At 67.7% G+C, this 55269-nt stretch carries 56 protein-coding genes and 1 tRNA gene (2 of these 57 cut by a window edge); 26 read left to right on the top strand and 31 right to left on the bottom strand.

All coding sequences use genetic code 11. The features are described from left to right. Both AC23D6_RS12735 and tviB read right to left on the bottom strand, forming a co-directional pair. Positions 1-700, bottom strand: the 5' portion of a protein-coding gene (locus tag AC23D6_RS12735; RefSeq protein WP_487749618.1) for an NAD-dependent epimerase. 308 nt of this gene lie to the left of the window's left edge; only the first 700 of its 1008 coding nucleotides appear in the window; its start codon is at positions 698-700; the stop codon falls past the left edge of the window. Between the two features lie 25 nt (positions 701-725). Beyond that, positions 726-2015, bottom strand: coding sequence for a Vi polysaccharide biosynthesis UDP-N-acetylglucosamine C-6 dehydrogenase TviB (tviB, locus tag AC23D6_RS12730; protein WP_487749617.1), 1290 nt, complete (start codon positions 2013-2015; stop codon positions 726-728). Between the two features lie 217 nt (positions 2016-2232). On the opposite strand from tviB, the gene galE reads away from it, so the two are divergent. Next, positions 2233-3249, top strand: a complete 1017-nt coding sequence (gene galE, locus AC23D6_RS12725; protein WP_487749616.1) for a UDP-glucose 4-epimerase GalE — start codon at positions 2233-2235, stop codon at positions 3247-3249. 127 nt (positions 3250-3376) lie between these two features. Next, positions 3377-4432, top strand: coding sequence for a diguanylate cyclase (locus AC23D6_RS12720; RefSeq protein WP_487749615.1), 1056 nt, complete (start codon positions 3377-3379; stop codon positions 4430-4432). Between the two features lie 9 nt (positions 4433-4441). Here AC23D6_RS12720 and AC23D6_RS12715 read toward each other — a convergent pair whose 3' ends face one another. From AC23D6_RS12715 to AC23D6_RS12690, 6 genes are all read right to left on the bottom strand, one after another. Further along, a complete protein-coding gene (locus AC23D6_RS12715; RefSeq protein ID WP_487749614.1) occupies positions 4442-5290 on the bottom strand; it encodes an alpha/beta hydrolase family protein in 849 nt (282 codons plus the stop codon). Beyond that, a complete protein-coding gene (gene thiD / locus AC23D6_RS12710) occupies positions 5287-6096 on the bottom strand; it encodes a bifunctional hydroxymethylpyrimidine kinase/phosphomethylpyrimidine kinase (RefSeq protein ID WP_487749613.1) in 810 nt (269 codons plus the stop codon). Before thiD ends, AC23D6_RS12715 begins: the two co-directional genes overlap by 4 nt. A 37-nt stretch (positions 6097-6133) precedes the next feature. Next, complete coding sequence (locus AC23D6_RS12705) at positions 6134-6814, bottom strand: YoaK family protein (protein WP_487749612.1); 681 nt, start codon at positions 6812-6814, stop codon at positions 6134-6136. Between the two features lie 11 nt (positions 6815-6825). After that, positions 6826-8223 carry a PhoH family protein gene (locus AC23D6_RS12700; protein WP_487749611.1) on the bottom strand — a complete coding sequence of 466 codons (1398 nt, stop codon included), beginning with the start codon at positions 8221-8223 and terminating at the stop codon, positions 6826-6828. 130 nt (positions 8224-8353) lie between these two features. Next, positions 8354-8860, bottom strand: a complete 507-nt coding sequence (locus AC23D6_RS12695; RefSeq protein ID WP_487749610.1) for a peroxiredoxin — start codon at positions 8858-8860, stop codon at positions 8354-8356. A gap of 2 nt (positions 8861-8862) precedes the next feature. Further along, entirely contained in the window at positions 8863-9423 is a 561-nt protein-coding gene (locus AC23D6_RS12690; RefSeq protein ID WP_093299764.1) for a glycine cleavage system transcriptional repressor, read from the bottom strand. 181 nt (positions 9424-9604) lie between these two features. Between AC23D6_RS12690 and dapA the strand changes: the two genes are divergently transcribed. Continuing rightward, the gene (gene dapA / locus AC23D6_RS12685) at positions 9605-10513 is read left to right on the top strand and encodes a 4-hydroxy-tetrahydrodipicolinate synthase (protein WP_487749609.1); all 909 of its coding nucleotides are present in this window, start codon (positions 9605-9607) and stop codon (positions 10511-10513) included. A 15-nt stretch (positions 10514-10528) separates the two neighbouring features. Beyond that, positions 10529-11023, top strand: a complete 495-nt coding sequence (locus tag AC23D6_RS12680) for a hypothetical protein (RefSeq protein ID WP_487749608.1) — start codon at positions 10529-10531, stop codon at positions 11021-11023. Between the two features lie 68 nt (positions 11024-11091). Here the strand turns inward: AC23D6_RS12680 and fdxA are convergent, their stop codons facing one another. Beyond that, positions 11092-11415, bottom strand: a complete 324-nt coding sequence (fdxA, locus tag AC23D6_RS12675; RefSeq protein WP_487749607.1) for a ferredoxin FdxA — start codon at positions 11413-11415, stop codon at positions 11092-11094. 297 nt (positions 11416-11712) lie between these two features. On the opposite strand from fdxA, the gene AC23D6_RS12670 reads away from it, so the two are divergent. Next, positions 11713-12420: a pirin family protein gene (locus AC23D6_RS12670; protein WP_487749606.1), complete on the top strand. Its 708-nt coding sequence runs from the start codon at positions 11713-11715 to the stop codon at positions 12418-12420. A 62-nt stretch (positions 12421-12482) separates the two neighbouring features. Here AC23D6_RS12670 and AC23D6_RS12665 read toward each other — a convergent pair whose 3' ends face one another. The 9 genes from AC23D6_RS12665 to AC23D6_RS12625 form a co-directional block, all read right to left on the bottom strand. Next, positions 12483-12641 (bottom strand): DUF1427 family protein, encoded by a 159-nt coding sequence (locus AC23D6_RS12665; protein ID WP_487749605.1) that lies wholly within the window; start codon positions 12639-12641, stop codon positions 12483-12485. Further along, complete coding sequence (locus tag AC23D6_RS12660; RefSeq protein ID WP_487749604.1) at positions 12638-12868, bottom strand: XapX domain-containing protein; 231 nt, start codon at positions 12866-12868, stop codon at positions 12638-12640. Before AC23D6_RS12660 ends, AC23D6_RS12665 begins: the two co-directional genes overlap by 4 nt. Continuing rightward, the gene (locus AC23D6_RS12655) at positions 12865-14514 is read right to left on the bottom strand and encodes an MFS transporter (RefSeq protein ID WP_487749603.1); all 1650 of its coding nucleotides are present in this window, start codon (positions 14512-14514) and stop codon (positions 12865-12867) included. The genes AC23D6_RS12660 and AC23D6_RS12655 overlap by 4 nt, the downstream gene beginning before the upstream one ends. Then, positions 14502-15773, bottom strand: coding sequence for an alginate export family protein (locus tag AC23D6_RS12650; protein ID WP_487749602.1), 1272 nt, complete (start codon positions 15771-15773; stop codon positions 14502-14504). Before AC23D6_RS12650 ends, AC23D6_RS12655 begins: the two co-directional genes overlap by 13 nt. Positions 15774-15781: 8 nt before the next feature. After that, positions 15782-17638 (bottom strand): amidohydrolase, encoded by a 1857-nt coding sequence (locus AC23D6_RS12645; RefSeq protein WP_487752635.1) that lies wholly within the window; start codon positions 17636-17638, stop codon positions 15782-15784. An 82-nt stretch (positions 17639-17720) separates the two neighbouring features. After that, positions 17721-18170 carry a DoxX family protein gene (locus AC23D6_RS12640; RefSeq protein ID WP_487749601.1) on the bottom strand — a complete coding sequence of 150 codons (450 nt, stop codon included), beginning with the start codon at positions 18168-18170 and terminating at the stop codon, positions 17721-17723. A 12-nt stretch (positions 18171-18182) separates the two neighbouring features. Then, entirely contained in the window at positions 18183-18839 is a 657-nt protein-coding gene (locus AC23D6_RS12635; RefSeq protein WP_487749600.1) for a hydrolase, read from the bottom strand. Positions 18840-18931: 92 nt separating this feature from the next. Continuing rightward, on the bottom strand, positions 18932-19531 hold the full coding sequence (gene wrbA / locus AC23D6_RS12630; RefSeq protein ID WP_487749599.1) for an NAD(P)H:quinone oxidoreductase: 600 nt from the start codon (positions 19529-19531) through the stop codon (positions 18932-18934). Between the two features lie 53 nt (positions 19532-19584). Then, complete coding sequence (locus AC23D6_RS12625) at positions 19585-20031, bottom strand: helix-turn-helix transcriptional regulator (RefSeq protein WP_487749598.1); 447 nt, start codon at positions 20029-20031, stop codon at positions 19585-19587. Positions 20032-20268: 237 nt separating this feature from the next. Here AC23D6_RS12625 and AC23D6_RS12620 point away from each other — a divergent pair, with 237 nt between their 5' ends. From AC23D6_RS12620 to AC23D6_RS12605, 4 genes are all read left to right on the top strand, one after another. Then, complete coding sequence (locus tag AC23D6_RS12620) at positions 20269-20886, top strand: response regulator (RefSeq protein WP_487749597.1); 618 nt, start codon at positions 20269-20271, stop codon at positions 20884-20886. A gap of 79 nt (positions 20887-20965) precedes the next feature. Continuing rightward, complete coding sequence (locus AC23D6_RS12615; protein WP_487749596.1) at positions 20966-21772, top strand: MipA/OmpV family protein; 807 nt, start codon at positions 20966-20968, stop codon at positions 21770-21772. 32 nt (positions 21773-21804) lie between these two features. Then, entirely contained in the window at positions 21805-22359 is a 555-nt protein-coding gene (locus AC23D6_RS12610) for an N-acetyltransferase family protein (RefSeq protein WP_487749595.1), read from the top strand. Continuing rightward, a complete protein-coding gene (locus AC23D6_RS12605) occupies positions 22352-23467 on the top strand; it encodes an MBL fold metallo-hydrolase (protein WP_487749594.1) in 1116 nt (371 codons plus the stop codon). The genes AC23D6_RS12610 and AC23D6_RS12605 overlap by 8 nt, the downstream gene beginning before the upstream one ends. Positions 23468-23471: 4 nt before the next feature. On the opposite strand, the gene AC23D6_RS12600 is transcribed toward AC23D6_RS12605, so the two are convergent. The 3 genes from AC23D6_RS12600 to AC23D6_RS12590 all read right to left on the bottom strand — a co-directional run bounded on the left by AC23D6_RS12600 (position 23472) and on the right by AC23D6_RS12590 (position 25738). Further along, the gene (locus tag AC23D6_RS12600; RefSeq protein ID WP_487749593.1) at positions 23472-24848 is read right to left on the bottom strand and encodes an ATP-binding protein; all 1377 of its coding nucleotides are present in this window, start codon (positions 24846-24848) and stop codon (positions 23472-23474) included. Then, positions 24845-25477 (bottom strand): response regulator, encoded by a 633-nt coding sequence (locus AC23D6_RS12595; RefSeq protein ID WP_487752634.1) that lies wholly within the window; start codon positions 25475-25477, stop codon positions 24845-24847. Before AC23D6_RS12595 ends, AC23D6_RS12600 begins: the two co-directional genes overlap by 4 nt. Positions 25478-25663: 186 nt before the next feature. After that, positions 25664-25738: transfer RNA gene (locus tag AC23D6_RS12590), tRNA-Glu, on the bottom strand. Between the two features lie 84 nt (positions 25739-25822). Between AC23D6_RS12590 and pcnB the strand changes: the two genes are divergently transcribed. The 6 genes from pcnB to pgi all read left to right on the top strand — a co-directional run bounded on the left by pcnB (position 25823) and on the right by pgi (position 31350). After that, a complete protein-coding gene (gene pcnB, locus AC23D6_RS12585; protein ID WP_487752633.1) occupies positions 25823-27169 on the top strand; it encodes a polynucleotide adenylyltransferase PcnB in 1347 nt (448 codons plus the stop codon). Beyond that, positions 27166-27657: a 2-amino-4-hydroxy-6-hydroxymethyldihydropteridine diphosphokinase gene (gene folK, locus AC23D6_RS12580; protein ID WP_487749592.1), complete on the top strand. Its 492-nt coding sequence runs from the start codon at positions 27166-27168 to the stop codon at positions 27655-27657. Before pcnB ends, folK begins: the two co-directional genes overlap by 4 nt. A gap of 17 nt (positions 27658-27674) precedes the next feature. After that, positions 27675-28487, top strand: coding sequence for a 3-methyl-2-oxobutanoate hydroxymethyltransferase (panB, locus tag AC23D6_RS12575; protein WP_487749591.1), 813 nt, complete (start codon positions 27675-27677; stop codon positions 28485-28487). Between the two features lie 36 nt (positions 28488-28523). Next, positions 28524-29366 (top strand): pantoate--beta-alanine ligase, encoded by an 843-nt coding sequence (panC, locus tag AC23D6_RS12570; protein WP_487749590.1) that lies wholly within the window; start codon positions 28524-28526, stop codon positions 29364-29366. A 90-nt stretch (positions 29367-29456) separates the two neighbouring features. Further along, positions 29457-29837 (top strand): aspartate 1-decarboxylase, encoded by a 381-nt coding sequence (panD, locus tag AC23D6_RS12565; RefSeq protein WP_093299685.1) that lies wholly within the window; start codon positions 29457-29459, stop codon positions 29835-29837. Between the two features lies 1 nt (position 29838). Beyond that, positions 29839-31350 carry a glucose-6-phosphate isomerase gene (gene pgi / locus AC23D6_RS12560; protein WP_487749589.1) on the top strand — a complete coding sequence of 504 codons (1512 nt, stop codon included), beginning with the start codon at positions 29839-29841 and terminating at the stop codon, positions 31348-31350. 16 nt (positions 31351-31366) lie between these two features. Here pgi and queG read toward each other — a convergent pair whose 3' ends face one another. After that, positions 31367-32446 (bottom strand): tRNA epoxyqueuosine(34) reductase QueG, encoded by a 1080-nt coding sequence (gene queG, locus AC23D6_RS12555; protein ID WP_487749588.1) that lies wholly within the window; start codon positions 32444-32446, stop codon positions 31367-31369. Positions 32447-32513: 67 nt separating this feature from the next. On the opposite strand from queG, the gene AC23D6_RS12550 reads away from it, so the two are divergent. The 6 genes from AC23D6_RS12550 to AC23D6_RS12525 all read left to right on the top strand — a co-directional run bounded on the left by AC23D6_RS12550 (position 32514) and on the right by AC23D6_RS12525 (position 39889). Beyond that, a complete protein-coding gene (locus AC23D6_RS12550; RefSeq protein WP_487749587.1) occupies positions 32514-33986 on the top strand; it encodes an NAD(P)H-hydrate dehydratase in 1473 nt (490 codons plus the stop codon). A 42-nt stretch (positions 33987-34028) separates the two neighbouring features. Next, complete coding sequence (gene tsaE, locus AC23D6_RS12545; RefSeq protein WP_487749586.1) at positions 34029-34511, top strand: tRNA (adenosine(37)-N6)-threonylcarbamoyltransferase complex ATPase subunit type 1 TsaE; 483 nt, start codon at positions 34029-34031, stop codon at positions 34509-34511. Between the two features lie 75 nt (positions 34512-34586). Continuing rightward, a complete protein-coding gene (locus AC23D6_RS12540; protein ID WP_487749585.1) occupies positions 34587-36140 on the top strand; it encodes an N-acetylmuramoyl-L-alanine amidase in 1554 nt (517 codons plus the stop codon). 65 nt (positions 36141-36205) lie between these two features. Beyond that, positions 36206-38002, top strand: a complete 1797-nt coding sequence (gene mutL, locus AC23D6_RS12535; RefSeq protein ID WP_487749584.1) for a DNA mismatch repair endonuclease MutL — start codon at positions 36206-36208, stop codon at positions 38000-38002. Positions 38003-38009: 7 nt separating this feature from the next. Then, the gene (locus tag AC23D6_RS12530; RefSeq protein ID WP_487749583.1) at positions 38010-38942 is read left to right on the top strand and encodes a DUF1684 domain-containing protein; all 933 of its coding nucleotides are present in this window, start codon (positions 38010-38012) and stop codon (positions 38940-38942) included. Positions 38943-38953: 11 nt separating this feature from the next. Next, positions 38954-39889, top strand: a complete 936-nt coding sequence (locus AC23D6_RS12525; protein ID WP_487749582.1) for a TraB/GumN family protein — start codon at positions 38954-38956, stop codon at positions 39887-39889. 15 nt (positions 39890-39904) lie between these two features. Here the strand turns inward: AC23D6_RS12525 and rnfB are convergent, their stop codons facing one another. From rnfB to AC23D6_RS12495, 6 genes are all read right to left on the bottom strand, one after another. Then, positions 39905-40318, bottom strand: coding sequence for an Rnf electron transport complex subunit RnfB (gene rnfB / locus AC23D6_RS12520; RefSeq protein ID WP_487749581.1), 414 nt, complete (start codon positions 40316-40318; stop codon positions 39905-39907). Between the two features lie 72 nt (positions 40319-40390). After that, entirely contained in the window at positions 40391-42454 is a 2064-nt protein-coding gene (gene metG, locus AC23D6_RS12515) for a methionine--tRNA ligase (protein ID WP_487749580.1), read from the bottom strand. A gap of 119 nt (positions 42455-42573) precedes the next feature. After that, positions 42574-43014, bottom strand: coding sequence for a DUF2147 domain-containing protein (locus tag AC23D6_RS12510; RefSeq protein WP_487749579.1), 441 nt, complete (start codon positions 43012-43014; stop codon positions 42574-42576). 92 nt (positions 43015-43106) lie between these two features. Then, positions 43107-43922, bottom strand: a complete 816-nt coding sequence (locus tag AC23D6_RS12505; RefSeq protein ID WP_487749578.1) for a tetratricopeptide repeat protein — start codon at positions 43920-43922, stop codon at positions 43107-43109. Between the two features lie 110 nt (positions 43923-44032). Then, positions 44033-46075: an alpha/beta hydrolase family protein gene (locus AC23D6_RS12500; RefSeq protein ID WP_487749577.1), complete on the bottom strand. Its 2043-nt coding sequence runs from the start codon at positions 46073-46075 to the stop codon at positions 44033-44035. A gap of 90 nt (positions 46076-46165) precedes the next feature. Next, entirely contained in the window at positions 46166-49048 is a 2883-nt protein-coding gene (locus tag AC23D6_RS12495) for a TonB-dependent receptor plug domain-containing protein (protein WP_487749576.1), read from the bottom strand. Between the two features lie 244 nt (positions 49049-49292). Here AC23D6_RS12495 and apbC point away from each other — a divergent pair, with 244 nt between their 5' ends. The 3 genes from apbC to AC23D6_RS12480 all read left to right on the top strand — a co-directional run bounded on the left by apbC (position 49293) and on the right by AC23D6_RS12480 (position 51389). Further along, entirely contained in the window at positions 49293-50156 is an 864-nt protein-coding gene (gene apbC, locus AC23D6_RS12490) for an iron-sulfur cluster carrier protein ApbC (protein WP_487749575.1), read from the top strand. A 95-nt stretch (positions 50157-50251) separates the two neighbouring features. Continuing rightward, positions 50252-50824 (top strand): dCTP deaminase, encoded by a 573-nt coding sequence (gene dcd, locus AC23D6_RS12485; RefSeq protein ID WP_093299617.1) that lies wholly within the window; start codon positions 50252-50254, stop codon positions 50822-50824. Positions 50825-50852: 28 nt separating this feature from the next. Further along, positions 50853-51389: an RDD family protein gene (locus AC23D6_RS12480; protein ID WP_487749574.1), complete on the top strand. Its 537-nt coding sequence runs from the start codon at positions 50853-50855 to the stop codon at positions 51387-51389. A 3-nt stretch (positions 51390-51392) separates the two neighbouring features. On the opposite strand, the gene AC23D6_RS12475 is transcribed toward AC23D6_RS12480, so the two are convergent. Beyond that, a complete protein-coding gene (locus AC23D6_RS12475; RefSeq protein ID WP_487749573.1) occupies positions 51393-51800 on the bottom strand; it encodes an HIT domain-containing protein in 408 nt (135 codons plus the stop codon). Next, positions 51797-52456 carry a dienelactone hydrolase family protein gene (locus AC23D6_RS12470; protein ID WP_487749572.1) on the bottom strand — a complete coding sequence of 220 codons (660 nt, stop codon included), beginning with the start codon at positions 52454-52456 and terminating at the stop codon, positions 51797-51799. The genes AC23D6_RS12475 and AC23D6_RS12470 overlap by 4 nt, the downstream gene beginning before the upstream one ends. Positions 52457-52594: 138 nt before the next feature. Between AC23D6_RS12470 and rimO the strand changes: the two genes are divergently transcribed. Continuing rightward, positions 52595-53956, top strand: a complete 1362-nt coding sequence (gene rimO / locus AC23D6_RS12465; RefSeq protein WP_487749571.1) for a 30S ribosomal protein S12 methylthiotransferase RimO — start codon at positions 52595-52597, stop codon at positions 53954-53956. Next, on the top strand, positions 53953-54780 hold the full coding sequence (locus tag AC23D6_RS12460; RefSeq protein WP_487749570.1) for a DUF3025 domain-containing protein: 828 nt from the start codon (positions 53953-53955) through the stop codon (positions 54778-54780). Before rimO ends, AC23D6_RS12460 begins: the two co-directional genes overlap by 4 nt. A gap of 4 nt (positions 54781-54784) precedes the next feature. On the opposite strand, the gene greB is transcribed toward AC23D6_RS12460, so the two are convergent. Then, positions 54785-55269, bottom strand: the 3' portion of a protein-coding gene (greB, locus tag AC23D6_RS12455; RefSeq protein WP_487749569.1) for a transcription elongation factor GreB. The gene runs 19 nt beyond the window's last position; the window shows 485 of its 504 coding nt (coding positions 20-504); its start codon lies beyond the right edge, outside the window; the stop codon is at positions 54785-54787.

The raw sequence follows: 55269 nt of genomic DNA, 5'->3' as shown, positions 1-55269 counted from the left end.
GGTCCAGCGTGCGGATCACGCCCTCGACGATGTCGTCGATGTAGGTGAAGTCGCGCGTGTGGCGGCCGTGGTTGAACACGTCGATGGGTTCGCCGGCCAGGATCTTGCGGGTGAACAGGAACAGCGCCATGTCCGGCCGGCCCCAGGGTCCGTACACCGTGAAGAAGCGCAGGCCGGTGGTCGGCAGGTTGAACAGGTGGCTGTAGGTATGCGCCATCAGCTCGTTGGCCTTCTTGCTGGCCGCGTACAGGCTGACCGGGTGATCGACGCTGTCCTCCACTGCGAACGGCAGCTTGCGGTTGGCGCCGTAGACCGAGCTGGACGAGGCGTAGACCAGGTGCTCGATGCCGCGATGGCGGCAGGCCTCGAGGATGTTCAGGAAACCGGTGATGTTGCTGTCGACGTAGGCGTGCGGGTTCTCCAGCGAGTAGCGCACGCCCGCCTGCGCAGCGAGGTTCACCACACGCTGCGGCTTGAAGTCGTCGAACGCGGCATCCAGCGTGGCGCGGTCCTCGAGGGAGCCGCGCACGAAGCTGAAACCGTCCTTCGGCGTCAGCCGGGCCAGCCGCGCCTCCTTCAGCGAGGGGTCGTAATACGCGTTGAGATTGTCGTAACCCAGCACTTCGTCGCCACGGGCGAGCAATCGCTCGCTGAGGTGGGAGCCGATGAAGCCGGCAGCGCCGGTGACCAGTACGCGCATCAGGTACTCCTGGGGGAGGAAGGAATTACAGGCAGTCGTCCACCGCGTGGCGGGGCAGGGCGCGCTTCACGTCGAAGAGTACTGCGCCCGGCTTGCCGAAGCCGCGGATGCCATCGGCACCGCGCTCGCTGAACTGCCGGTGGGCCACCGCGAGGATGATCGCATCGTACTGGCCGGCCTGAGGCTCTGCCACCAGATCCAGCCCGTATTCGTGCTTGGCTTCCTCGGCGCTGACCCACGGGTCGTGCACGTCGACCTGCGCGTTGTAGCTGCGCAGCTCGGCCACGATGTCGACCACACGCGTGTTGCGCACGTCGGGGCAGTTCTCCTTGAACGCCAGCCCCAGCACCAGCACCTTCGCGCCGGCGGTGGGCAGGTTGCGGCGGGCCATCAGCTTGGCCACGCGGCGCGCCACGTGACTGCCCATGCCGTCGTTGATGCGGCGGCCGGCCAGGATCACGTCGGGGTGGTAGCCGATCTGCTGCGCCTTGTGGGTCAGGTAGTACGGGTCCACGCCAATGCAGTGGCCGCCGACCAGGCCGGGACGGAACGGCAGGAAGTTCCACTTCGTGCCCGCGGCTTCCAGCACCTCGTGGGTGTCGATGCCCAAGCGATGGAAGATCAGCGCCAACTCGTTGATCAGCGCGATGTTGACGTCGCGCTGGGTGTTCTCGATGACCTTGGCCGCTTCCGCCACGCGGATGCTGCTGGCCTTGTGCGTGCCGGCGGTGATGATGCTGCCGTACAGGGCATCCACGAAGTCGGCGACCTCGGGCGTGGAGCCGGAGGTGACCTTCATGATCGATTCCAGGCGGTGCTGCTTGTCGCCCGGGTTGATCCGCTCCGGGCTGTAGCCAGCGTAGAAGTCCTGGTTGAAGGTCAGGCCCGATTCGCGCTCGATGATCGGCACGCAGGCCTCTTCGGTGGCGCCGGGGTAGACCGTCGATTCGTAGATCGCCACGGCGCCCTTGCCGATCGCCTTGCCCAGCGCGCGGCTGGCCGACTCCAGCGGCCGCAGGTCGGGGCGCTTGTAGTCGTCGATCGGCGTGGGCACGGTGACGATGAAGACATTGCACGCGGCCAAGGCTGCCGGATCGTCGCTGAACTCAAGCTGCGGCGTGTCGCGCAGCTCCTCGGAAGAGACTTCCAGCGTGTGGTCGTGATGGCCGCGCAGCTCCTCCACGCGTTTGCCGTTGATGTCGAACCCCAGCGTGGGGTACTTGCGCCCGAAGGCCACGGCCAGCGGCAAGCCAACGTACCCCAGTCCAATCACGGCGATCCTGGCCTGATCCAGGGTGGGCAGTGGAGCGTTCATCGATGTGGAAATCCCCTGTAGGTGTCGCATGTCGAAGAGTCTATACGGTGGCGCGGTGCGGACGTTCCCCGGTCCGTGCCCCGTGTCGTGCCGATCAACGTCCAAACCGTTCAACGCAGGACAACCGGGCAGTGGGTGGCCTGATGGCGATGCGACTTGCGTATCCCTCCAGTGATCGTCCACGGGAAGGGACGGCGACACGACCGGGGGAGTCGAGATGCGGATCCTGTTGTGCGGTGGCGCGGGTTACATCGGCGCGCATGCCTACGTGGTGCTCGTCGAGCGCGGCCACGAGGTGGTGGTGGCCGACAATTTCAGCAACAGCTCGCCCGGCGTGCTGGCACGCCTGCAGCAGATCACCGGCGCGCCGGTCCCGTTCCAGCCGCTGGACCTGCGCGATCGCGAAGCCGTCACCGGCTTCTTCGCCCGGCAGCCGTTCGACGCCGTGGTGCACTTCGCCGCGTTGAAATCGGTGGGCGAATCCTGCGAACGGCCGCTCGATTACTTCCACAACAACATCGGCGGCACCCTCAATCTGCTGCACGGCATGCAGCAGGCCGGCGTGAAGCGCCTGGTGTTCAGCTCCTCCGCGACCGTCTACGGCGATCCCGCCAGCGTGCCCGTGCGCGAGGACGCGCACCTTCAGGTGACCAATCCCTACGGCCGCACCAAGCTGGTGATGGAAGAACTGATCGGCGACCTGTGCCGCGCCGATCTCGATTTCCACGCGGTGAACCTGCGCTACTTCAACCCGGTGGGCGCGCATGCGTCGGGGCTGATCGGCGAGGATCCGGGCGGCATTCCGAACAACCTGATGCCTTTCATCTGCCAGGTGGCGGTGGGACGGCGCGAGCGCCTGAGCGTGTTCGGCGGCGACTGGCCCACCCTGGACGGCACCGGTGTGCGCGACTACATCCACGTCATGGACCTGGCACGCGCACACGCCGACGCGTTGGACTTCGTCGCGCGCGAGCGCCGCAACCTTACTGTCAATCTCGGTACCGGCCAGGGCATCAGCGTGCTGCAACTGGTGAGGGCCTTCGCCGACGCTGCGGCGCGCGACATCCCGTACCAGGTGGTCGCCCGCCGCCCCGGCGATGTCGCCGAGGTCTACGCCGATCCCTCGCTTGCCCACCGCACGCTCGGCTGGCGGGCCGAGCTGGGCGTGGAAGCGATGTGCCGGGATGCGTGGCGCTGGCAATCCTTGAACCCGCAGGGTTACCCCGCCGCCTGACGGCGAGGATGTGATCGCAGCGATGTGATCGGGTTGGCACAACGGGCGCCGCAACGGCGCGTCGCAGACTGGTGCCATCGGCGCGATTGGCCGAGAATCCGGCCAACCCGCCTGCCTTGGGATCCGCTTGCCCATCGATGCCGCGCGCGACATGGCGGAACAGAACCGCTCACGCTATGGCCTGCGCATGTACCGCATGCGCGCGCTGGGGCTGGGACTGGGTGGTATCTGCGTGGCCGCGGTGCTATGGGAGCACGGTGCCTCGCCGATGCTGTGGGCGCTGCTCGCCGCCAACGCGGTGCTCTGGCCGCACCTGGCCTATCTGCGGGTGAAGGCGCATCGCGAGGCGCCGCTGCAGGCCGAGTTCCAGAACCTGACCTTCGATGCCGCGATGGGCGGGTTCTGGATCGCCGCCATGCACTTCGATGCGTTGCCCAGCATGCTGCTGGCGGTGATGCTGACGATGGACAAGATCATCATCGGCGGTGCGCGCTTCGCCCAGCGCACGCTCGGCGCAATGGTGCTGACCTGCCTGGCGGCGAGCGCTGCGTGGGGGTTCGCCTTCGATCCCTTCACGAGCTATCCCGTCGTGCTCGCTTGCCTGCCATTCCTGGCGATCTATCCGATGGCGATCGGCGTCGCCACCCATTCGCTGTCGCGCAAGGCCCGGCAGCAGAAGGACCTGCTGGAGAAGATGGCGCGCTTCGACGCCGCCACCGGCCTGATGAACCGGCAGCAGTGGCTGCATGCGGCGACGGCCGAGCTCCAGCGTTACCAGCGGTTGACGCGGCCGGCCGTGCTGGTGCTGATCGACATCGACCGTTTCAAGGACATCAACGACGGGTATGGCCACACCATCGGTGACGAGGTGGTGGAGGAGTTCGCGCGCCTGCTCAAGGCCTGCCTGCGCGATACCGACACCGGCGGGCGCTACGGCGGCGACGAGTTCGGCATCGTCATGCCGAACACCCGCTGGGAAGAGGCGATCGTGGCCGCCGAACGCCTGCGCAGGCAGGTGGCGGCGTATTCCTTCTCCGCGCGCGGGCTGCGCTGCACCGTCAGCATCGGCTTGTCCGAGCCGCATCCGGGTATTGCTTCGGTATCCGACTGGATCAACAGCGCCGACGGCGCGCTCTACCGCGCGAAGGCGCAGGGCCGCGACTGCATCGTCGTGGGTTGCTGAGCGACGGCGTCAGGCCAGCAGGGCGTCGACCACGGCCTGCGGCTGCTTCATCCAGGCGAAGTGGTCCGCGCGCGTGCCGAGCGCCGCGTGGTGCAGCACTTCGATGCGCGAGGGCGCTTGCGGCATCTTCGCCATCAGTGCGCGCAGCGAGCTTTCCGGCGCCAGCCAATCGTCATCGAACAGCACGCCGTCGATGGGCGTCCGTACCTGGCGCATGCCGGCTTCCAGGTCCGCCGGCCAGCCCGTCGCGCGATAACGTCCGCTGAGGCCGACGCGCGCCCAGTCGCGTATCAATCCGCGCGCCTCGTCACCGCCGAAGCCGAGCCGGCGGCCCGGCAGGGCCCCGCACGCCCGCGCCAGCCACGGTGCGAACTGGTAGAACAACGGCAAGCTGTAGCCGCGCAACCCGGGGAAGGTGCGCCAGTACGGCGTGCCGCTGCCGACCAGCCAAAGCCGATCGAAAGCGGCCGGCTCCGCGCCCAGGTGGCAGGCGGCAAGCTGCCCGCCCAGGCTGTGGCCGCCGATCAGGTGCGGCAGATTCGGCAAGCGATGCCGCAGCTCGGCATGGCTGCGTGGCAGGTCGATGCCGAGCAGTTCGCGGTAACCCCAGTCCTGGCGTCGCCCCGCGCGCAATGTGCTGCTGCCGTTGCCGCGCCATTCGTGCACGACGACCGCCGTGCCGCGCGACGCCAGCAGGTCCGCGAACGGCAGGTAGTGGCGCGCCGCCACGCCCAGCGCGGGAATCCACAGCAGCGCGGACGTCGCCGTGCGCGGTACCCGGGCGAGCAGCGTATAGCCGTGGCCGTCGGAGGCCTGCACGGGGATATCCAGCGACGCGATATCGTTGAAGGTGTTCATGCGGCGGGCGCGGCTCCGACGTGGTCCAGCACGAGGATGTCGCTGCGGCCCGGACGATACCCGCCCCGCAGCGCGGCATGTACGTAGTCGGATGCCGCCAGGCAGGCCTGTTGCATCGGCATGCCTTGCGCGCAGCGCGCGGCGATCGCCGATGCCAGCGTGCAGCCGGTGCCGTGCGCTTTCACCGCCAGGCGCGGGTGCGACGTCGCGACGATGCCATCGGCATCGGCATACAGGTCCACCACATCACCGTCGCCTGGCAGGTGGCCGCCCTTCAGGAACACCGAGCGCGCGCCCAGCGCCAGCAGATCGTGCGCGGCGGCATGCATCGCGTCGAGATCGGGGATCGGCCGACCGAGCAGCAGTTCGGCTTCAGGCAGGTTGGGCGTCACCACGTCCGCCTGCGGGAGCAGCTGCGTGCGCAGCGCATGCAATGCGCTGTCTTCCAACAGCTTGGCGCCGCTGGTGGCCACCATCACCGGATCCACCACCACCGTGGCGGGCGCATGATCCTGCAGCGTCCGGGCGACGACGTCGATCACCTCGGCGGTCGCGAGCATGCCCAGCTTCGCCGCACGGATGTCGAAATCGTCGAAGCAGGCATCGAGTTGCGCACGCAGGAAATCCATCGGCGGCACGTTCACGGCCGTCACGCCGCGGGTGTGTTGCGCGGTGAGCGCCGCGATCGCGGACACGCCGTGTACGCGGTGCGCGGCGAAGGTCTTCAGGTCGGCCTGGATGCCGGCACCGCCACCGGAATCGGAGCCGGCGATGGTGAGGGCGGAAACCACGGTAGGAAGCGTCATGCGCGGATTGTGCCACCGCGGCGCTATGATCGTGGGCCTATACGGCCGTGTCCGCTCCGTGCGATCGCCACTGGCGGTAGGCCACGTAACCCGTGCCCGTCAGGCCCGTCAGCAGGGCTGGCGCGAGCAGGGCGTCGTAACCGAACTGCCGATACAGCAGTGCGCCGAGCACGCCGCCGCCGAGGAAGCCGCTGATGATCAGGCCGCTGAGCGTCAGCCGTCGCACTTGCAGGGGCATGCCGCGCAGCAGATGGCCCAGGCCGATGCCCAAGTCGGTGAACATGCCGCTCAGGTGCGTGGTGCGTACGGCAGCGCCGCTGTAGGTGGTCACCATCGCGTTCTGAAGCCCGCATGCGGTGGCGGCCAGCAGCGCACCCCAGATCTGCTGCTGCTTGAACAGCGGGATCGCGACGAGCAGCAGGAGCGCCTCCAGCGCCAGCGCCGCGCCATAGCGGCGCCCGAGCTTCAGCGTCTGGTCCTGGATGATCAAGCCGCTGAGCATCGCGCCCAGGCAGAAGGCGATCAGCATGCCCCACAGGTGCGCCACGGCGCGCAGGTCGCCCTGCGCGAGCGCGGCGCCGAGCAGGCTGGTGGTGCCGGTCAGGTGGCTGACCGCCTGGTGCTCGAAGCCCAGGTAGCCGATGACGTTGACCATCCCCGCCACGCAGGCCAGCGCGACCGCGCCGATCCATACCCAGCGGGGAAGGTGCAGGCCCATGCCGCCGAACGCTACAACACTTCCGACGCGTAGTCCGCCAGGCGCGAACGCTCACCACGCCGCAGCGTGATGTGCGCGCTGTGCGCCCAGTTCTTGAAGCGGTCGACCGCGTAGGTCAGGCCGGACGTGGTCTCGGTCAGGTAAGGCGTGTCGATCTGCTCCACGTTGCCGAGGCAGACGATCTTGGTGCCCGGGCCGGCGCGGGTGATCAGCGTCTTCATCTGCTTGGGCGTCAGGTTCTGCGCTTCGTCGAGGATCAGGTAGCGGCTCAGAAACGTGCGCCCGCGCATGAAGTTCATCGAGCGGATCTTGATGCGCGAGGCCAGCAGGTCGTTGGTCGCCGCACGGCCCCAGGCGCCGCCTTCCTGATTGTGGGTCAGCACTTCCAGGTTGTCGGTCAGCGCGCCCATCCACGGCGTCATCTTTTCTTCTTCCGTGCCGGGCAGGAAACCGATGTCCTCGCCCACGCTGACCGTGGCGCGGGTCATGATGATCTCGCGGTAACGCTGCTGGTCCATCGTCTGCGCCAGGCCCGCCGCCAGCGCCAGCAGCGTCTTGCCGGTGCCTGCGGTACCGAGCAGGGTGACGAAGTCCACGTCCGGGTCCATCAGCGCGTTGAGGGCGAAGTTCTGCTCGCGGTTGCGCGCGGCGATACCCCATACCGCGTGCTGCCCGCTGCGGAAATCGTCGACGATCTGCAGCGTGGCCTTGTCGCCGTCTACGCGCGAAACACGGAACTCCGATTCGTCGTCGCCCGGCAGGTAGAGGAACTGGTTGGGGTACCAACCCGCGTCCTTCTCCATCGTGACTTCGTAGTAGGTGCGCCCCTTGTCGGTCCAGGAGCGCAGGTCCTTGCCGTAGCGCTGCCAGAAGTCTTCGGGCAGCGGATCGGCGCCGGTGTACAGCAGGCTGAAATCGTCCAGCGCGCGGTCGTTCTCGTAATCTTCCGACACGATGCCGGCGATCGCGGCCTTGATCCGCAGATTGATGTCCTTGGAGACGAACACCACCGGAATCTCGGGCGTCTGCTCCTTCAGGGCCAGGATCGCGCCCAGGATGGCATTGTCGGGAATGACCGCGCCGAAGCTCTTGCCGGCTTCGAAGTGGCTGGTCTGGAAGCGCAGCAGGCCCGCGCTCTGCGTGCCGCGCAGCTGCAGGCTGTTGGGTTGGACCAGCGGGATGCCCGCAGCCAGGTTGTCCAGGCCGGAGGCCTCGACCAGTTCGTTGAGGAAGCGGCTGACCTGCCGCGCGTTGCGGCTCGCTTCCGACGTGCCTTTCTTGCCGTTGTCCAGTTCCTCGATCACCTGCATCGGCAGGTAGACATCGTGCTCTTCGAACTTGAAGAGCGCGGTGGGGTCGTGCATCAGCACGTTCGTGTCCAACACATAGATACGCTTGCTACGGGTCATTCAGGCAACCTCATGGAGGAAGATGTGTGAACACATGACGCAACAACGGATGCCGCGGAAACGCGCACAGCAGCGCGCCACCATGACCCGCCGCGGCGCGGGATGGTGGTTGGGGTGGAAGCGGATTTCGTCACTGGGCTTGGTGGGCCTTCAGGGCTTCGAGCACGGCCTCGGCATGGCCGGGGACTTTCACGCCGCGCCATTCCTGCGCGATGCGCCCGTCGGGCGAGATCAGAAAGGTACTGCGTACCACGCCCAGCACCTTGCGGCCGTACATGTTCTTCTCGTGGATGACGTCGAAAGCCTTGCACAGCGCTTCGTCGGCGTCGCTGACCAGCGGGAACTTGAACCCCTGCTTGGCGCAGAAGTTGTCGTGCGACTTCAGCGAGTCGCGCGAGACGCCCAGCACGGTGGCGCCGAGTTTCTTGAACTTCGGCAGCAGCGCGTTGAAATCCAGGCCTTCGGTGGTGCAGCCAGGCGTGCTGTCTTTCGGATAGAAGTACAGCACCAGCCACTGGCCCGCGTAGTCGGCGAGGGTGGCAGCGCCTGCGGCAGACGGGGAATGTTCGCCGCCGGACAGCGCCAGCGGCAGTTTCAATGTCGACTTGGGCAGGGCTTTCGCGCTTTTCGCCGTCATCGTCAGAACTTCATCGGGTCCATGATCGCGTCCAGGTTCAGATGGTCGCAGAACTCAAGGAAATCGTCGCGCAACGCGGCGATGTGCATGTTGGCCGGAACGCCGATCGTCACCTGCGCCGAGAACATCTCCGCACCGGTTTGCATCGCGCGGTAGCGCGTGCTTTGCAGGTTCTCGATGGTGATGCCCTGGCGGTCGAAGAAATCCGCCAGCTGGAAGAGGATGCCCGGCTTGTCCGCCGCCACCACTTCCACGATGTAGGGCAGCAGGTTCGACTGCACGACCTTCGGGCCGGTGCGGTAGAAGACCAGCTTCAGCCCTTCGTCGCGCTCCAGGCGCGAGAGCATCGCCTCCAGCTTGGCGACCGCATCCCACGAACCGGTGGCCAGCGCCGTCACCGAGACGTCGCGGCCCACCGTCGACAGCCGTGCATCCACCAGATTGCAGCCGCTGTCCGCGATCCGGCGCGTCACCGACAGAAGCGGCGACTCCGGATGCGTCGTGTAGGCGGTGATCAGGAGGTGGTTTTCGGTCGGCGAAGGCCGGGGCGAGGAATCGGTCAAAGGTGCGTCCGGCGTTGCGGCGAGGCTGAATGGCGGCCGGGCGTTGGCCCGGCGACGTGGGCAGCATACTTGCCCGCCCTTTGAGGCCGCAAGTAACATGCGGCGGACATTGCGGGTGGACCGGGATAACCGCGCTTACTTGCGCTGCCGGCCCCCGGATCCTCCCACCGAGAGCCTTCCCTTGCACCTTTCCGGCAGCATCACCGCACTGGCCACGCCGTTTCTGGCGTCGGGCGAACTCGACCTGCACGCTTGGCGCTCGCTGCTCAAACAGCAGCGGGATGGTGGCACGCAGGGCGTGGTGGTGGCCGGTTCGACGGGTGAAGCCGCCGCGCTCTCCGACGAGGAATACGACACGCTGCTGCGCATCGCTATCGAGACGGTGGGCGGCGCCTTGCCGGTGCTGGCCGGCACCGGGCAGATGAACACGGCCAAGACCATCGCCGCGACCCGGCGTGCCGCCGAAGGCGGCGCGCACGCCGCGCTGGTGGTCACGCCACCGTACGTGCGGCCGACGCAGGCCGGCCTGGTGGCGCACTACCGCGCCGTCGCCGACCAGGGCGGGTTGCCGGTCGTGCTCTACAACGTGCCGGGCCGCACCGGCTGCGACTTGCTGCCGGAAACCGTGGCGCAGCTCGTCGATCATCCGAACATCATCGGCATCAAGGAAGCACGCGCCGAGCCCGAGCGCATGGCCGCGTTGCTCGCGCTGCGAAGCGAGAGCTTCGCGATCCTCAGCGGCGACGACCCGACCGCGGGGCGCGCGATGCTGGCCGGTGCCGATGGCCTGATTTCGGTCGGTTCCAACGCCCTGCCGCGCACGTTCCGTCGCCTGTGCGACGTGGCGCGCAGCGGGCAGGCCGACGCGGTCGCCGCGCTGGACCGGCAGCTGCAGGACCACTATGCCTTCTTCGGCATCGAATCCAATCCCATTCCGGTGAAGGCGCTGCTGCAGCGCCAGGGCATCGGCCAGGGCCTGCGCCTGCCCCTGTTGCCGTTGTCCGCCGCCCATGTCCCCACTGCCGACAGGCTGGCCACGCTGGCCCAGTCGCTGGAAGCACAATCCAGCCGCGATACGATCGCGGCCTGAACCCAGGAGAATTTCATGCGTCTTTCGTCTTCCCTCGTGCGTCCGCTTGCCCTGGTGCTGCTGGTCGTTTCGGTCGCCGGCTGCTCGTGGTTCAAGAAGGGCGCCAAGGGCGATTACGCGCTGGCGCCGGAAGCGCGTCCGCTGGAAGTCCCGCCGGATCTCAACGTGCCCAACACCAGCGGCGCGATGCAGGTGCCGAACGTGGGTCCGGCCGCGTCCGCGGGTGCAGCGACCCCGGCGGCGGGCGGCTTCACCGTCGCCGGCAGCCGCGACGATGCATTCAACCGCGTGGGCGAGGCCCTGGCCGGCATCGAGGGCGCGACGATCGCCAGCCGCGCGCAGCTGCTGGGCACGTACGATGTGAGCTATGAAGGCGCGAGCTTCCTGGTGCGCGTGAGCGCGGTGGATGCCGGTGCCTATGTCTCCGCGGTGGATCCGCGCGGCCTGCCGGCCACCAGCCCGGCGGCGGTCAAGCTGCTGGCGGCGCTGAAGGCCAAGCTCGGCGGCTGATCCGGCCAGATCACCGGAAACAAAAAAGGGCGCCATCGGCGCCCTTTTTCATTGCATTGCGATCCGGCTCAGCGCTCGAGCAACGGCAGCTTGTCCGGCTTGCCTTCCCAGTCCTTCGCATCGGGTAGCGGGTCCTTGCGGGTGGTGATCACCGGCCACGCCCTGGACAACTCGGCATTGAGGGCGACATAGCCTTCCTGGCCTGCGGGCACGTCGTCCTCCGGGTAGATCGCATTGATCGGGCACTCCGGCTCGCAGAGCGTGCAGTCGATGCATTCGTCCGGATCGATCACCAGGAAGTTCGGGCCTTCGTGGAAGCAGTCCACGGGGCAGACTTCCACGCAGTCGGTGTACTTGCACTTGATGCAGTTTTCGGTGACGACGAAGGGCATGAAGACAGGGGCTCGAACGGAAACCGCGCAAGTTTAATGCACGCGGCGTAGGGGGTGAGGAGAATCGCCGCTGCCACCCGTCTTCACCGCGACTCGATGACGTGCCGCCGAAGATGGGCGCCTGCCGCGCACGGGCATCCGCGACGTGGCAGCGGTGGCAGGGCAGGGTGGCCGCTCGCAGCCGGTTCGGCAGGCTAGCAACAAAAATGGAACAATCAGTTAGTTTATGACTTATTTATTCCATTTATGTCGAAGATCATGCTGTGCGCCACATCCACCACTGAAGGAGCTCCCGCCATGATCACCCTGCGTCCCGCCCAAGAGCGCGGCCATGCCAACCACGGCTGGCTGGATTCCTGGCACAGCTTCTCCTTCGCGAACTACTTCGACGACAAGCACGTCCACTGGGGCCCGCTGCGGGTAATCAACGAGGATCGCGTGGCGGCCGGCCGCGGCTTCGGCGAGCACGGCCATCGCGACATGGAGATCATCAGCTACGTGCTGGAAGGCGCGCTGGGCCACAAGGATTCGATGGGCAACAGTTCGAGCATCGTGCCCGGCGACGTGCAGCGCATGAGCGCGGGCACCGGCGTGCAGCACTCGGAGTTCAACTACAGCGATTCGGGCACCACGCATTTCCTGCAAATCTGGATCATTCCGGACCGCCAGGGCGTGAAGCCTTCCTACGAAGAGAAGTCGTTCCCGGCCACCGATAAGCAGGGCCGCCTGCGCTTGGTCGTCAGCCCGGACGGTACCGATGGTTCGGTGAGCATCCACCAGGATGCCCGCATGTACGTGGGCCTGTTCGACGGTAGCGAGAAGGCGGAACTGCGCTTGGCCGACGGTCGCCTGGGGTACGTGCACATCGCGCGTGGCGAGGCGACGGTGAACGGCAAGCCGCTCAAGGCTGGCGACGCGTTGCTTTACAAGGACGAGCCGCTGGTGAGCATCGAACGCGGCATCGGCGCCGAAGTGCTGGTGTTCGACCTGCCGACCCTGCAGTAATCGTCGCCTCGCAGCGGACGGAAGGGCGCGCGTGTCGCGCCCTTCTTCGTTGGCGTGGGCCGTCAGCCGAGCAGCCGGTCGGCGACCAGGAAACCCGCCGTCATCGCCACCACCAGCAACGCGCCCTGCAGGCGCGGGGGCGCGGGCACCGGAATGTCGAGCCAGCGGCAGGCGATGCCGATGGCGAGCGCGAGGGCGATGCCGACGAGCGCGGTGATCATGGCGGTTCGCTCCGGAAGGTCTGCCCGGTGGGGCCGCCGCAATCGCGACGGTGCTGCGCGTCGCGGCGAGCGAGCGCACGGTCGGCCAGCATGTAGCCGCTGGTCATCGCGACCACCAATAGCGCGCCGACGAGGACCGGCGGCGCCGGCACCGGCACGCCGAAGGCGCGGCATCCGAAGCCGATGCCGAAGCCGAGCAGGAGACCGGCGATGAACTTCCAATTCATGCCAAGCCCTCATGGGTCGACGGCGCAGTCGGTGGTGTTGCGCCAGGCGCGCCGCCGATGAAGTGGCGCACCTGTGGCCGCTGACCGGGATCGGCGAGCGTTTCCAACAGCGCTTCCTGAAGGGCGCGCTCGTCTTCGGTCACGCGTTCGTGCTGGCGCAGGTGTTCGCGCCATGACGCATCGACGAAATACTCCAGGTACACGCCCGCTTGCGTGCTGTCCTCGGCCACGCCCCATTGCAGCGCGCCGTTGCGGCGCCGTGCGTGCCCGAGCGGTTGCAGGCGTTGCAGGAAATCCTGCCGGCGCGCCGGATCGACCCGGTATTCGATGGTCACCAGCACCGGTCCGCGGTCGTCGTGCAGATCCGGACCGACCACCGGCTGCGGCCAATGTCCCGAGGGCGTGACGTTCACGCGGGCCGCGTCCCCAAGGCGGAAACGTGACCCCACGATCGCGGCCAGTACCGTGCCCGCGGCGGCCACCAGCAGCGCGGGCGGCGTGCCGAATGCCTGCGCCAGCCAGCCCCAGCCCAGGCTGCCGGCCGCCATGCCGGCGGAGAACACGACGATGTACAGCGACAACGCGCGTGCGCGTACCCACTGGGGAACCGCCGTCTGCGCGGCGATCTGCAGCGACGAGAGCACGGCGATCCAGGCGAAGCCGGCGAGCAGGGCGACGCCGTACAGCACCGGCACCCAGCGCAGCAGGGCGATGGCGAGGATGCAGCCGGCGTAGGCCAGGGTCGCCCACAGCACCATGCGATCTGGATCCATGCGTGTGCGCAGCCCCGGCAGCAGCATCGCGCCGCCGATCGCCCCCGCGCCGATACAGCCCAACAGCAGACCGTACGTGCCGGCGCTGGCGTGCAGGTCCTGCTTGACCACGATGGGCAGCAGGGCCGTCAGCGCGCTGGCGAAGGTGAAAAACCAGCCCGCCTTGACCAGCACCGCCTTCAGGACGCTCGCGCGGGTCGCATAGCGCAATCCTGCACGCAGGGCGACGCCGAAAGTCTCCGGCGGCAGCACCGAGGCGGTGGGCGCGCGGCGCCAGCGCCACAGCACCACCGCCACGCCGAGGAATGTCAGCGCATTGACCGCGAATGCCCAGGCGATGCCGGCCTGCGCCACGATCAGTCCGCCCAGCGCCGGCCCGATGGCGCGCGCGATATTCATGCTGAGCGAACCCAGCGCGACCGCGGGACCAAGCATCGGCTTGGGCACCAGCTCCGGCGTGGTGGCCTGCTGCGCCGGCATCGCCATCGCCGCGCCGATGCCCAGCGCGAACGTCATCGCCACCAGCGTCCACGGGTCCAACCGGTCCAGGTGCGCGAGCACGGCCAGCGAACTGGCGACCAGCAGCATCCATAGCTGCGCCAGGATCAGGTAGCGCCGCCGGTCCACGATGTCGGCCAGCGTGCCGGCGACGATGGCCAGCACGACGACGGGGAGCGTAGTCGCGGACTGCACGGCAGCGACCATCAGCGGCGAGTTCGTCGTCTCGGCCATCACCCAGGCGGCGGCGACATCGTGGATCCACGTGCCGATATTGCCGACCAGGATCGCGAGCCAGAGCGCGCGGAAGGTGGGTTGGCCGAGCGGCGACCAGGGCCCCGGTGCTCCGGCGTGCGGCGCGCTCATCGTTTCCACCCGAGGGTCACGGCGGCATAGGTCGTGTCGTCGCTGCCCGCTTCACGCAGCGCGGGGCCGACGCGGAAATGCGCCAGGTGCACCAGCAATTCCCAGTCCGGTCGCAGGGCGTAGCGCGCTTCGAGCTTGAACTGATCGCCGATGCGCCGGGAGATTCCCGCCGTGCCGGGGACGACCGTGAGCGGCGCCGGCGTGGTGTAGACCGCATCCGCCCGCCGGTGTTTCCAGACGGCGTCCCAGCCCACGGTGATCTCGGCACGTTCGTGGGGATGGAAGGTGAGCGCCGGCTGCAGGTCTAGCAGGTTGGCCGGCGCGATCAGGCTGGACTCGCTGAAGTAGGACGCACGCGGGTAGAGCGCATTGAAGGTCTGCAAGCGGCCGTCGGCTGCATCGGCGTCGCCGCTGGCGAGGTCTACCTTCAGGCTCACGCGCGGCGCCCACGCCAGTGTCCGCAGCGTGTAGCCCGTGTCGCTGGCCAGCGTCCAGGCGCGCACGTCCAGCGACGCACCCGGCCCGGTGCGTAGTTCGCCCCATTGATAGACGGCCTCGACGTTCCAGTCCCACTGGCCGCGCTGGCCGAAAACGCGCGCGCCGACCGAGCGTCGCGACTCATCGCCAGTCCCCACCGCGAACCGTGCGCGATCGCGCCGATAGCCGAGGACGTAGACGTCCAGGCCCGTGCCGGCGGGACCCGGCGCCCGTGTGCCGTAGACACCCCAGAGATGCTGGCCCGGGTCCGCGCGGTCATCGAAAGCGCCTGCGCGGTTCTCCACCGGGCGCAGCAGGAAGGCGTCCAGCGTGTACGCGGACGCGCGCCGCGAAACCCGCACGCCATCGAATGCCAGCCGTATGTTGGGCCCATCCCGCCGCGAGAGCAGGCGGGCGCTGCCATAGGCGAGCTCCTGCCGGCCGGCCCAGGCGTGCCAGTCCCCTGCCTGCCAACCCAGCCATGCCTGCTGGAGATCCAGCGCACTCTGGTCGGTGCGACCCGGCCCGCCGTCGCGCCCGTGTTCGCCATGCAGTCCGGCCTGCACGAGCGCGCTCGCATGCTCGCCCCGCCAATGCAGCGTGCCCAGCAGCCTGGCCAGCGCGTAGCTGTCGTCCGTACGCACGCCGAACGGTCCCGGCGCATACCGCAGGCTGCGCAGGCGCATTTCGCCATGCCATTTCAGCGCGTCCGCATCCTCGGCTCCACCACAGGGCGGATACGCGCAGGTCGCAGGGGGGGCGGCCGCGGTCGCGAAGGGCATCGCCGACATGCCTACGATCAGAACGCGAAGCACGAACATCCGAACGTGCCCCAGAACGCCTGCAGGTCGCGCGTCGGCACCGCGCGGTGCGCCGCGTGGGCATGACCGGCGTGGTCGTGCGCGTGCACGCGGCACGCCGGGCCGTGCGCCTGCGCCAATGCCGCGCTGGCCTGCGCGAGCGTGCCGCCCTGGTAGCCGCCGAAGCGATTGACCGGCGACCAGTCGGGCATCGGCGCCGGTAGCGCCGGTGCGTGCGGTGCGAACGGCCCGGTGCCGTGCACGATGCGGCCGCCCACCACCGTCAGCACGCTGGTGATGTCGGGGATGTCGTCCTCGTCGACGGCGAAGTAGTCGGCCGACAACAGCGCGCAATCGGCGAACTGACCCGGCGCCAAGCGACCCTTCCGGTCCTGCTCGGTAGAAAACCACGCGCTGCCATGCGTCCAAAGCTGCAGCGCTTCCTCGCGCTCCAGCCGGTTGTCCTCGCCATACATCTGCAGGCCGCCGAGCGTGCGCCCGCTGACCAGCCAGTACAGCGCCACCCACGGGTTGTAGCTGGCCACGCGGGTCGCATCGGTGCCGGCGCCCACGGGCACGCCGGCCTGCAGCATCCGCCGGACCGGCGGTGTATGGCGCAGCGCGTCCTTGCCGTAGCGCGCGGCGAAGAACTCGCCCTGGTAAGCCATGCGGTGCTGGATGGCGATGCCACCACCGAGCGCGCGCACGCGATCGATATTGCGCGGCGAGATGGTTTCCGCGTGGTCGACGATCCAGTGCAGGCCATCGAACGGCACTTCGCGGTTCACCTGCTCGTAGACGTCGAGCACGCGGGTGATGCTCTCATCGTAGGTGGCGTGGATGCGGAACGGCCAGCGCTGTTCGGCGAGGAAACGCACGACGGCCGGCAGTTCGTTTCCCAGCGTGCCCGGCAGGTCAGGGCGCGGCTCGCGGAAATCCTCGAAGTCTGCCGCCGAGAACACCAGCATTTCTCCGGCGCCATTGTGGCGCAGCAGATCGTCGCCCTGGCCCGGTTTGACCATCGTCGACCACCGCTGGAAGTCGGCCAGTTCCTCGCCCTTCTTCTGGGTGAACAGGTTGTAGGCGATGCGCACGGTCAGCTGTCCGTCCGCATGCAACTGCTCGATGATCCGGTAGTCCTCCGGATAGTTCTGGAAGCCGCCGCCAGCGTCGATCACCGAGGTGATGCCCAGCCGGTTGAGTTCGCGCATGAAATGCCGGGTGGAGTTCAGCTGGTACTCGGACGGCAGCTTCGGCCCCATCGCCAGCGTGGCGTAGAGGATCAAGGCGTTCGGCTTGGCCAGCAGCAGGCCGGTGGGATGGCCGGCCTTGTCGCGCTGGATCTCACCGCCCGGGGGATTGGGCGTGTCCTTCGTATACCCCACGGCGCGCAGCGCGGCGCGGTTGAGCAACGCGCGGTCGTACAGGTGCAGGAGGAATACCGGCGTGTCGGGCGCCGCGGCGTTCAACTCCTCCAGCGTCGGCAGGCGCTTTTCGGCGAACTGCGATTCGCTGAAGCCGCCTACCACGCGCACCCATTGCGGCGCCGGCGTGGCCGCCACTTGCGCTTTCAGCATCGCCATCGCATCGGCGAGCGAGCGCACGCCATCCCAGCGCAGTTCCAGATTGTAGTTCAGGCCTCCGCGGATCAGGTGCGTGTGGCTGTCGTTGAGTCCCGGCACCAGCCGGCGCCCGCCCGCATCGATCACGCGGGTAGCGTTGCCGGCGTGCGCCATCACGTGGGCGTCGTCGCCCACCGCCAGCACGCGTCCGTCGGCAAAGGCGATCGCGCTGGCGGAAGGCTGTGCCGGATCCAGCGTGGTGATGCGGGCATTGCGCAGGATCAGGTCGGCCATGCGGTGGTCTCCGGAGCGGGCGGGCAGCGCGGCGATCGTCGCCGCGGCCGCCACGCCCTTCAGCAGGTGGCGGCGGGTGTCGTCAATGGCCATGCGCGGATCCCCGGCGGGCTGCATCGATGGACAGCGTGCCCGGACCGGTGAGGGCGATCGCCACGTGCGCCAACAGCCACAACATCGGGTATTCGATGCCACCGTGCATCCAGAACCAGCCATGCGACAGGTTCAAGGCGACGGTGACGGCGAGGAACGCCGCCGCGCCCACCGCCGCGATGCGCGTGAACGCGCCGGCGACGACCATCAGGCCGAGCGCGGTCTGCAACGCGGCAAGCACCAGTGGCAGCGGAGCGGCGGACGGCAGGTCGAACTGCTGCAGTTCGGCCGCGAATCCGGCGAGCCCAGGTCCGCCGAACCAGCCGAACAGCTTGCCCAGCCCGTGCGGGAGGAGGAAGCCGCCCGCCGCCAGGCGCAGGAGCAACAGCCCGAACGAGGTCGCGCGCGCGTGTTCGGGGAGCACCGCGGGGGTGACCATCGCGGCCGCCCGTCAGTGGCCGCCTTCGGAGGCGCCGAACATGGTCTTGGCGTACTGGATGCCCAGCCCATAGCCGCCGCCGTGCCGCTTGGCGATGCCGGTGGTGAGGTCGTAGGTCGCGCTGCGTGCCCAGTCGCGCTGGAGCTCCAGGAGGTACTGAACGCTGGTGAGCGGGCGGACGCCGGCCTGCACCATGCGCTGCATGGCGCGCTCGTGCGCTTCGGCGGTGACGTCGCCGCAGGCGTCGGCGATCACGTAGACCTCGAAGCCCTGGTCAAGCGCGGACAGCGCCGGGCCGACGATGCACACGCTGGTCCACAACCCGCCGAGCACGATGCGCCCTTTCCCGAACGCGTTGACGGCGGCGATGACCGCCGTGTCCTCCCAGCAGTTCATGCTGGTGCGGTCGTAGACCGTCGCGTCCGGGAACGCCTCGGGGATCTCCGGGAACAGGGGGCCCGAGAAGGACTTTTCCGCGACGGTGGTCAGCAGCGTCGATACCCCGAAGCCGGCGGCCCCCTTGGCCACCAGCGCGACGTTGTTGCGCAGCGTGGCCACGTCGATCGAATGCGTGGCGAAGGCCATCTGCGACTGGTGGTCGATCAGGACCAGCGTGTGGTCGGCCGGCGTGAGCAGGGTCTTGCCGGCGGCGGGGGTGGCGGTGGGCATGTCGGGCTCCAGGGCGTGAGAAAGGAGGCGCCCCACTGTCGCCGCCCGCGCGCGCGCCGGCTTGCATCGGCGTGCGCGCCGTCCGGCGGTGCTCAGCCGTGGAGCTTGATCGCCGTTTCCGCCACGCGCTGGCCCTGGTAGCGGGCGGCGTCGAGCTCGTTCTGCGTGGGCTGCCGCGAACCGTCGCCTCCGGCGATGGTGGTCGTGCCGTAGGGCGAGCCGCCGGTGACTTCGTCGAGCTTCATCTGCCCGGCGAAACCGTAATCCAGCCCGACGATGACCATGCCGAAATGGAGCAGGTTGGTGATGATGGAGAACAGCGTGGTCTCCTGGCCGCCGTGCTGGGTGGCGGTCGACGTGAACGCTGCACCGACCTTGCCGTGCAGTGCGCCCTTGGCCCAGAGCCCGCCGGCCTGGTCCAGGAAATTGGCCATCTGCGACGCCATCCGTCCGAACCGCGTGCCCACGCCGACGATGATGGCGTCGTAGTCGGCGAGTTCGGCAATGGTGGCCACCGGTGCGGGCTGGTCCAGCTTGTAGTGCGACTTCTTCGCCACGTCTTCCGGCACCAGCTCCGGGACGCGCTTGATGTCGACGCTGGCGCCGCCCGCGCGCACGCCTTCGGCCACCGCGTGCGCCATGGTTTCGATATGCCCGTAGGCGGAGTAGTACAGGATCAGGACCTTGGCCATCGCGGAACTCCAGCTGGGAGGGGGTGCGCCGCACGTGCGGCGGACGGGCAGGGTTACGCGGAGCGGGTTACCGGCGCGTGCAGGTGGCAGAACTCGCGCGGCGAATACCCCGTCATCCGACGGAAGGTGCGGGTGAAGTGGCTCTGGTCGAAGAAGCCCAGCGACGCGGCCGTGGCCGAGATCTTCTGCGGACCGCGGGCCAGCTGTTCCTTCGCCAGCGCGATGCGCTTGGCCAGCACGAACTCCATCGGGCTGCGTCCCGTGCTGACGCGGAACAGGCGCGCGAAGTGGAACCGGCTGATGCAGGCGGCGCTGGCGATGTCGGCCAGGGTGATGGTGTCGCCGATGTGGCGTTCGATGTAGTCCAGCGCCCGCGCCAGTGCGCGCGGACTGAGGCCGCGGGGCGTGGCGTGCGGATCGCTGTCGGACCAGGTGGCGGCGTACGGAGGGAGCGGGTGTACGGCGGTCTCGTGCAGGAACAGGGACGGGGAGGCATCCACGGCGGTGTCCTCGAGGCGATGGCGGGAAGGCCTGCCGGAAAGCGTGGCGCGCGAAAGGCAGGCCCACGCCATGGTGCGGGGCGCCGCGTTGGGGCTGAACCCCTATCGGGGCAGCCCGCGCGTCCCTCGAATGGGGGTGGGCGAGAGGCGGTGTACGTCGCGTAGTTGCCAGTGCTGCGAAAGCGCCCGTATCGTGAGGCGACAGCGCCGACCCGGCTCCCTGCAAGAATCTTCCGCATGCCGATCCGCATCCTCACCGTCGACGACCATCCCCTGCTGCGCGAGGGCATCGCGGCGGTGATCGAAGGCCAGTCCGACATGCAGCTCGTCGGCGAGGCCGCGAATGGCATGGAGGCGCTGCAGGTGTTCCGCGACTGCCGTCCCGACGTCACCCTGATGGATCTGCAGATGCCGGAAATGAACGGCGTGGATGCCATCGGTGCGATCCACCGCGAGTTTCCCGATGCGAAGGTGGTGGTGCTGACCACCTACCAGGGCGACGCGCAGGCACTGCGCGCGTTCAAGGCGGGCGCGTCGGGCTATCTGCTCAAGAGCATGCTGCGCCGTGAACTGGTGGACACCATCCGCAGCGTGCACGCCGGCCGCCGCCGCATTCCGCCGGAGATCGCCGCCGGCATCGCCGAGCACGCGTCCGACGATGCGCTGACCTCGCGTGAGGTCGAAGTGCTGCGGCAGGTGGCCGACGGCAACGGCAACAAGCGCATCGCCCACCAGCTCGGCATTTCCGAGGAGACGGTGAAGGCGCACATGAAGAACATCCTGGCCAAGCTGGATGCCAACGACCGCACGCACGCGGTCACGATCGCGGTCCGCCGGGGCATCATCGAGCTGTGAAGCGGGCTTAAGGAGTTCTTAAAGAGCCTGCGGGAGCATGGCGTGGCCGGATACCCGGTTCCCCCACTCCGAGGCCCCCATGAGCGCACTGCGCGCCTGCACGCCCCTGTTGTTGCTGTTTCCCCTGTCCGCCGCGGCGCAGGTCGTCGAGCGCGCCGACGCCAAGGCCCAGGACCAGGTGTCCTCCCGCTGGAGCGCTGGCCTGGCCGTCGTCCATCGCGATAGCGAATACGCCGGCGAAGGCACGCGCACGCGTCTCTATCCCAACATTGCCTACGACGGTGAGCGCTTCTACCTGCGGGGCGCGGCGTTCGGCTACCGCATCCACGCGGACGACCGCTTCGAGGTGCGTGCGTTCGTCGCCGGACGCCTGGACGGCATCGATGCCGACGATTTCGGCGTGGCCGAGCTCGCCCGACGCGGCATCGACCGCAACCTGCTGGAAGACCGCGACGACAGCGTGGACATCGGCATGGCGGCCAGTTGGAAAGGCACGGCCGGCAAGCTGGAGCTCGACGTGCGCGGCGATGTGACCGGCACCAGCGACGGTTACGCCGTGGCGCTGGACTACAGCTATCCGATGACGTGGGGCCGCACCCATGTGATTCCGTCGGTGGGTGCCGTGCGCCTCTCCGACGACATGGCCGACTACTACTACGGCACGCTCGACGAGGAAATCGCCCGGGGCGTGGTGGCCTACCGTCCCGGTGCGGTCACCACGCCGCGCGCGAGCGTCACCGTCGTCCATCCGTTTGCCAAACGTTGGGCGCTGCTCGGTACCGTGGAGTACCGCGCGCTGCCCGACGCGCTGCGCGACAGCCCGCTGGTCGAGGAAGGCAAGGACCAGGCGGCATCGTTGTTCATCGGCGTGTCGCGCGGCTTCTAGTCGACGCCCACATCCTGGATGAGGAGAACCCCATGTCATTGACCGTCTCGCTTCGGCGCCGCGACGCCGCCCCCGGTCCCCTCGCGATCCGTGCCATCGCCGCGGCGCCGCAGCTCCGCGTGCATCGCGTTACCCGCACCCGCGCGGCCGCGCTGATGCAGGTCTGCGACCGCCACATGGCCGAGCTGCCGGCCGGCGCCACTGCCCAGCGCAGTACCGGCGGGCGCGTGCTCGAACTGATGGAAGCCCTCTTCGAAGCGCCATTGCGCGCGTGGGCGTGGATCGCCGAGCGCGATGGCGTCCCGCAGGGGTATGCGTTCGGCACGGTCGGTTTTTCGATGATCGAGCGTGCGTACTACTTCAACCTGGAGTCGCTGTTCGTGTCGGCGGACGCGCGTCCCTCGGGCGCGGCGTCGGCCCTGTTTGATGCGGCGCGCGCGATGGCCGACGAGCTGGGTTGCATCGACCTGCGCTGGCAGGTGCCGCTGGCGCAGGAGGGCGCGCTGGCACTGCCTGGACAGGCCGCGGCCGCCACCATGATCCAGTACGTGTTCCCGACGTCGGGGCGGAGCCTGCGCGATGAGTGATTCGATTTCTACGAAGGCCCGACCACCGCGTCGTCGCTGGCGGCGCGTGGCTGCCGCCGTCTGCGTGTCGGCGTCGGCCGCCGCGTATGCCGGCGCATCGGGCTGCAGCACGCTCGCATATCCGCATTCGCCGCAGTACGGCGAAGACGGCTTCCAGAACGAGCGCAAGCCGCGACCGCTGGGCTGGCGCGAGACCAGCAAGCTCTGGTGGGATTTCCTGGTCGGCGGCAAACCCAAGGGTACGGTGCCCGCGCAGGCGATCCCGGTGCAGCCGCTGTCCGCCGAACAGCTGGCGCAGGCGCCGGACGGTACGGTGTACCGTCTGGGCCACTCCACCGTGCTGCTCAAGCTGCAAGGACGCTTCTGGTTGACCGATCCGGTGTTCGCCGAGCGCGCGTCGCCGGTGCAGTGGGCAGGTCCCAAGCGCTTCCATGCGCCGCCGCTGTCCCTGGAGGACCTGCCGCAGCTGTCCGCCGTGGTGCTGTCGCACGATCACTACGATCACCTGGATCGCGAAACTGTTGTTGCCCTCGCGGCCAAGACGGATGTCTTCCTGACGCCATTGGGCGTGGGCGACCGCCTCGCGCGCTGGGGCGTGCCGCGCGAGCGGATCCGACAGCTCGACTGGTGGGAACACTCGGACGTGGAGGGCGTGCAGTTCACCGCGACGCCGTCGCAGCACTTCTCCGGTCGCACGCTGTTCGACCGCAACAAGACGCTGTGGGCGTCGTGGGTGATCCAGGCCGGCGACACCAAGGTGTTCTTCAGCGGCGATACCGGCTACTTCGATGGCTTCCGCACCATCGGCGACCGCTTCGGGCCGTTCGACCTGACCCTGCTGGAATGCGGCGCCTACGACCGCCGCTGGCAGGACGTGCACATGCTGCCGGCACAGACGCTGCAGGCGCATCGCGACCTGCGCGGTCGCTGGCTGGTGCCGGTGCACAACAGCACGTTCGATCTGGCCTTCCATGGCTGGAGCGAACCGATGGAAACGCTGTACGCGCTGTCGCAGGACGCCGGCATCGACATCGCCACGCCGGTCATCGGCGCACCCTTGGCGATACACCAGCCGGACGGCACGCAGCCCTGGTGGCGCAACGAGTAGTCCGTCAGGGCGTGTCGGGTGCGGCCGTGAAGCGCACCCGGCAGCCGAAGCCGCGGCCTGCGATGCCGTCGCCCGCCTCGATCGTCGCTTCGTGCGCCTGCGCGATGCGTTGCACCAGCGACAGGCCGATCCCGCTGCCGCGCTCGCCGTTGCCATGGCTGCCGCGGAAGAAGCGTTCGAATACGCGCTCGCGCTCGTCGGGCGCCACGCCCGGCCCGTTGTCGCGCACGGCCAGCCACGCGGTGCGGCCCTCGTCCTCGGTGCCGCAGGCGATCTCGATGCGGCCGTGCTCGCCGCAATAGCGCACCGCGTTGTCGATCAGATTGCGGGCCAGGATGCCGAGATCGTCGAGATCGCCGCGCACGCTGGCAGGTTCCGCATGCACGCCGATCGTCTGCCCCCGCCGCGCCGCCATCGATTCGAATTCGCGCGCGACCATCGTCACCACGTCGGGAAGCTGCACGGTGGGGCGCTCTTCGCGCAGCGGCGACGCATCGACGCGCGCGGAGTCCAGCAACTGCTGGGCCAGCCGCGAGGTGCGCTGGATGCCCTGCGCGAGCGGTTCCAGGGCCGCGCGCGCATCGGCGTGCGAGTCGGCGCGCAACGCCACCTGCGTCTGGGTCAGCAACGCGGCCAGCGGCGTGCGCAGTTCGTGCGCGGCGTCCGCCAGGAACTGGCGTTCGCCCCGCATGGCCTCAGACAGGCGTTCCAGCAGGAGGTTGAACGAGACCACCAGTGGCCGGATCTCGCGCGGCAGGCCGGCCGAGGGGAGGGGGGCCAGATCGTGCGCTTCGCGCTGCGCCATCTCGCGGCGGAGGCGGTTCATCGGGCGCAGGCTCCAGTGGATGGCCAGGCCGACCGACATCGCCAGAATGATGAGGATGGCCAGGCCGCTCCACACGCTGATCTTGACCCAGTGGGCGAGCTCGGCGCGCATCGACGACAGCGACATGCCCGCCTGCACCTGGATGCGTCCGCCGGCGTCGGTGACCGCATAGACGCGCCACGGTTCTCCGGCGACGTCCGTTACCACGAAGCCAGGACGGAAGTCGGCCTTCAGCGGCTCGGACGGTGCGTCTTCCGAAAGCACCACCGGCTTGTCGCGGCCGAGGATCCAGACCTGGTAGCGCAGGGTCTTGAGCTTGAGCTTCCCCACGCTCGGCCGCGTCGGCAACTGCAGGCGCGGGCCATCGCCGAGGGCGCTGAGGTTGGCCGGCATCGAGAGCAGGATCTGCTCGCTGACTTCCTGCAGGAAGAGATCGTCATGCCCCTTCTGCTGGCGCGTCATCTGGAAGTGCTGCCCCCCCAGCCAGCAGCCCCAGCCGACGGCAAGGGGCGTCATCACCGCCAGCAGCAGTTTCGACTTGAGCGAGTGGCTCATTCGGCGTCTCCCAGGCGGTAACCGAAGCCGTGCACGGTGGCGATCACGCCATCGCCCAGCTTCTTCCGCAGCTGGTGGATGTACACGGCGATCGTGTTGCTCTCGATCGCGCCGTCGCCGCCGTAGACGAGCGACTCCAGCGTCTCGCGCGCGATCACCCGGCCCGGGCGTTCCATCAGCGCGAGCAGGGTGCGGTACTCGTGCACGCCGAGCCGCACGGGCCGGTCGCCCTGCCGCACCGAGCGGTCGGCGGGGTCCAGCACGATGTCGCCATGGCGCAGCACCGGGGCGACGCGCCCCTGCGTGCGGCGGACCACGGCGCGCAGGCGCGCCCCGAGCTCGCCGGCTTCGAAGGGTTTCACGATGTAGTCGTCCGCGCCGGCGTCCAGGCCGCGCACACGGTCGCTCAGCTGGTCGCGCGCGGTGATGATCAGCACGGGCGTGGTGTCGTAGCGCTGGCGCAGGGAGGCCAGGACATCCAGGCCGGACCCGCGGGGCAGGCCGAGGTCGAGCAGGACGGCGGTATAGCCGTGGTCCACCAGCGCCAGGCGCGCGGCGGCGGCATCTTCGGCGCGGTCGATGGACCAGCCGTCCTGCGCGAGCGCGGCAGCGAGCGCGTCGCCGAGCATGCGATCGTCTTCGACCAGGAGCAGGCGCTGCACGGGGATTCCTCGGGGACGGCGGGCCCCCATGCTAGGACGAAGCGATTAAACCGTCTTTAATGCGGCCCGCCAGCGCCAGAAACGCAAAACCCCGCCGGAGCGGGGCCTTGGTCGTATACCTGCCGCGGTTCTCAACCCGCGATCTTGGCCGGATGGCGCTCCCTAGGGGACTCGAACCCCTGTTTTAGCCTTGAGAGGGCCACGTCCTAACCACTAGACGAAGGGAGCGTTTTTGGTGAAACCGGCGTAGCGGATTAGTATAGGCGGCGGCATCGCCCAGGGCAATCCATCCGGGCCGCCGCGTGACCCCTTCTGCATGGAACCGCCGCTATTACGCCGCCCACCGCTCTGCGAATCATCCCGCGCGACCAGCACACCATCTCGCGCAAGGACATCAGCCCGAACGCGCTGCGCGTGCTCTACCGCCTGCGGGATGCCGGCTTCCAGGCCTACTTGGTGGGAGGCGCGGTACGCGATCTGCTGGTCGGCGGGCACCCCAAGGATTTTGATGTGGCCACCGACGCCACGCCGGAACAGGTGCGTCAGCAGTTCCGCAACTGCCGCCTGATCGGTCGCCGTTTCCGCCTCGCCCATGTGGTGTTCGGGCGCGAGATCATCGAGGTCGCCACCTTCCGCGCCAATGTCGACGACGGCAGCGGCGACCGCGAGATGGACAACGGCCGGCTGGTGCGCGACAACGTGTACGGCACGGTGGAGGACGACGCGGTCCGTCGCGACTTCACCGCGAACGCGCTGTACTACGCCATCGACGATTTCTCGGTGCGCGATTACGTCGGCGGTTTCGAAGACACGATGGCCCGGCGCCTGAAGCTGATCGGCGACCCCGAGCAGCGCTATCGCGAAGACCCGGTGCGCATGCTGCGCGCGGTTCGCCTGGCGGCCAAGCTGGGTTTCGAGATCGAGGCCGACACCGCGGCGCCGATCGCGCCGCTGGCGCCGTTGCTGGCCGAAGCCGCGCCCGCGCGGCTGTTCGAAGAAATCCTGAAGCTGTTCCTGTCCGGCCACGCGGTGGCCAGTTTCGAGGGACTGGAGCGCTTCGGCCTGTTGAAGGTACTGCTGCCGGAGACGGCGGCGGCGCTGGCCTCCAACCGCAGCGGCGCGCTGCGCCGCATGCTGGTCGCCGGCCTGGCGGGTACCGACCAGCGCGTGGCCAACGAGGAGCCGGTGTCGCCGGCGTTCCTGTTCGCCCTGCTGCTGTGGCCGGCTTACTGCCGGGCGCTGATGGGCCTGCAGGCCTCCGGTGTGCACGCGGAAGAAGCGCAGCGCCGCGCGGCAGACCGCGTGACCCTGCACCAGTTGAACACGATCGCGCTGCCGCGCCGCTTCTCGCTGCCGATGCAGGAGATCTGGCTGCTGCAGACGCGCTTCGGCAACCGCCAGCGCAAGCGCGTCGTGCGCCTGTTGTCGCATCCGCGGTTCCGCGCGGCATTCGATTTCCTCGTGCTGCGCCTGGAGGCGTCGCCGGAGCACGCCGAGGATGTCGCATTCTGGCGCGAAGCACAGACCCAGTCGGGCGACGAACTGTCCGCCGCGCTCGGCGTCGGTACGCCCACCGATGACCTGCAGGGCGACGACGCACCGCCGTCCAAGCGCCGCCGTCGCCGCCGCCGCCGCAGTGCGGTGTCCCAGGCCGAATGACCTCGCACGTCCGGGCCTGCATCGGCCTGGGGGCCAACCTCGGGGACGCCGCCGATACGTTGCGGTGTGCCTTCGATGCGCTGGCCGCCTGCGAAGGCATCGACGTGCTGCGCACGTCGCGCCTGTACCGCACGCCCGCATGGGGCCGCGAAGACCAGCCCGATTTCATCAACGCGGTCGCCTTGGTGGAGACGACACTCGCCCCGCGGGCCCTGCTGGCGCAGTTGCTTGCCGTCGAGTCGGCATTCGGGCGGCAGCGTGCCGAGGGCGAGCGCTGGGGTCCGCGCACGCTGGACCTGGATCTGCTGCTGTACGGCGATGCCGTGGTGGACGAACCGGGCCTGCATGTGCCGCATCCTCGCTTGCATGAACGCGCCTTCGCGCTCGTGCCGTTGCTCGAGGTCCTGCCGCAGGCCCGCATCCCCGGTTACGGCGATGCGCGGGATGCTGTGTCCGCGCTCGAAATGTCCAACATCCTTCCGTTATGAGTGGATAATGCGGGGCTATGAGCACGCATGCCGACAGCAAGCCCTGGACCGTCCCCGCACTCGCTGACGCCAAGCGCGAGGGGCGCAAGCTGGTGATGCTGACCGCCTACGACAACAGTTTCGCCCGCGTGCTGGACCGTAACGGGGTGGACCTCGTGCTGATCGGCGATTCGCTGGGCATGGTGGTGCAGGGGCACGACTCGACGCTGCCGGTGACGGTGGACGACATCGCGTACCACACCCGCGCCGTCGCCCGGGGCCTTGATCGCGCGCTGCTGGTTGCCGACCTGCCGTTCCAGTCCGATGCCACGCCGGAGCGCGCGCTCGATGCCGCCATCGTCCTGCTGCAGGCCGGCGCGGAAATGGTCAAGCTGGAGGGCGCGGGCCACAAGCTCGACGTCATTCGGTTCCTGGTGGAGCGCGACATCCCGGTCTGCGGCCATCTCGGCCTGACCCCGCAGTCGGTCCTCGCCTTCGGTGGCTACAAGGTGCAGGGCCGGGGCGATGCGGCGGCCGCGAAGCTGCGCGCGGATGCGCATGCCGTGGCCGACGCCGGTGCTCAGCTGCTGGTGCTGGAATGCGTGCCGTCGCCGCTGGCCGCCGCGATCACCGCAGATCTCGCCATTCCCACCATCGGCATCGGCGCCGGCCCCGGCTGCGACGGGCAGGTGTTGGTCCTGCACGATTTCCTGGGCCTGGACACGGGCCATCGCCGGCCGAAATTCGTCAAGGATTTCCTGGCCGAAGGCGGTTCGGTGGCGGGCGCCGTGCGCGCCTATGCCGACGCGGTGCGCAGCGGGGCGTTCCCCGACGACGCCCATTCCTACTGACCGCGCCGCGCGCACCGATACGCCACAGGGGCCCCGATGATCGAGACCATTACCGAACTTGACGCGTTGCGCGCACGCGTCAGGGCGTGGAAGCAGCAGGGCCTGCGGGTCGGTTTCGTCCCCACGATGGGCAACCTGCATGCCGGGCACTACTCGCTGGTGATGCTGGCGCGGCAATACGCGGACCGCGTGGTGTCCAGTGTGTTCGTCAATCCGACCCAGTTCGGGCCCAACGAAGACTTCACCCGCTACCCGCGCACGCCAGAAGCGGACATGAGTGGGCTCGAAGGCGCCGGCTGCGATGTCCTGTGGTTGCCGACGGTGGAGTCGATGTATCCGTTCGGTGTCGAGCTGGCCGCCAAGGTCCATGTGCCCGGCGTCAGCAGCGTGCTGGAAGGCGCGCACCGCCCGGGCCACTTCGATGGCGTGTGCACGGTGGTGGGTCGCCTGTTCAACCAGGTGCAGCCCGACGTGGCGGCGTTCGGCAAGAAGGACTACCAGCAGCTGGCGGTGATCCGGCAGTTGGTCACCGACCTGGCGTTCCCCGTCCAGATCCTCGCCGGCAGCATCGTGCGCGAGCCCGATGGCCTGGCCATGAGCTCGCGCAACCAGTACCTGTCCGCGGACGAGCGTCCGCGCGCCGCCGAGATCCGCAAGGTGCTCATCGGCATGCGTGAAGGCCTGCTGGCGGGGCGGTCGCGCGCGCAGGTGGAGGCCGACGCGGCGCAGCGCCTTGCCGAGGTCGGCTACGCCGTGGACTACACCGTGGTCCGTCGCCCCGACCTGAGCGAGCCGGTGGACGGCGAGCAGGGTCCGCGGGTCGCCCTGATCGCGGCCAAGCTCGGCCGTACGCGGCTGATCGACAACCTGGAATTCTGACCGCGGCGGCGATGCGATGTTGCACGGGCGTGCACGCCGCACCGGGCGCGAGGGGCTAAACTTCGCGTCCCCGATCCTGATCCCGTCCCCATGCACCTCAGCCTGCTCAAGACCAAGATCCACCGCGCGACCGTCACCCATTCGGAGCTGAACTACGAAGGCTCCATCGCCATCGACGGCCTGCTGCTGGACGCCACCGGCATCCGCGAGTTTGAGCAGGTCCACATCTGGGACGTCACCAATGGCGCGCGCTTTTCGACATATGCGATCCGCGCCGACGAGGGCAGCGGCATCGTGTCGCTCAACGGCGGCGCCGCGCGCCACGTACAAGTGGGCGACCTGATCATCATCGCGGCGTTCGCGTCGATGAGTGAGCAGGAAGCCGACCAGTTCCAGCCGACCCTGGTGTACGTGGACGGCCAGAACCGCATCACCCACACCAACCGCAGCATCCCCAAGCAGGCGGCCTGACATGAGCAACGGTTTCGACGCACTGCACTCCCACGCCACGCGCCTGCGTGGTTCCTCCCTGGGTGAGTTGCTGGCGCGCGAGCCCGACCGCGTCGCCGCGAACACACTGCGTAGCGGCCCGCTGTACTTCAACTTCGCCCGCCAGTCGTACGACGCGCAGGCCGTGCAGGCCTTGCTCGCGCGGGCGCAAGCCGCCGACCTTGGAGGCGCGTTCCGCCGCCTGTTCGATGGCGAGCAGGTCAACGTCACCGAAGGGCGCGCGGCACTCCACACCGCGCTGCGCGGCCAGCATTCCGATGCGGCCATCGCGCGCGAGGCCCATGCCAGTGCGCTGGAGGTTCGCCAACGCATGGCGGCGCTAATCGCGCAGCTGGAAGCTAGCGGCGTGACCGACATCGTCAGCGTCGGCATCGGCGGTTCAGACCTCGGGCCGCGGCTGGTGGCCGACGCGCTTCGCGATCCGCTGCCCGGGCGTTTCCGCGTGCACTTCCTGTCCAACGTCGACGGTGCGGCCGCACAACGCACGCTGGCGCCGCTGGACCCCGCGCGCACCGCGGCGATCCTGATTTCCAAGACCTTCGGCACCCAGGAGACGCTGCTCAACGGCGGCATCCTGCGCGACTGGCTCGGCGGCAGCGAACGGCTTTACGCCGTCAGCGTGAATCCCGAACGCGCCGCGGCAGCGTTCGACATCGCGCCCGCACGCGTGCTGCCGATGTGGGACTGGGTCGGCGGCCGTTACTCGCTGTGGTCGGCCGTGGGCTTGCCGATCGCGCTGGCGATCGGATTCGATCGCTTCGAACGCCTGCTGGCCGGCGCCTCGGCGTTCGATGCCCATGTCATCGGCACGCCGCTCGCCGACAACATCGCCGTGCGCCATGCGCTTACTGCGGTATGGAACCGCAACGTGCTCGGCCACGCCGCACAGGGCGTGATGACCTACGACCAGCGCCTGGCCCTGTTGCCGGCCTACCTGCAGCAACTGGTCATGGAGAGCCTGGGCAAGTCGGTGACGCTGGACGGCAGCCCCGTCGGCGTCGACACGGTGCCGGTGTGGTGGGGCGGTGCGGGCACCGATGTGCAGCACAGCTTCTTCCAGGCGCTGCACCAGGGCACGCAGATCGTGCCGCTGGATTTCGTGGGTACCGTGCGCAACGACGATCCCTACGGCGAGAACCATCTGGCATTGATGTCCAACCTGCTCGCGCAGAGCGAGGCGCTGGCGAACGGCCAGGCCAGCGACGATCCGCACCGCAGCTATGCGGGCGGACGTCCCAGCACGATGATCCTGCTGGACGCGCTGACCCCCGAATCGCTCGGCGGCCTGATCGCGATGTACGAGCACAGCGTCTACGCGCAGTCAGTCTTGTGGGGCATCAACGCCTTCGACCAGTTCGGCGTGGAGCTCGGCAAGCAGTTGGCGAACGGCCTGCTCCCGGCGCTGAAGGGCGAAACCGAGGCGAAGGACCCGGTGACGCGCGCGCTGCTTGCCGAGATCGCCGCGCGCGGTTGAGGCGGGCGCGCCGCGCCTATCGCGGCGCGTGACGCTCCAGCGCCCACGCCACGTGCTCGCGCACCACGGCTGACGGATCGTCCTGGCGGCTCGCCAGTGCGGCGAGCACGTCGGGCGTCGTGGGTGCGTTGCCCAGGGCGACGGCGATGTTGCGCAACCAGCGTTCGTGGCCGCTGCGACGGATAGCCGAGCCTTCGGTGCGGCGCAGGAATTCCTCTTCGTCCCACGCGAACAGCTGAGGCAGCGTCGCGACGTCCAGATCGTTGCGCGCGCGGAAATCCGGCTCGTCGGTGCGCTGGGCGAACTTGTTCCAGGGGCAGACCAGCTGGCAGTCGTCGCAGCCGAAGATGCGGTTGCCGATCGCAGGCCTCAGGTCTTCCGGGATCGCACCTTCGTGCTCGATCGTCAGGTAGGCGATGCAGCGACGCGCGTCCAACCGGTAGGGCGCGGTGATCGCCTGCGTCGGGCAGACGTCGATGCAGCGCGTGCATGTGCCGCAGTGCGCTGTCGCCGGCGTGTCGACGGGGAGCGGCAGGTCGACATAGATCTCGCCGAGGAAGAACCAGGAGCCGCCGTCGCGGTCGATCAGGCAGGTGTGCTTGCCGATCCAGCCCAGGCCCGCGTTGCGCGCAAGCGCGCGCTCCAGCACCGGCGCCGAATCGACGAACACGCGGTGCCCGAACGCGCCGACTTCCTGCTGCAAGCGTTCGGCCAGTTTCTGCAGCCGGTTGCGCATCAGCTTGTGGTAGTCGCGCCCCAGCGCATACCGCGCCACATAGGCGCGGCGGCCATCGGCAAGGGTGTCCCAGGCGTCGTCGCTGTCGTTACGCCCGTAGTCCAGGCCTACCGAGATCACCCGCAGCGTGCCCGGGATCAGTTCCTGCGGGCGCGAACGCTTGTCGCCGTGGTGCGCCATCCAGTCCATCGAACCGTACAGGCCCTGCGCCAGCCAGTCGCGCAGGTGCTGTTCGTCTTCGCCCAGCTCGATGCCGGTGATGCCGCAGCGCTGGAAACCGAACTCGCGGGCCAACACGCGCACGCGGTCGGCGAGCGCAGCGGGCGAGGGGAATGGCGAGGGCAATCCGGGGGCGGGCATGCGGAAAGTATAGGTGGGTCGGCGGCGTTCACTTCCGCGCAACCGGCGCCGGACCTAGAATCCGCGCATGTCAGGCACCGTTCCCCTGTATTCAACCCCGGCCGCGCGGGCGCTGGATGCGAATGCCACACGCCTGCTGGGCGGCGACGCCTACACGCTGATGCAACGGGCCGGGCAGGTGTCGTGGCAACACGTGTTGATGCACTGGCCCGATGCACAACGCATCGTCGTGGTGTGCGGCCCCGGCAGCAATGGCGGCGATGGTTACGTGGTGGCCAGGCATGCGCACCGCGCCGGGCGTCCGGTCGAAGTGGTGCACCTGCGCGAACATATACCAGCCAATCCCGTCGCCCAGCGCGCCTGCACCGACTACGTGGCCGCAGGTGGGCGCGTGAACCTGTTCGACGGCGCGCTGCCGGCGGCCGACTTAGTGGTGGACGCATTGTTCGGGATCGGCTTCTCGCGCGCACCGGAGGCCGGCTCGCACGCGCTGATCGATGCCATCAACGCCCAGGCCGTGCCGGTGTTTTCGCTGGACGTCCCCAGCGGCGTCGATGCCGACCGTGGTGGCGTGCCGGGCGTGGCCGTGGTGGCAACGCGCACGCTGCAGTTCATCGCCCGCCATGCAGGCCTGTATACCGGCGACGCGCTCGAGTACACCGGCGCACTGTCGCTGGACGATCTCGACGTATCCGCCGACGCGTTCGACGGCGTACGGTCGCACGCGTCGCTGCTCGACCAGGATGCGTTGGCGCGCTGGTTGCTGCCGCGTCGTCGCAATACGCACAAGGGCGAGTCCGGCCACGTGCTGTGCATCGGCGGCGGCGACGGCAGCGGCGGTGCGATCGCGCTGTGCGCGGAAGCCGCGCTGCGCTCGGGGGCTGGCCTGGTGAGCGTGGCGACGCGAGCGCTGCATGCCGGCGCGATCCTCGCGCGTCTTCCGGAAGCGATGGTACGCGGCGTCGAATCGTCCGAAGACCTGGCGCCGATGCTCGCGCGTGCCGGTGTCATCGCGATCGGACCGGGCTTGGGCCAGGGCGACTGGGGGCACGCCTTGCTGCAGCAGGCGTGGCGCAGTGGACGTCCGCTGGTCGTCGATGCCGATGCCTTGAACCTGCTGGCTTCCACACCGCAGCCGCTCGACGATGCGGTGCTTACGCCGCATCCCGGTGAAGCGGCGCGCTTGCTCGATTGCATGACCGCCGAGATCCAGGCCGACCGCTTCAACGCCGCGCGTGCCATCGCGCAGCGCTATGCGTGCGTGGTGGTGCTGAAAGGGGCGGGCACGATCATCGCGGCACCCGATAGCACGCTGCGCGTGCTCGATGCCGGCAATCCCGGCATGGCCGTGGGCGGCATGGGCGATGTGCTCACTGGCGTGATCGCCGCGTTGCGCGCGCAGGGCCTGTCGGCGTTCGATGCCGCCAGCACCGGTGCGCTGCTGCATGCGTTGGCCGGCGATGCGGCCGCGTGGGATGGGCAGCGCGGTTTGCTGCCGTCGGACCTGATGCCGCATCTGCGTCGCCTCGCCAATCCCTGATCCACGGCAGCGCGGCGCGACGTCAGCGCTTAGAATCGCCGCATGCAACTTTTCCTCGCCGATAGCGACGCCACCGAAGCCCTGGGCCAGGCCCTCGCGCGTACGCGTCCGGCGACCGCGGTCGTCCATCTGCGTGGCGATCTCGGCGCGGGCAAGTCGACGCTGGCGCGTGCGCTGCTGCGTGCGCTCGGCGTGGCCGGTGCGATCCGCAGCCCGACCTACACGCTGGTCGAGCGGTATCCGGTGGGCGATGGCGAGGCCTGGCACTTGGACCTCTACCGCATCGGCGATGCGGGCGAACTCGAATTCCTCGGCCTGGACGAGGGGGCCGCGGTGCTGTGGCTGGTGGAATGGCCGGAACGCGGGGGCGCCTCGCTGCCGCCGGCCGATCTGGTGGTCTCGCTGCAGGTCGAGGACAGCGGGCGCGCGGCCGTCTGCGAAGCCGCCTCCCCGGAGGGCGAGCGCTGGCTGGCCCGGGTTTCGACGGAAGGCCAGTTGCAGGCATCAGTTGCCCAGGCTGGTTAGGAACATCGTCCAGGTTGCGGATTATTAAGGGAAAACACCTTGCATTCGTGACCTGATGGTGCTTGAATCCGCGGCATGAGTCCGGGGATGCCCACTACCGTCACGCTGCGTGCCGCCCTTGCGGGCCTGCTGGCCGTGATGCCGGTGTCGCTGTGGGCCGGCGAAGTCACCGGCGTGAGCATTGCGCAGGGCGCCACCGGCACCCGTGCCGAGATCCAGCTGGCCGGCGCCGGGCAGTACAAGACCCTCAGCCTGAAAGGCCCGGATCGCCTCGTCGTCGACCTGCCGGCGTCGAAGGCGCGTGCGGGTCTGCGCCTCCCGGCGCCTGCCGGCATCGTGCGCGCGGTGCGGACCGGCCAGCCCGATCCGAACACGCTGCGCATCGTCTTCGACCTCGCTTCGCCCGTGGCCGCGCTCAATCCGCGCATGGAACAGGCCGGGGAGTCCTCGCGCCTGGTGATCGAATGGCCCGGTGATGGCGCCGCCCCCGCCGTTTCGACGCAAGCAGTGGCGAGCACGCCCGTAATCCCCAACGCGGCGCCGCCCCCGCCGGCCACGACCTCGGCAGCGCAGACGCAAGCCGAGGCGGCGCGCGCGACCGCGTTGCTGACGGCGCAGGTCGCGCAGGCAGGCCAGGCGCCTGCGGCGACGCCGCCGTCGACCACGGCCAGCGCACCGCCTTCGCCCCAGGCCATCCTCAATGGGCAGTCGACGTCCACCGGTGTGCCGGCCGACGCCGGTAGCCCCCCGCAGACCTACACCATCGCCACCGGCCAGCCGACGCCGATGCCGGGCTCGGTTGCGGCGAGCGCCGCGTCGGACGCCGTCGCGGCGCCCAAGGCATCGCCCGTCGTCACCGCCGGCATGCGCCCGCTGGTGATCGCCATCGATCCCGGCCACGGCGGCCAGGATCCCGGCGCGATCGGCCCGAGCGGCCGTTACGAGAAGCATGCGGTGCTGGCCATCTCCAAGGAACTGGCGCGCCAGATCAATGCCACGCCGGGCATGAAGGCCTATCTGGTCCGCGACACCGACGTCTACGTCGAGCGGCCGCAGCGTGCCCGCAAGGCGCGTGCGGCGAAGGCGGACATGTTCGTCTCGATTCACGCCGATGCCGCGGAAAACCGCAGTGCCTGGGGTTCGTCGGTGTACGTGCTGTCCCTGCGCGGCGCGTCCTCGCAGCACGCGCGTTGGCTGGCCGACAAGGAAAACGCCTCCGACCTGGTCGGTGGCGTGCGGCTGACCAAGGACACATTGTCCAACGTCCTGCTGGACCTGGCGCAGAGCGGCCACATGAAGGCCTCGCAGGACGCGGCCGGGCACGTGCTGAGCTCGCTGAAGGGCCTGGGCAAGACCCACAAGCCGCAGATCGAATTCGCCAACTTCGAAGTGCTGCGCAACTCCGACATGCCGGCCATGCTGGTGGAGACGGGCTTCATTTCGAACCCGGACGAAGAGAAGCGCCTGTTCGATGCTGCGCACCAACGCCGCGTAGCGGGGGCGGTGCTGGATGGCATCCAGTCCTATTTCACGCGCCAGCCGCCGCCGGGCACGCTGTTCGCCGCCCGCGCGCAGGCCGAGGCCGAGGCGCGCACGGTTGCGGCGGGCGGGGCCGCCGGCGCGCCCTGATTCCGGGTTCGCTCGGCTATCATCACGGCTGAACCCCCGAGACGGCGCGCCCGCGCCGCCAGCACGTGCCGATCCGCCAGCTCCCCGATACCCTGATCAACCAGATCGCCGCCGGCGAAGTCGTCGAACGCCCCGCGTCCGTCGTCAAGGAGCTTGTGGAAAACGCGCTGGATGCCGGAGCGCGGCGCGTGGACATCGACCTGGAAGAGGGCGGCGTCCGTCTGATCCGCATCCGCGACGACGGCGGTGGCATCGCGCCGGAAGAACTGCCGCTGGCGGTGTCGCGCCATGCCACCAGCAAGATCTCCTCGCTGGATGACCTCGAAGCGGTGGCGACGCTGGGCTTTCGCGGCGAAGCATTGCCGTCGATCGCGTCGGTCAGCCGTTTTTCGTTGACCTCGCGCCGGCCGCAGGATGCGCACGGCGCGTCGCTGCAGGTGGACGGCGGCAAGCTTGGCGAGGTATTGCCCAAGCCGCATGCGGTCGGCACCACGGTGGAAGTCCGCGAACTCTTCTACAACGTGCCCGCGCGGCGCAAGTTCCTGCGCGCAGAGCGCACGGAGATGGGCCACATCGAGGAATGGCTGCGTTCGCTGGCGCTGGCGCGGCCCGACATCGAGTTGCGCGTCTCCCACAACGGCAGGCCGTCGCGGCGCTACAAGCCGGATGAACGGGAATCCCTCGCGCGCCTGGACGAAACGCTGGGCGAGGAGTTCGCCCGCAGCGCGCTGCGCGTGGATCATGCCGCGGCCGGCCTGCGTCTGCATGGCTGGATCGCGCAGCCCAGCTATTCGCGCGCCAGTGCCGACCAGCAGTACGTCTACGTCAATGGCCGCTCGGTGCGCGACCGCAACATCGCGCATGCGGTGAAGATGGCCTACCAGGACGTGCTCTTCCACGGCCGGCAGCCTGCGTACGTGCTGTTTCTGGAACTCGATCCCACGCGCGTCGACGTGAACGTGCACCCGGCCAAGCACGAAGTCCGCTTCCGCGACACGCGGCTGGTCCACGATTTCGTCTATCGCACGCTGCATGACGCGCTGGCGGAAACGCGTGCCGGCACCGTGCCGCACGAGATCGCGGCATCGCCGTTCGGGCCGCCTGCCGCCATGCCGATCCCGTCCGCGTGGATGCCGACGCAGCAATCGCCGCTGGGACTCTCGGTGGCGGAAGCACCGGCTGCCTACGCGGCGCTGTACGCGCCCGCGCCCGGTGCCATGGCCGCGGGATATCCCGCGCCCTCGCTGCCGATGATGCCGGCGAACGATCCGGAGGGCGTGCCGCCATTGGGTTTCGCCATCGCCCAGTTGCATGGCATCTACATCCTGGCCGAGAACGCCGACGGCCTGATCGTCGTCGACATGCATGCCGCGCACGAACGCATCGGTTACGAAAAACTGAAGCAGGCACACGACGGCATCGGCCTGCGCGCGCAACCGTTGCTGGTGCCGCGCGTGCTGGCCGTCGCCGAGCGCGAGGCGGAGGTCGCCGAACGCGAAGCCGACACGCTCGCCGCGCTGGGCTTCGACATCACCCGTGCGGGGCCGCAATCGCTCAGCGTGCGCAGTATCCCGGCGCTGTTGTCGAACGCCGACCCCGAGGCCCTACTGCGCGATGTGCTGGCCGACCTGCGCGAGCACGGCGAGAGCCGTCGCGTGGCCGCGGCGCGCGACGAGCTGCTGTCGACGATGGCCTGCCATGGCGCGGTGCGCGCCAACCGTCGCCTGACGTTGCCCGAGATGAATGCCCTGCTGCGCGAGATGGAAATCACCGAGCGCTCCGGGCAATGCAACCACGGCCGCCCGACTTGGGCGCGCTTTTCCTTGAACGAGATCGACCGCTGGTTCCTGCGAGGACGTTGATATGGGGATGAAGACAGGATGGCTGGGGATGGCCATGCTGCTGGGGCTGCTGGTGGGGTGTGGCGATGCGGACGAGAAGGCCGGTGCTGCCGGCAAGGTCGTCGATGCGCGCTTCCTCGCCGACAACGCGGCCTGGCGCGTGAAGCGAACGGAAGAACTGCTGGCCCCGGATGGCTGGACCAGCCTGGTGGGCCTGCACTGGATCGAGCTGAAATCGCACTTCATTGGCAGTAGCGCGGCCAGCGGCATCAAGCTGGTGGTGGGCCCGCCCAAGATGGGCATGGTGACGCAGCAGGACGGCCGCATCTTCTTCACGCCCGAGCGCGGCGTCGATCTCACGCTCAACGGCGAACCGCTGAAGGGCCGGGTGGAGCTGCAGAGCGACCGTGATGCCGCGCCGGGCGTCATCGGCTTCGACGACGGCAAGGGCGCGTTGTCGGTGATCGAACGCGGCGGCCGCCATGCCCTGCGCGTCAAATACGCCGATGCCGAATCGCGCACCCAGTTCGTTGGCCTGGACTACTGGCCCGCGCTGGAGAGTTGGCGCGTCGAAGGCCGTTATATCCCGCATCCTCCGGGCAAGACGCTCACCATCGTCGACGTGATCGGCGTGGCCAACGAGTCGCCCAATCCGGGTGCGGTGGAATTCGAACGCGACGGCAAGACGTTCCGGCTCGAAGCGCTGGGTGCGCCGGATGGTCCGCTGTTCTTCGTGCTCGCCGACCGCACCAGCGGCCATGGGAGCTATCCGGCGGGCCGTTTCCTCGATGCTGAGCCGCCGCGTGACGGCAAGGTGATGCTGGACTTCAACCGCGCCTATAACCCGCCGTGCGCGTTCACGCCGTACGCCACGTGTCCGCTGCCGCCGGCCGAGAACCGCCTGGACCTGCTCGTCGAAGCGGGCGAGAAGGCGTACGCCAAACCGATCAAAGTGCTCTGAGGAAGGAATCGATGCCGTTGCGCATGCCGCTGAAATCCCTCGTCGTGGCGGGCCTGCTCGCCAGTGCTTCCGTGCTGGCGGCCGACACCGCCAAGGCGCCCGCCGCGCCGGTGCCGCTGCTGTGGAAGGTGTCGGACAAGGACAATACGGTCTACCTGCTGGGGTCGTTCCACCTGCTGCGGCAGAGCGACTACCCTTTGTCGGCCGACGTCGAGACCGCGTTCGCGGATGCGGAACGGCTGATGTTCGAACTGGCGCCTGAAGAAATGCAGTCCACCGTCGTGCAGCAGCTGATGCTGCAGGCGGCGCTGCGCACCGACGGCAAGACGCTGCAGCAGGATCTGGACGCGGCGACGTGGAAGCGGCTCGAAACCTGGGCTGGCAAGAACGCCATGCCGATGGTGGCGTTCAACAACTTCGAGCCGTGGTTCGTCGGCCTGACCATCAGCATCGTCGAGATGACCAAGCAAGGGCTGGATCCGAAGCTGGGATTGGACAACCACTTCATGGACAAGGCCAGGGCCGCGGGCAAGCCTACGGCAGGCCTGGAGATCGCGCAGGAACAGATCGGCGTGCTCGACGGCATGGAGGTCGCGGAGCAGCGCCAGTTCATCGTCGAGTCGCTGGACCAGGCGGACAAGGGATCGGTGGAGACCGAGCGCCTGCACCAAGCCTGGCGGCGTGGCGATGCCGAAGGCCTGTGGACCGGCATGGCGGCGGACATGAAGCGCCAATACCCTCGCCTGTACCAGCGCATCAACGTGGATCGCAACGATGCGTGGGTGCCGAAGATCCAGCGGATCCTCACCCAGCCCGGCGACGACGATACGCTGGTGGTGGTCGGTGCCCTGCATCTGTTGGGCGAGGACGGCGTGGTCGAGAAGCTGCGCAAGCGCGGCTACAAGGTGGAGCGCATTTGCTCCGCTTGCGCGACCGGCACGCGCTGACCTCCACGCGGCGCCTCAGGAGGCCGCGGGCACCATCACGATGCAATCCACCGGGCATGCGGGCACGCACAGCTCGCAGCCCGTGCACAGCGCATCGATGACCACGTGCATGTGCTTCGCGCCGCCGATGATGGCGTCGACGGGACAGGCCTGGATGCACTTGGTGCAGCCGATGCAGTCTTCTTCCACCACCACCGCCAAAATCGGCGGCGTGTGCGTGCCGCGACTGCGGTCATAGGGGCGCGCAGGCACCTGCAGCAGGTTCGCCAGCGCCCGCGCACCGGCATCGCCGCCCGGCGGGCAATGGTCGATCCCGGCCTCGCCGCGCGCCATCGCTTCGGCATACGGACGGCAGCCATCGAAGCCGCACTGGCCGCATTGGGTCTGCGGCAACAGGCGATCGAGGCGTTCGGTCAGATCCAGGGTCATCGCAGGGGTTAGAGAGGAATGGGACGGGAGCGGTTTCGCTCGTTCCTCACTTCTCTTCACTCTGTTCCCGCTTCACCGCACCGGCATGCCGGGCAGCGCACCGCTGTCGGCGTCGAGCAGCGCCAGCGCGCCACCGTCGAACCCGGCCGACAGAATCATGCCTTCGCTCAGGCCGAAGCGCATCTTGCGCGGCGCGAGGTTCGCGATGAACACCACCTTGCGGCCGACCAGCGCTTCCGGCTCGCCGTAGCTGGCGCGAATGCCCGAGAAGATCTGACGCTGGCCGAGGTCGCCGGCGTCCAGCAGGAAGCGCAGCAGTTTGTCCGAACCGTCGACGAAGCCGCACTCCAGCACCTGGCCGATACGCAGGTCGAGCTTGGCGAAATCCTCGATGCCGATGGTGCCGCCGGCGTCCTTGGCCTCGGTCGGCGCAGCGACCTTGGCCTCTGCCTTCTTCTCGGGAGCGGCAGGTGCGGGGGCGGCGGCGAGGGTGTCCTTGGAAGCGTCGGTCATGGCGTCGATCAGTTTCGGGTCGATACGGGTGAACAAGGGCGAGTAGGGCTGGATGACGTGCGCCTGCAGCGGCGCAGCGACGTCGGCCCAGCTTTCGACGGGCGCGCCGAGGAAGGCCTCGGCTTCAGCGCTCGTACGCGGCAGCACCGGTTTGAGCGCGGCAGCCAGCACGCGGAACAGGTTCAGGCCCTGCGTACAGACGGCCTGCAGTTCGGCATCAGCGCCTACCTGCTTGGCGATGACCCACGGCTTGGTCTCGTCGATGTACTTGTTGGCTTCGTCGGCCAGTGCCATGGTCAGGCGCAGCGCTGTCGCCGGCTCGTTGCGCTCGTAGGCGTCGGCGATCGGGCGCAGGGCGTCGACGAAGCGCTGGTACATGGCCGGGTCCGGCAACATGTCGGCCAGCTTGCCGCCGAAGCGTTTGTCGATGAAGCCGGCGCAGCGGCTGGCCAGGTTGACGAACTTGCCGACGAGGTCCGCGTTCACGCGGGCAATGAAGTCGCTGAAGCTCAGGTCGAGGTCTTCCACCTGACCATTACCCTTCGCCGCGAAGTAATAGCGCAGTGCTTCCGGCTCTAAGCCCACATCCAAGTAGGTGCGCGCCATGATGAAAGTGCCGCGACCCTTCGACATCTTGGCCCCATTTATCGTCAGGTAGCCGTTGACGTGCAGGCGCGTGGGCGCGCGGTGACCGGTGCCCTGCAACACCGCCGGCCAGAACAAGCCATGGAAATTGACGATGTCCTTGCCGATGAAGTGGTGCAGTTCGACGTCGGTGCCCGCGACCAGGTGCGGTTCGAAATCGAGGCCGCGTTCCGCGCAGAGGTTCTTGAAGCTGCTCAGGTAGCCGATCGGCGCGTCGAGCCAGACATAGAAATACTTGCCGGGCGCGCCCGGGATCTCGAAGCCGAAGTAGGGTGCATCGCGCGAGATGTCCCATGCACGCAGGCCGCCTTCGGCATCCAGCCACTCGCGCAGCTTGGCCTTCACGCCAGGTGCGGCGACATCGCCGGCCAGCCATTCGCGCAGGAAAGCCTCGAAGCGACCGACCTCGAAGAAGTGGTGTTCCGAATCGCGGATCTCCGGCGTGCTGCCCGACAGGATGGACTTGGGTTCCTTCAGGTCGGTCGGCGCGTAGGTGGCGCCGCAAACTTCGCAGTTGTCGCCGTACTGGTCGGCCGAGCCGCAGTTGGGGCAGATGCCCTTGATGTAGCGGTCGGGCAGGAACATGCCCTTGGCCGGATCATAAAACTGCGCCACGGTGCGTCGGCTGATGTGGCCGCCGGCCTGCAGACGCTGGTAGAACAACTCGGTCAGTTCGCGGTTGGCGGCCGAGTGGGTCGAGTCGTAATGATCGAAGGCGACGCCGAAGGCCGCGAAATCGCGCTCGTGGCCCGCCTGGACGCTCGCGATGAAGGCCTCGGGCGTGACGCCGGCCTTCTCGGCCGCCAGCATGATCGGGGTGCCGTGGGTGTCGTCGGCGCAGACGAAGTACACCGTGTCACCACGCATCCGCCGCGCGCGCACCCAGATGTCGCCTTGGACGTAGCCCACCAGATGGCCCAGATGCAGGGGGCCGTTGGCGTAGGGCAGGGCGTTGGTGACGAGGGCGGTGCGGCTCATGAGGGGCTTCGTGTCGGGGGGTTGCGATTATCGCATGGACCGGCAGGGCACCTTTCCTGGTCCGCAAAAGCAGCGGGCCCGGCATGACCGGGCCCGCTGGCATCGCGTGAACCCGAGGCTTACTGGCGGATCCAGGTCTGCGACTTGCAGATGAAGGCGATGCAGCCGGAGACCTCCAGCTTCTTGCCGCCATCGATCAGTTCCATCTTCGACTTGTACACCTTGCCTTCGTCGGGCTTGAGGATGGTGCCGCCCGCGTAATCGCCGCCGCCCTCGGCCTTCATGCCGCGGATGATTTCCATGCCGGTGATCGGCTTGTTCTTGCGGTCGTCCTTGCACTTGTCGCAGACCGGGTTCGGCTTGCTCGGGTTGATCAGCTCGACGATGCGCCCGCTGATCGCCCCGTTGGCGGCCTGGGTGATCTCGACATAGGACTTGGGCTTGCCGGTCTCGCTGTCGATGGTCTTCCAGCGGCCCACCACCGGATCAGCAGCAGAGGCCACGAAGGACAGGGCCATCAACGGAGCGGCCAGGCAGGCGGCCATCAGGGTCTTGCGCATGTTCCCCTCCCAGGGATGTAGGTCAGGCCCGCCGGCCACGCCGACGGATGCGGCAGTTATACCGCATCCGCTGGCGTATGGAAGAAGCCTGTTCAGCCGTCTTTTCGGGTGCCGAGATCGGTGTCGTCGGCTTCGGGCGTTTCGGGTTCCTGGGCGTCCTGCTGCGGTGCCGTGGCCGGGATACGCGACGCGGGCGGCGGCGTGCCGGTGACCTGTTCCACGCTGCCTACGGAGACCCGGCCGATGCGCGGCTTCATCCAGATCTCGTCATGCCAAGCCTGGTATTGCTTGGGGTCCCAATAACGGTCGTCATAGAACTTGCTGCCATCGATGGGGATGAACCCGCCCGGGCCTGGGATATTGATCTGCAGGTTGCCGGTGAAGCCCGTCCGACTTCCGGTAGACCTGCGTTTTTCGCGCCTGAGCACCGTGGCCAACCGCGGCTGTGCGGCTTCGTCACCGAACCGCGCATAGATCGCCTGGCCTTCCTCAACGGCACGTGCGCGCTCGTCCTCGCTGAGCTGTTCCCAATAACGTTCCCGCAGACCCATGAAGCCGGCGTAACCGCGCTCCGACGCCAGATCCATCCACGCGTAAGCGAGTGCGCGATCCTGTGTCGTGCCCTGACCGTTCCAGAGCATCTCGCCCACCATGCCCTGGGACGGCTTGTCCCCGTAGTAGGCCGCGCGCTGGTAGAAACGGAATGCCTCTTCGAATTCACCGGCCTTGAAGCGCTTCAATCCGAGCAGGCGATAGCGCAAGTCGGGATGCCCCGTCAGGAAGCCGGCGCTGAGCATCATCGCGTCGCGCGTCGGGTCCGGCGGCGGCTTGGCCGCATGTGAGGCAGGCGCGCTGGCTAGGCCTGCCATCAGCAAGAACAAGAGTGGGATCGTCCTGAGGGTGCCCATGTGTACTCCGACACGTGTCTTGGCGGTTGGACCTGGAGTCTGACCGGCGGTTTCCCGCCGGTCACGTCTCGGAAGTCATGGCCGCCGATGGGCGATGACCGTGCATGGGCTCACTTCGCTCCAGAGGACGTCTTGGCGCCCGCCGGGTTGCCGATATGGCGATCGAAGAAGGACAGCATCTCCGTGTAGAGCTTCACGCGGTTGTCGACATCGTAGAACCCGTGCATTTCGCCGGACTGGATGATCATGCCATCCGGCGCGTTGCCGGCGGCTATCAGCGCCTTGTTCATCAGTTCCGTTTGCTCGGGTGGCGTGCGGACATCGCGCGCACCGGCGGCGAGATAGACCGGGATCTTCACTTCGGCGGCACGCCGGGCGGGTGAGTTTTCTGTCCACACTTTCTTGTCGGAGCCATGCGTGCGGCGCAGGTAGCGTTGGCCGGATTCTGTGCTCGGGATGTCTCCTTTCTCGAACATCATCTCGACGTCGTAGACGCCGACGTAGCCGAACGTGCACTTGAACAGTCCGGGTGCGCGGATTGGCGCCATCAGCGACGAGTAGCCGCCGAAACTGCCGCCGTAGATGCAGATGCGGTCTTTATCGGCGTGGCCTTTCTGAATTGCCCATTGGGTGGCATCTATGATGTCGTTCTGGATGCCTTGGCCCCATTGCTGGTGCCCTGCGTTCTGGAAAGCACGGCCGTAGCCGCCCGAACCGCGGTAGTTCACCTGCAGCACGGCGTAGCCCCGGCTCGCGAACAGTTGCGTCTCGCCGCTGAATGCCCAGTCGTCGCGGGGACCGATCGGGCCACCATGCGGGTTGACGATGAGCGGAAGATTCTTGCCGTTCGAACCGTTGGGAATCGTCAGGTAGCCGTGGATGCGCTTGCCGTCACGGGCAACGAAATTGAAGGGCACGACCGACGCCATCTTCTTGGGGTCCAGCTGCGGGAGGCGCTTCATCAGGAAGCGCGCCTTGCCGGTCTCGCGATCGTAGAGGTAAAGCTCACCGGGATTGTGGTCACTATAGACGCTGACAATGATCTTCTTGCCGTCGCTGGTATAGCTGGAGAAGTCGACCATCTGCCCTTCGAACGCCGAGGCGAGCGAAGCATAGAGCTCGGCGTCGGGATGCGCCTCGTCGATCAGTTTGACGGCAGGTGCCCCGGCCTCGGTGACGACGCTGATGAGCGCTGTGTCGTCGGTCGACCAGATGAGGTTGCTGATCTGGGCCACCGGGTCCTGGAACAACAGCTTGAACTCGCCAGAGGTGGTGTCCAGCGTGCCCAGCGCGGCGGGCGCCACGCCATCGTCCTGGCTGACGTACACGGTGCCGTTGCGGGTCGTATGGACCACGCCGAGGTGCTTGCCGCCGGACTTGGACGCGTTGACCAGCGTCCAGTCGCGACCATCACGACGAAAGAGCTCGGTGCGTTCGTCGAACTCGCCGTCCTCGTTGCGGCTGGAGGAACACACGGCAAACCGCGCCTGCTTGTTCTCGTCTAGCGTCACGTTGCAGTTTTCTTTGGGCGCACGGCCGAGCGAGGTGCGGCGGCCATTGAAGACATCGAGCTTGACGAGCTCGGTGCCCGCACCCTCGCTGGAGCGCGGCGAACGCACGTCCATGATGACGAACTGATCATCGTCTCGCAGCGTGTCGACGAGGCTGAAGCGCTCCGAAGTGACCGTCTTCGCGCGCTGGGTGGCATCCTGCGTGCCATAGAAGATCAGTGGGCGGGGTTGCGAGCCGTCCACGTTGACAGCGAACCATTCCCCCGTATTGAAGGGTTGGGCGTAACCGCCCATCTTGCGCACCGCGTTGAACATCAGGCGATTCGGACTGACCCAGTCAAAAGAGCCGACGCTTTTCTTGTCGGGCAACTGGCTGACGTTGAGGATCTTCAGGTCGCTGGTCCGCATTGTCGTGAGGACGTCCTGATCTCCCCTATCCACGCTGATGGCCAGATATTCCCCGGTCGGCGAGATCTTCGCGGTACTGAAGGCTGGGTGGCTGACGAAGTCGCGGACGGGTTGCGGCGATGCGGCGTGCGTATCGGCAACGGTCACGGCAAACAGACCGACCAGGACGAGCAGTGTTCCCTTTCGCATCATCTTGAGCTCCTTGAAGGGCGGCGCGCCGCCTTCGATGGTCATGAGGCGTCGCCGCTGAAGCCAGGGCGACGCCAGAAGTAAAAAGACCCGGCGTCGCCGCCGGGTCCAGGTGCTGTAGAACGGCTCAACCCATCAGTTGAACTTGTAGGTCGCTTCCAGACCCACCTGACGACCAATGGCATCGAAACCACGCCAGTAGTAGGGGTAGGTGTAGTTGGTCTTGTCTTCCGGATGGTGGTTGTCGAACACGTTGACTACCGACAGACGCAGGTTCAGCTTCTCGGTGATGTCCTTGGCCACACTGGCGTTCCAGGTGATGAACGGCGCGATGCGGGTGTCGAACTCCGGATAGGCTACCGGCACGTTCGGGTCCCAGATCGGCGTGCTGCCCAAGCGGTTCATGAACACAGTCGCCATCCAGTCATCCTTCGACCAGTTCACGGTCAGGCGGACGCGGCTGCGATTGTCCAAGTTGCTGTTCAAGTCACGGTAGCTGAGCAGGGCCTGGTCGGCCGACAGCTTCTGCGTCTGTTCCAGAACATGCGTCCACTGCAGGGTTGTGCTGAAGTCGCCAAAACGATCGGTGTCGAGACGATAACGCACGGTCGCATCGATACCCTTCGTTCCGAGGAACGACTGGTTGATCGGGCCGCTGCGGATCTCGGTGATCTGATTGGTTTCAGGGTTGCGCGTGATGCGGCCCAGCGTAGCCTGACAGTAGGCACTGCTCAGCTGATATGGGAAGTTGGAACCGTTGGGATAGCGGCCGGTGTTGCAGCCCAGTTCCGCTTCGAGGATGGTGGCACCGCTCTGGACGTTGACCACATCCTCCAGTTCAACGACGTAGTAGTCCGCAGCCAAGGACAACTGTTCGGTGACGTCCCAGACGAAGCCGGCGGTCCACGAGTTACCCGTTTCTTCCTCCAGCGTGGGCTGGCCCTGCGAGGTGGTGAATGCCGAATAGTTGTAGTTAGCGCCTGCCGCACCGCACACCGACGAACTGGTTCCGATGCCATTGAGATAGCAGCGGTAGTAGTCGGTGATGGCGCCGAAGGAGCCGCTAGGTTCCGAGAACACATAGTGCATGTCCGGCGCCTTGAAGCTGGTGGCGTAATTGGCACGGATCAGCAGGCTATCGAGCGGACGGAACTCCAGGCCTGCACCCCACGTGCGCGCATCATCCACTTCGGTGATGTCGTCGTACTTGTCGTAGCGGCCCTGCAGGCTGGCGGTCAGCATGCTGAAGATCGGAACCTTGAACTCGACACCGGCCGCGTAGCGATTACGCTCGCCGCTGCCCCCCGTGCCGGTCAGGTTATAGATTTCCCGAACACTCGGAAGGATGCGACGGTCGCTCTCAAGATCGTAGCTCTGGCGCGAAGCCTCGACGACGCTTGCGAACGATAGCGGGCCGGCAGGTAGCTCGAACAGGTCGCCCGACAGCACGAAACTACCGGCCGCATTGCGCGACACCGCTTCGTAGTGGACCATCGTAGACATCGCCGCGTAGTCCGCCGGTGATATCGGGCCGTAGAAGCGATCGAGGTTTAGGCGATAGACCGGCAGGCCGTTCGGAACGCCAGCAAGACCCGTGTAGGCGCCCTGGCCGGTGGTTCCCAGCCGCGAGCCCATGAAGTAGTTCGTGGCACCTGCCACGGTGAGGCGCGGACGGTCGCGGACGATTTCATACTGGGCGCCGCCCAGGGTGAACTCCCAGTCGAAGCGATCGGCAAACGTGCCGCGCAAGCCGAACGCCAGGTCCAGCGAGTCTTCTTCGAATTTCTGGTAGGTGCCTTCGGAGCCGCCGTAGGTTTCCGGGGTGATCGCGCGGATTGGGAAGATACGCATTCCCAAGCCCGGGTCGTAGAAGTTCGCGCCCGGTTGCGGGCCACCCTGCCACTGTTCGACACCGCCGCCCAGGCGGCTGCGGGAGTTGAACGCCATCGCGCTCGCCCAGCCTTCCAGGTTGTCGGTGAAGTTGAAGGTGCCGTACACGTAACCGGAGAGGTCGTTGCTGCCATTGGCAACAGTCTGCTCCGCGGGGAAACGGTCGTAGCCGCAGCCGGGGCCCAGGTTCGCGCCAGTCGCCGAGCTGGTGTAGAAGTGGTAGCGGTACAGGGAGCTGGCGGAGCAGTCGCGGCCAGCGGGTAGCACGTAGCTCTGCGTCGCGCCGGTGCTGCTGAGGCGACGGATTTGGATGCCGATCGGCGGCTGGTAACCGCCGCGACCGTTACCGGCAGCCAGGGGGAAGGTGCCTGGAGGCGCCGGGTTGTCCGCAGCAGAATCCATGAAGTCCCGCTGGTAGCCCCACAGGGCTTCGGCGTTGTACGACTCGAATGCGTAAGTCACGCTCCAGTTGTCGCCTGTCTTGCCGCCTACCCACTGGATGTCCGCGATGTCGCGGCCACCGTCGGTCGAGGTCTGGCCCTTGACCTTCAGGATGTTGCCTTCGTAGTTGGTCTTCAACACGATGTTGACCACGCCAGCCACGGCGTCGGAGCCGTACACGGCCGATGCGCCACCCGAGAGAATCTCAATGCGTTCCACCGCCGCAGCGGGGATGTTGTTGAGGTTCTGGAAGTTGCTGCGGCCGTTGTACGGGAACGGATAGTCGTTCGCGCGGCGACCGTTGATCAGCAGCAGGGTGCGGCCCGGGCCGAGGCCGCGCAGGTTCACCGGACTGGCGTTCGGTGTGAAGCCGCCGGCGGCGTTGAAGTCGTTCTGCACGGAGCCGGTGTTCTGGCTCAGCGTGTCGATCGCTTCGGCTACGGTGTTGAAGCCTTCCTGCTTGATTTGTTCGGCCGTGATGACCGTGACGGGCGAGGGACCCTCGATCTCGGAGCGCTTAATGCGCGAGCCGATGACTTGGACCTTACCGAGGTTGGTCGTTTCGCCTTCCGAGGACGAGCTGGTGGTGGCGTCCTGGGCGAATGCAGCGCCCGGGATCAGCAGGGCGGCGACCAACGCCGCGCCAAGCGGATGGCGCCGGAGCGCCTTCGCGTTTCCGTAGTTCATTGGTGAATCCCCTAGAAATCCGTACGTGTAAGCGGCTCGCAAGAGGACCGTTCCCATCGGTCCAGGCCGCGCAAAAGCGTCCGTGCAACCCGACATTAACACGGAATTAATGTGCTGCGCGTATCACAGAATTATTTCTCGTGTGTGATGTCGCCTTCACGGTTATGAGTCCTCTGTTCAGGTTCCGATGAAGGTCGGCGCAGTGCGACAATGGCGCCTCCGCCCTGGAGTGAATCCTCGTCAAGTGGCTGAAAGAACAGAAAATTTCGAGCGTCCCCGCGTTCATGCCGTCCAAGGCAACCTGTCCCCCCACCCCCGCATCCGCAACGTCATCGCGGTCGGATCGGGCAAGGGCGGGGTGGGGAAGTCGACCACGGCGGTCAACCTGGCCCTGGCCCTGGCGGCCGATGGCGCCCGCGTCGGGGTGCTGGATGCCGACGTCTACGGTCCGAGCCTGCCGGCCATGCTGGGCCTGTCCGGGCGCCCCGACAGCCCGGACAACAAGTCGATCGAGCCGATGCGGGCGTTCGGGGTAGAAGCCATGTCCATCGGCCTGCTGGTCGACCAGGACACGCCGATGATCTGGCGCGGGCCCATGGCCACGTCCGCGCTGATGCAGCTGTTCAACGACACGCTCTGGGGCGATCTGGACTACCTGTTGATTGATCTGCCCCCGGGCACGGGCGACATCCAGCTGACCCTGGCCCAGAAGATCCCCGTGGCCGGGGCCGTCATCGTCACCACGCCGCAGGACATCGCTACGCTGGACGCCAAGAAGGCGCTGAAGATGTTCGAGAAGGTCGAGGTGCCGGTACTGGGTATCGTCGAGAACATGGCGGTCCACACCTGTTCGAACTGCGGCCATGTGGAGCACCTGTTCGGCCAAGGCGGCGGCGAGCGCATGGCGGCGCAGTACGGTGTGCCGCTGCTCGGATCCCTTCCGCTGGCCATCGCCATCCGCGAGCAGGGCGACGCCGGCCAGCCGGTCGTGGTCGCCGCGCCCGATTCGGCGGTCGCACAGGCCTACCGGCAGACGGCGCGGGTCATGGCCGCCACCCTGGCCCAACGTCCGCGCGCGCCGCTGTCCATCGTCTCCTCGCTGGTCTAACGGCCGGCGCAGACGGCGGGCCGGGGCCCGCCCTACAATCCCCCGTCCGCCGCGCGCCAGTCGCGCGGCCTTCGCCCCACCAGACCAGGATTTGCATGAGCATCAAGAGCGACCGTTGGATCCGCCGCATGGCCGAGCAGCAGGGCATGATCGAGCCGTTCGAGCCGGGGCAGGTGAAGCAAGCCAACGGCGAGCGCATCGTCAGCTACGGCACCTCCAGCTACGGCTACGACGTGCGGTGCTCGCGCGAGTTCAAGGTGTTCACCAACATCAACTCCACCATCGTCGACCCCAAGCACTTCGACCCGAAGAGCTTCGTGGACATCGAGGCCGACGAATGCATCATCCCGCCGAACAGCTTCGCGCTGGCCCGCACCGTGGAGTTCTTCCGTATCCCGCGCGACACGCTGGTGGTATGCCTGGGCAAGAGCACCTACGCGCGCTGCGGCATCATCGTCAACGTGACCCCGCTGGAGCCGGAGTGGGAAGGCCACGTGACGCTGGAGTTCAGCAACACCACGCCGCTGCCGGCGCGCATCTACGCCAACGAAGGCGTGGCACAGATGCTGTTCTTCCAGTCCGATGCCGACGACGTCTGCGAAACCAGCTACAAGGACCGTGGCGGCAAGTACCAGGGCCAGACCGGCGTGACGCTGCCGCGCACCTGATTCGTTACAACGCAACCGAAGGACGAAGATGCAAGCTCCGCCGCCCATGCCGCAGGACCCGTATCGCACGCCCGAGGCAGATGTGGCGGCGTTGCCGGGCACGGGGCTCGATCCCGCGATCCGTGCGCTGCGCCTGGTCGCGGTGCTGATCGACTGGACCCTCAGCATGGTGCTGATGGTGCCGCTGATGTTCATGGGCGGATTCTGGGAGGCGGCGTTCGAGGCGGGCCGCTCGGGCGGGTTCGGCCTGATGCCCCTGGGCACCACGCTGATGTGGGCCGCGATCGGCTTTCTCCTGTTCGTACTGATCCAGGGATATCCGCTGCAGCTGTGGGGTCAGACCTGGGGCAAGAAGCTGCTGTCGCTGAAGATCGTCGACCTGCAGGGCAACAAGCCGCCGTTGGCGGATCTGTTGCTGAAGCGCTACCTGCCCACGCACGCGATCGCGAACGTGCCCTGCCTTGGGCTGATCTATGTGCTGGTCGATTCGTTGATGATCTTCCGCGCCGACCAGCGGTGCGTGCACGACTTGATCGCCGGCACGCGGGTCGTTAAGACGTCCTGATCCTCAGGCCAGGCGCTGGCGCCAGGCCTCGACCTCGGCGTGCAGCGAGGCGGGCGCGTGCCGCACCGCGCTGCCGCTGCCCCACACCGGTCCGGGCCAGGCGGCATCGCCTTCGTGGCGGCCCACCAGGTGGATGTGCAACTGCCGGACGATGTTGCCCAAGGCGCCAATATTGAGTTTCTCCACACCGGCCTGTGCACGGATCAACTGGCCGGCCTGGTTGATCTCCGCGAGCAGCAGCCGTTGTTGCCCGCCATCGAGCTCCACCCATTCGCTGACGCCGTTGACGCGGGGTACCAGTACCAGCCACGAGAAGCGGGTGTCGTCCATGAGCCGCACCTGCGAAAGCGGGCCATCGGCGATGAAGATGCTGTCGGCAGCCAGGCGGGGGTCGAGGGCGAAGTCGGTCATGCGAGGTTCCGTGCGAAGAAGTCGAGCGTGCGTTCGCGCGCCAGCCGTGCGCTGGCGGGATCGTAGTCCGCGCGCAGGTCGCAGTTGAAGCCATGGCCGGCGGGGTAGGTGAAGATCTCCATCTGCGGCAAGGCGTCACGATGGGCTTGCACCATCTCGGGTGGGATGGACGTATCGCGGTCGCCGAAGTGGAACATCACCGGCGCCTTGGGCGCTTCCGCCAAGAAGGGCAGGTTGCGCGCCCCGTAGTAGCTGACGGACGGCAGGCCCAGTCTCAGCGCGGCCAGCAGGGCGACGGTGCCGCCCCAGCAATAGCCGACGCTGCCTACCTTCCCGTGATCCGCGAGCGCATCGGCGGCCGCCCGCGTGATGTCAGTCGCCCGCTCGAGTCCGAGGGCGGTGATCAGCGCCTTCCCGCGCGCGATGCCGTCGGCGTCGTAGTCCAGTTCCACACCCCGCTCGATCGGGTCGAAGTACGCGGGCGCCAGTGCGAGGTAGCCTTCCCGGGCGAAGCCTTCCGCCGCGGTACGGATATGCGGGTTCACGCCGAAGATCTCCTGCACCACGACCAGCGCGCCGCGCGGCACACCCTCGGGATCGGCTCGCCAGGCATGGATGCGGCCGTGTGGGGACTCGAAAGGCAGCCATTGGCCCATGGGTGCGCTCCGTTCTTGGGGGCAGACTAGTGTAGGCGCCGCGGGTGCGCGGGGAGTGCAGACTGAACGGCCCGACCAGGCCCGCCGACGGCCCGGGGCTATAATCCGCGCCCCCGTACACGCGCCGCCGTACTCCCCATGTCCCTGCAGAACCCCAAGGTGGGCTTCGTCAGCCTCGGCTGTCCGAAGGCCCTGGTCGACTCCGAACGCATCCTCACCCAACTCCGTGTGGAGGGATACGACATCGTGCCGACCTACGACGCCGCGGACGTGGTGGTGGTGAACACCTGCGGCTTCATCGACTCCGCGGTGGCCGAATCGCTGGATGCCATCGGTGAGGCGATGAATGCGAACGGCAAGGTCATCGTCACGGGCTGCCTGGGCAAGCGCCCGGAGCAGATCCGCGAGCAGTACCCCGACGTGCTGGCGATCAGCGGTCCGCAGGACTACCAGAGCGTGATGGAAGCGTTGCACGAAGCACTGCCGCCGAAGCACGATCCGTTCGTCGACCTGGTGCCTGACTACGGCGTCAAGCTGACGCCGCGCCACTACGCGTATCTCAAGATTTCCGAGGGCTGCAACCACCGTTGCAGTTTCTGCATCATCCCGTCGATGCGCGGCGACCTAGTGTCGCGTCCCGTCGATGACGTCCTGCGCGAGGCCGAGCGCCTGGTGCGCGGCGGCGTGAAGGAACTGCTGGTGGTGTCGCAGGACACCTCGGCCTATGGCGTGGACGTGAAGTACGCCGAGCGCGAATGGCGCGGCAAGGCCTACCAGACGCGGATGAAGGCGCTGTGCGAAGGCCTGGGCGAGCTCGATGCCTGGGTGCGCCTGCATTACGTCTACCCGTATCCGCACGTCGACGACATCGTCCCGCTGATGGCCGAAGGCAAGGTGCTGCCGTACCTCGACATCCCGTTCCAGCACGCCAGCCCACGCATCCTCAAGCTGATGAAGCGGCCCGGCGCCGTCGACAAGACGCTGGAGCGAGTGAAGCGCTGGCGTGCGATCAGCCCCGACATCACCTTGCGCTCGACCTTCATCGTCGGCTTCCCGGGTGAAACGGACCAGGAATTCGAGGAACTGCTGCAGTTCCTCGACGAAGCGCAACTGGACCGCGTGGGCGCGTTCGCCTATTCGCCGGTGGAAGGCGCCGCGGCGAACCTGCTGCCCAACCCGGTGCCGGAAGAGCTGAAGCAGGAGCGCCTGGCGCGCTTCATGCAGAAGCAGGCGGAGATTTCCGCCGCGCGCCTGGAGGCCAAGATCGGCACGGTGCAGCAGTGCCTGGTCGACTTGATCGAGGACGACATCGCGGTGGCGCGCTCGAAGGCCGATGCGCCTGAAATCGATGGCCTGGTGCATATCCAGAACGGCGGCGAGCTTGGCCTGCGGGTCGGCCAGTTCGTCGATGTGGAGATCACCGAAAGCGACGAGCACGACCTGATCGGCGACGCCATCATCGAAACGGCGGGCAGGCCGCTCGACGTCAAGGTGCTGTGACCGCGCCGACCGTCGGAATACGGGCTAGCGGTGGCCGGCGTCGTTTCATCGCTCCCCTGCGCGACGAGGTCGATGCCGCGCGTTTCGACCATCCCCTGTTCGATGGATACGACGCGTATCGGGATCTGCTGACAGTTGCAGGGTGGCCGGTCATCGGTGCCCTCAATGCCCACATGCCGCAGCCGGGGCCTCGTTTCGTGGTGCAGGATGCGGACCTGCTCGCCGACGGACTGCACTACGAGGTCCGCGTTGCCCAAGGACGCATCGCCACGCGTGCCGAGAACTGGCACGACCTATTCAATGCGATGGTCTGGATGCGGCATCCGGCACTCAAACATGCCCTCAACCGGCAGCAGTGCTTGCAGATCGAACGGATCGGCGTGCGTGATCGCAGTCCAGCCCAGCAGGCGCTGACCCAGTTCGACGAAAGCGGGGTCATCGTCCATGTGCGCGATGCGGCACTGCTGGACGCGTGGGATCGGCATGACTGGACAGCGCTTTTCCACGCCAGTGCCGGCCGCTGGCGCGACGGCGGCATTGCCGTAGTCGCCGTGACGGGGCATGCGCTGATGGAACAGATGCTGGTGCCGGAGCGCCTGCTGGTCGGCAAATGCCTTGTCATGTTGGGCGATGCGAACGACTGGGTCGCACGCGTGGCCGAAGCGATTTCAGATGGCGACGTCCTGCGCGCGCCATCGGAACTGCGCCCGATGCCGCTGGCCGGCATTCCCGGATGGCATGCGGAACAGGGTGCCGCGTTCTATACGCAGCAAGACTACTTCCGCCCACTGCGGGAGGGTCGTGTGTATCCGCGACCGCTGTGACGCATCAGCCTGCGTAGCTGACATCCACCAGAACGAAGTGGGTGACGCCGCCGGGCAGCTCCACGGCGAACTCGTCATCGATGCGCTTTTTCAGCAGTGCGCGCGCCAGCGGCGAATCGATGCTGATCCAGCCGCGTGCCGCGTCGGTCTCGTCCGGCCCGACGATGCGATAGCGCGACGTCTCTCCACCGGCGAGATTTTCCAGTTCGACGGTGGCGCCAAAGAACACCGCCTCGGGATCGCTGGGCGCGGTGTCGACGACCCTCAACACTTCCAGGCGCTTGCTGAGATAGCGCACGCGCCGGTCGATCTCTCCGAGCTGCTTCTTCCGGTAGGTGTACTCCGCGTTCTCTGAGCGGTCGCCCTCGGCGGCGGCGGCGGCGAGCGCCTTCACCACCTCCGGGCGCCTGATGCGCCAAAGATCATCCAGCTCCGCCTTCAGGCGGTCATGGCCTTCGCGGGTGATCAGGGCGGTGCTTTTCTCGCCCG

Source organism: Pseudoxanthomonas sp. G3, from assembly GCF_057654715.1.
Note: the sequence above shows the minus strand (reverse complement) of the source record. Positions and strands in the feature narration are given on the sequence as shown.

What these genes read in the sequence shown, in the direction of transcription:
- queG (WP_487749588.1), bottom strand. Translation starts at nt 32,446, where the DNA reads ATGCCCGCCCCCGGATTGCCCTCGCCATTCCCCTCGCCCGCTGCGCTC.
- rnfB (WP_487749581.1), bottom strand. Translation starts at nt 40,318, where the DNA reads ATGACCCTGGATCTGACCGAACGCCTCGATCGCCTGTTGCCGCAGACC.
- AC23D6_RS12525 (WP_487749582.1), top strand. Translation starts at nt 38,954, where the DNA reads ATGCCGTTGCGCATGCCGCTGAAATCCCTCGTCGTGGCGGGCCTGCTC.
- AC23D6_RS12640 (WP_487749601.1), bottom strand. Translation starts at nt 18,170, where the DNA reads ATGGTCACCCCCGCGGTGCTCCCCGAACACGCGCGCGCGACCTCGTTC.
- panB (WP_487749591.1), top strand. Translation starts at nt 27,675, where the DNA reads ATGAGCACGCATGCCGACAGCAAGCCCTGGACCGTCCCCGCACTCGCT.
- AC23D6_RS12695 (WP_487749610.1), bottom strand. Translation starts at nt 8,860, where the DNA reads ATGACGGCGAAAAGCGCGAAAGCCCTGCCCAAGTCGACATTGAAACTG.
- tsaE (WP_487749586.1), top strand. Translation starts at nt 34,029, where the DNA reads ATGCAACTTTTCCTCGCCGATAGCGACGCCACCGAAGCCCTGGGCCAG.
- fdxA (WP_487749607.1), bottom strand. Translation starts at nt 11,415, where the DNA reads ATGCCCTTCGTCGTCACCGAAAACTGCATCAAGTGCAAGTACACCGAC.
- AC23D6_RS12505 (WP_487749578.1), bottom strand. Translation starts at nt 43,922, where the DNA reads ATGGGCACCCTCAGGACGATCCCACTCTTGTTCTTGCTGATGGCAGGC.
- tviB (WP_487749617.1), bottom strand. Translation starts at nt 2,015, where the DNA reads ATGAACGCTCCACTGCCCACCCTGGATCAGGCCAGGATCGCCGTGATT.
- AC23D6_RS12595 (WP_487752634.1), bottom strand. Translation starts at nt 25,477, where the DNA reads ATGCTCGGCGACGCGCTCGCTGCCGCGCTCGCGCAGGACGGCTGGTCC.
- AC23D6_RS12660 (WP_487749604.1), bottom strand. Translation starts at nt 12,868, where the DNA reads ATGAATTGGAAGTTCATCGCCGGTCTCCTGCTCGGCTTCGGCATCGGC.
- AC23D6_RS12530 (WP_487749583.1), top strand. Translation starts at nt 38,010, where the DNA reads ATGAAGACAGGATGGCTGGGGATGGCCATGCTGCTGGGGCTGCTGGTG.
- AC23D6_RS12610 (WP_487749595.1), top strand. Translation starts at nt 21,805, where the DNA reads ATGTCATTGACCGTCTCGCTTCGGCGCCGCGACGCCGCCCCCGGTCCC.
- AC23D6_RS12620 (WP_487749597.1), top strand. Translation starts at nt 20,269, where the DNA reads ATGCCGATCCGCATCCTCACCGTCGACGACCATCCCCTGCTGCGCGAG.
- AC23D6_RS12665 (WP_487749605.1), bottom strand. Translation starts at nt 12,641, where the DNA reads ATGATCACCGCGCTCGTCGGCATCGCCCTCGCGCTCGCCATCGGCATC.
- AC23D6_RS12605 (WP_487749594.1), top strand. Translation starts at nt 22,352, where the DNA reads ATGAGTGATTCGATTTCTACGAAGGCCCGACCACCGCGTCGTCGCTGG.
- galE (WP_487749616.1), top strand. Translation starts at nt 2,233, where the DNA reads ATGCGGATCCTGTTGTGCGGTGGCGCGGGTTACATCGGCGCGCATGCC.
- dcd (WP_093299617.1), top strand. Translation starts at nt 50,252, where the DNA reads ATGAGCATCAAGAGCGACCGTTGGATCCGCCGCATGGCCGAGCAGCAG.
- thiD (WP_487749613.1), bottom strand. Translation starts at nt 6,096, where the DNA reads ATGACGCTTCCTACCGTGGTTTCCGCCCTCACCATCGCCGGCTCCGAT.
- AC23D6_RS12475 (WP_487749573.1), bottom strand. Translation starts at nt 51,800, where the DNA reads ATGACCGACTTCGCCCTCGACCCCCGCCTGGCTGCCGACAGCATCTTC.
- AC23D6_RS12670 (WP_487749606.1), top strand. Translation starts at nt 11,713, where the DNA reads ATGATCACCCTGCGTCCCGCCCAAGAGCGCGGCCATGCCAACCACGGC.
- pgi (WP_487749589.1), top strand. Translation starts at nt 29,839, where the DNA reads ATGAGCAACGGTTTCGACGCACTGCACTCCCACGCCACGCGCCTGCGT.
- AC23D6_RS12705 (WP_487749612.1), bottom strand. Translation starts at nt 6,814, where the DNA reads ATGGGCCTGCACCTTCCCCGCTGGGTATGGATCGGCGCGGTCGCGCTG.
- AC23D6_RS12470 (WP_487749572.1), bottom strand. Translation starts at nt 52,456, where the DNA reads ATGGGCCAATGGCTGCCTTTCGAGTCCCCACACGGCCGCATCCATGCC.
- metG (WP_487749580.1), bottom strand. Translation starts at nt 42,454, where the DNA reads ATGAGCCGCACCGCCCTCGTCACCAACGCCCTGCCCTACGCCAACGGC.
- folK (WP_487749592.1), top strand. Translation starts at nt 27,166, where the DNA reads ATGACCTCGCACGTCCGGGCCTGCATCGGCCTGGGGGCCAACCTCGGG.
- AC23D6_RS12480 (WP_487749574.1), top strand. Translation starts at nt 50,853, where the DNA reads ATGCAAGCTCCGCCGCCCATGCCGCAGGACCCGTATCGCACGCCCGAG.
- rimO (WP_487749571.1), top strand. Translation starts at nt 52,595, where the DNA reads ATGTCCCTGCAGAACCCCAAGGTGGGCTTCGTCAGCCTCGGCTGTCCG.
- AC23D6_RS12510 (WP_487749579.1), bottom strand. Translation starts at nt 43,014, where the DNA reads ATGCGCAAGACCCTGATGGCCGCCTGCCTGGCCGCTCCGTTGATGGCC.
- AC23D6_RS12495 (WP_487749576.1), bottom strand. Translation starts at nt 49,048, where the DNA reads ATGAACTACGGAAACGCGAAGGCGCTCCGGCGCCATCCGCTTGGCGCG.
- wrbA (WP_487749599.1), bottom strand. Translation starts at nt 19,531, where the DNA reads ATGGCCAAGGTCCTGATCCTGTACTACTCCGCCTACGGGCATATCGAA.
- AC23D6_RS12635 (WP_487749600.1), bottom strand. Translation starts at nt 18,839, where the DNA reads ATGCCCACCGCCACCCCCGCCGCCGGCAAGACCCTGCTCACGCCGGCC.
- AC23D6_RS12700 (WP_487749611.1), bottom strand. Translation starts at nt 8,223, where the DNA reads ATGACCCGTAGCAAGCGTATCTATGTGTTGGACACGAACGTGCTGATG.
- AC23D6_RS12540 (WP_487749585.1), top strand. Translation starts at nt 34,587, where the DNA reads ATGAGTCCGGGGATGCCCACTACCGTCACGCTGCGTGCCGCCCTTGCG.
- panD (WP_093299685.1), top strand. Translation starts at nt 29,457, where the DNA reads ATGCACCTCAGCCTGCTCAAGACCAAGATCCACCGCGCGACCGTCACC.
- AC23D6_RS12645 (WP_487752635.1), bottom strand. Translation starts at nt 17,638, where the DNA reads ATGGCCGACCTGATCCTGCGCAATGCCCGCATCACCACGCTGGATCCG.
- AC23D6_RS12650 (WP_487749602.1), bottom strand. Translation starts at nt 15,773, where the DNA reads ATGTCGGCGATGCCCTTCGCGACCGCGGCCGCCCCCCCTGCGACCTGC.
- AC23D6_RS12500 (WP_487749577.1), bottom strand. Translation starts at nt 46,075, where the DNA reads ATGACCATCGAAGGCGGCGCGCCGCCCTTCAAGGAGCTCAAGATGATG.
- AC23D6_RS12600 (WP_487749593.1), bottom strand. Translation starts at nt 24,848, where the DNA reads ATGAGCCACTCGCTCAAGTCGAAACTGCTGCTGGCGGTGATGACGCCC.
- AC23D6_RS12680 (WP_487749608.1), top strand. Translation starts at nt 10,529, where the DNA reads ATGCGTCTTTCGTCTTCCCTCGTGCGTCCGCTTGCCCTGGTGCTGCTG.
- AC23D6_RS12550 (WP_487749587.1), top strand. Translation starts at nt 32,514, where the DNA reads ATGTCAGGCACCGTTCCCCTGTATTCAACCCCGGCCGCGCGGGCGCTG.
- AC23D6_RS12715 (WP_487749614.1), bottom strand. Translation starts at nt 5,290, where the DNA reads ATGAACACCTTCAACGATATCGCGTCGCTGGATATCCCCGTGCAGGCC.
- AC23D6_RS12615 (WP_487749596.1), top strand. Translation starts at nt 20,966, where the DNA reads ATGAGCGCACTGCGCGCCTGCACGCCCCTGTTGTTGCTGTTTCCCCTG.
- panC (WP_487749590.1), top strand. Translation starts at nt 28,524, where the DNA reads ATGATCGAGACCATTACCGAACTTGACGCGTTGCGCGCACGCGTCAGG.